General features: G+C 72.1%; 43 protein-coding genes, 1 rRNA gene and 1 other RNA gene (1 of these 45 running past the window's edge). 24 read left to right on the top strand and 21 right to left on the bottom strand.

The window, feature by feature from the left end; genetic code table 11:
- Positions 1 to 65: ribosomal RNA gene (gene rrf / locus IE242_RS39475) — 5S ribosomal RNA — on the top strand; the annotation flags it as partial.
- A 94-nt stretch (positions 66 to 159) separates the two neighbouring features.
- Here the strand turns inward: rrf and IE242_RS22955 are convergent.
- The 5 genes from IE242_RS22955 to IE242_RS22975 are packed head-to-tail and all read right to left on the bottom strand — an operon-like array spanning position 160 to position 5,764.
- The gene (locus IE242_RS22955) at positions 160 to 1,470 is read right to left on the bottom strand and encodes a DUF58 domain-containing protein (RefSeq protein WP_189862209.1); all 1,311 of its coding nucleotides are present in this window, start codon (positions 1,468 to 1,470) and stop codon (positions 160 to 162) included.
- Positions 1,470 to 2,459: an AAA family ATPase gene (locus IE242_RS22960; protein ID WP_189862641.1), complete on the bottom strand. Its 990-nt coding sequence runs from the start codon at positions 2,457 to 2,459 to the stop codon at positions 1,470 to 1,472. The genes IE242_RS22955 and IE242_RS22960 overlap by 1 nt, the downstream gene beginning before the upstream one ends.
- Positions 2,459 to 3,658 (bottom strand): DUF4350 domain-containing protein, encoded by a 1,200-nt coding sequence (locus IE242_RS22965; RefSeq protein ID WP_189862212.1) that lies wholly within the window; start codon positions 3,656 to 3,658, stop codon positions 2,459 to 2,461. The genes IE242_RS22960 and IE242_RS22965 overlap by 1 nt, the downstream gene beginning before the upstream one ends.
- Positions 3,655 to 4,395 carry a DUF4129 domain-containing protein gene (locus tag IE242_RS22970; protein ID WP_373299564.1) on the bottom strand — a complete coding sequence of 247 codons (741 nt, stop codon included), beginning with the start codon at positions 4,393 to 4,395 and terminating at the stop codon, positions 3,655 to 3,657. Before IE242_RS22970 ends, IE242_RS22965 begins: the two co-directional genes overlap by 4 nt.
- Before the next feature lie 37 nt (positions 4,396 to 4,432).
- Complete coding sequence (locus IE242_RS22975) at positions 4,433 to 5,764, bottom strand: DUF7847 domain-containing protein (protein WP_189862214.1); 1,332 nt, start codon at positions 5,762 to 5,764, stop codon at positions 4,433 to 4,435.
- 140 nt (positions 5,765 to 5,904) lie between these two features.
- On the opposite strand from IE242_RS22975, the gene mtnA reads away from it, so the two are divergent.
- From mtnA to IE242_RS23010, 7 genes are all read left to right on the top strand, one after another.
- Positions 5,905 to 7,050 (top strand): S-methyl-5-thioribose-1-phosphate isomerase, encoded by a 1,146-nt coding sequence (gene mtnA / locus IE242_RS22980; protein ID WP_189862216.1) that lies wholly within the window; start codon positions 5,905 to 5,907, stop codon positions 7,048 to 7,050.
- A gap of 8 nt (positions 7,051 to 7,058) precedes the next feature.
- A complete protein-coding gene (gene mtrA, locus IE242_RS22985; protein WP_189862223.1) occupies positions 7,059 to 7,748 on the top strand; it encodes a two-component system response regulator MtrA in 690 nt (229 codons plus the stop codon).
- A gap of 1 nt (position 7,749) precedes the next feature.
- Complete coding sequence (gene mtrB / locus IE242_RS22990; protein WP_189862225.1) at positions 7,750 to 9,939, top strand: MtrAB system histidine kinase MtrB; 2,190 nt, start codon at positions 7,750 to 7,752, stop codon at positions 9,937 to 9,939.
- Positions 9,929 to 11,758, top strand: coding sequence for an LpqB family beta-propeller domain-containing protein (locus tag IE242_RS22995; RefSeq protein WP_189862227.1), 1,830 nt, complete (start codon positions 9,929 to 9,931; stop codon positions 11,756 to 11,758). The genes mtrB and IE242_RS22995 overlap by 11 nt, the downstream gene beginning before the upstream one ends.
- Before the next feature lie 264 nt (positions 11,759 to 12,022).
- Positions 12,023 to 13,015, top strand: a complete 993-nt coding sequence (locus IE242_RS23000; RefSeq protein WP_189862229.1) for a ComF family protein — start codon at positions 12,023 to 12,025, stop codon at positions 13,013 to 13,015.
- Between the two features lie 291 nt (positions 13,016 to 13,306).
- Positions 13,307 to 13,999: a ribosome hibernation-promoting factor, HPF/YfiA family gene (gene hpf / locus IE242_RS23005; RefSeq protein ID WP_373299566.1), complete on the top strand. Its 693-nt coding sequence runs from the start codon at positions 13,307 to 13,309 to the stop codon at positions 13,997 to 13,999.
- Between the two features lie 209 nt (positions 14,000 to 14,208).
- Positions 14,209 to 14,955: a response regulator gene (locus IE242_RS23010; RefSeq protein ID WP_189862233.1), complete on the top strand. Its 747-nt coding sequence runs from the start codon at positions 14,209 to 14,211 to the stop codon at positions 14,953 to 14,955.
- Between the two features lie 108 nt (positions 14,956 to 15,063).
- Here IE242_RS23010 and IE242_RS23015 read toward each other — a convergent pair whose 3' ends face one another.
- A complete protein-coding gene (locus IE242_RS23015; protein WP_189862235.1) occupies positions 15,064 to 16,263 on the bottom strand; it encodes a winged helix-turn-helix domain-containing protein in 1,200 nt (399 codons plus the stop codon).
- Positions 16,264 to 16,384: 121 nt separating this feature from the next.
- Positions 16,385 to 16,957, bottom strand: coding sequence for a GNAT family N-acetyltransferase (locus IE242_RS23020; protein ID WP_189862237.1), 573 nt, complete (start codon positions 16,955 to 16,957; stop codon positions 16,385 to 16,387).
- A 361-nt stretch (positions 16,958 to 17,318) separates the two neighbouring features.
- On the opposite strand from IE242_RS23020, the gene secA reads away from it, so the two are divergent.
- Positions 17,319 to 20,138, top strand: coding sequence for a preprotein translocase subunit SecA (secA, locus tag IE242_RS23025; RefSeq protein ID WP_189862244.1), 2,820 nt, complete (start codon positions 17,319 to 17,321; stop codon positions 20,136 to 20,138).
- Between the two features lie 177 nt (positions 20,139 to 20,315).
- On the opposite strand, the gene IE242_RS39250 is transcribed toward secA, so the two are convergent.
- Positions 20,316 to 20,843, bottom strand: a complete 528-nt coding sequence (locus IE242_RS39250; RefSeq protein WP_189862246.1) for an Rv3235 family protein — start codon at positions 20,841 to 20,843, stop codon at positions 20,316 to 20,318.
- A 370-nt stretch (positions 20,844 to 21,213) separates the two neighbouring features.
- On the opposite strand from IE242_RS39250, the gene IE242_RS23035 reads away from it, so the two are divergent.
- Together IE242_RS23035 and IE242_RS23040 are read left to right on the top strand one after the other, a co-directional pair.
- A complete protein-coding gene (locus tag IE242_RS23035) occupies positions 21,214 to 21,729 on the top strand; it encodes a DUF6912 family protein (RefSeq protein WP_189862248.1) in 516 nt (171 codons plus the stop codon).
- Positions 21,730 to 21,837: 108 nt separating this feature from the next.
- Entirely contained in the window at positions 21,838 to 22,503 is a 666-nt protein-coding gene (locus IE242_RS23040) for an HAD family hydrolase (protein WP_189862250.1), read from the top strand.
- Positions 22,504 to 22,548: 45 nt separating this feature from the next.
- Here IE242_RS23040 and IE242_RS23045 read toward each other — a convergent pair whose 3' ends face one another.
- Positions 22,549 to 23,115, bottom strand: coding sequence for a DJ-1/PfpI family protein (locus IE242_RS23045; protein WP_189862252.1), 567 nt, complete (start codon positions 23,113 to 23,115; stop codon positions 22,549 to 22,551).
- A 598-nt stretch (positions 23,116 to 23,713) separates the two neighbouring features.
- Here IE242_RS23045 and IE242_RS23050 point away from each other — a divergent pair.
- Both IE242_RS23050 and IE242_RS23055 read left to right on the top strand, forming a co-directional pair.
- Entirely contained in the window at positions 23,714 to 28,654 is a 4,941-nt protein-coding gene (locus IE242_RS23050; protein ID WP_189862254.1) for an NAD-glutamate dehydrogenase, read from the top strand.
- A gap of 148 nt (positions 28,655 to 28,802) precedes the next feature.
- Positions 28,803 to 29,285: a GtrA family protein gene (locus tag IE242_RS23055; protein ID WP_229859328.1), complete on the top strand. Its 483-nt coding sequence runs from the start codon at positions 28,803 to 28,805 to the stop codon at positions 29,283 to 29,285.
- Here IE242_RS23055 and IE242_RS23060 read toward each other — a convergent pair.
- Both IE242_RS23060 and IE242_RS23065 read right to left on the bottom strand, forming a co-directional pair.
- Positions 29,266 to 30,102, bottom strand: coding sequence for an ABC transporter ATP-binding protein (locus IE242_RS23060; protein WP_373299567.1), 837 nt, complete (start codon positions 30,100 to 30,102; stop codon positions 29,266 to 29,268). The genes IE242_RS23055 and IE242_RS23060 overlap by 20 nt on opposite strands.
- Positions 30,095 to 31,021, bottom strand: coding sequence for an ABC transporter permease (locus IE242_RS23065; protein ID WP_189862257.1), 927 nt, complete (start codon positions 31,019 to 31,021; stop codon positions 30,095 to 30,097). The genes IE242_RS23060 and IE242_RS23065 overlap by 8 nt, the downstream gene beginning before the upstream one ends.
- Before the next feature lie 150 nt (positions 31,022 to 31,171).
- On the opposite strand from IE242_RS23065, the gene IE242_RS23070 reads away from it, so the two are divergent.
- Positions 31,172 to 31,819, top strand: a complete 648-nt coding sequence (locus IE242_RS23070; protein WP_373299568.1) for a TetR/AcrR family transcriptional regulator — start codon at positions 31,172 to 31,174, stop codon at positions 31,817 to 31,819.
- A 33-nt stretch (positions 31,820 to 31,852) separates the two neighbouring features.
- Here IE242_RS23070 and IE242_RS23075 read toward each other — a convergent pair whose 3' ends face one another.
- Positions 31,853 to 33,052, bottom strand: a complete 1,200-nt coding sequence (locus IE242_RS23075; protein WP_229859359.1) for a glycosyltransferase 87 family protein — start codon at positions 33,050 to 33,052, stop codon at positions 31,853 to 31,855.
- 255 nt (positions 33,053 to 33,307) lie between these two features.
- Positions 33,308 to 33,835 (bottom strand): MarR family winged helix-turn-helix transcriptional regulator, encoded by a 528-nt coding sequence (locus IE242_RS23080; protein ID WP_189862263.1) that lies wholly within the window; start codon positions 33,833 to 33,835, stop codon positions 33,308 to 33,310.
- Between the two features lie 120 nt (positions 33,836 to 33,955).
- On the opposite strand from IE242_RS23080, the gene IE242_RS23085 reads away from it, so the two are divergent.
- Positions 33,956 to 34,369, top strand: a complete 414-nt coding sequence (locus IE242_RS23085) for an organic hydroperoxide resistance protein (RefSeq protein ID WP_189862265.1) — start codon at positions 33,956 to 33,958, stop codon at positions 34,367 to 34,369.
- A gap of 189 nt (positions 34,370 to 34,558) precedes the next feature.
- On the opposite strand, the gene IE242_RS23090 is transcribed toward IE242_RS23085, so the two are convergent.
- The 5 genes from IE242_RS23090 to IE242_RS23110 all read right to left on the bottom strand — a co-directional run bounded on the left by IE242_RS23090 (position 34,559) and on the right by IE242_RS23110 (position 45,067).
- Complete coding sequence (locus IE242_RS23090; protein ID WP_189862267.1) at positions 34,559 to 36,973, bottom strand: bifunctional glycosyltransferase/CDP-glycerol:glycerophosphate glycerophosphotransferase; 2,415 nt, start codon at positions 36,971 to 36,973, stop codon at positions 34,559 to 34,561.
- Between the two features lie 168 nt (positions 36,974 to 37,141).
- Positions 37,142 to 38,071, bottom strand: a complete 930-nt coding sequence (locus tag IE242_RS23095; RefSeq protein WP_189862269.1) for a carbohydrate ABC transporter permease — start codon at positions 38,069 to 38,071, stop codon at positions 37,142 to 37,144.
- Positions 38,068 to 39,429, bottom strand: a complete 1,362-nt coding sequence (locus tag IE242_RS23100) for a carbohydrate ABC transporter permease (RefSeq protein ID WP_189862271.1) — start codon at positions 39,427 to 39,429, stop codon at positions 38,068 to 38,070. Before IE242_RS23100 ends, IE242_RS23095 begins: the two co-directional genes overlap by 4 nt.
- 10 nt (positions 39,430 to 39,439) lie before the next feature.
- Entirely contained in the window at positions 39,440 to 40,849 is a 1,410-nt protein-coding gene (locus tag IE242_RS23105) for an ABC transporter substrate-binding protein (protein WP_189862273.1), read from the bottom strand.
- 267 nt (positions 40,850 to 41,116) lie between these two features.
- Positions 41,117 to 45,067 (bottom strand): FHA domain-containing protein, encoded by a 3,951-nt coding sequence (locus tag IE242_RS23110; RefSeq protein WP_189862647.1) that lies wholly within the window; start codon positions 45,065 to 45,067, stop codon positions 41,117 to 41,119.
- A gap of 592 nt (positions 45,068 to 45,659) precedes the next feature.
- Here IE242_RS23110 and IE242_RS23115 point away from each other — a divergent pair.
- The 4 genes from IE242_RS23115 (at position 45,660) to IE242_RS23130 (ending at position 51,063) form a co-directional block, all read left to right on the top strand.
- Positions 45,660 to 47,441, top strand: coding sequence for a serine/threonine-protein kinase (locus IE242_RS23115; protein WP_189862275.1), 1,782 nt, complete (start codon positions 45,660 to 45,662; stop codon positions 47,439 to 47,441).
- A 154-nt stretch (positions 47,442 to 47,595) separates the two neighbouring features.
- Entirely contained in the window at positions 47,596 to 48,831 is a 1,236-nt protein-coding gene (locus tag IE242_RS23120; RefSeq protein WP_189862278.1) for a serine/threonine-protein kinase, read from the top strand.
- A 194-nt stretch (positions 48,832 to 49,025) separates the two neighbouring features.
- Positions 49,026 to 50,132, top strand: a complete 1,107-nt coding sequence (prfB, locus tag IE242_RS23125) for a peptide chain release factor 2 (RefSeq protein WP_189862280.1) — start codon at positions 49,026 to 49,028, stop codon at positions 50,130 to 50,132.
- A 304-nt stretch (positions 50,133 to 50,436) separates the two neighbouring features.
- Positions 50,437 to 51,063, top strand: a complete 627-nt coding sequence (locus tag IE242_RS23130; RefSeq protein WP_189862282.1) for an LPXTG cell wall anchor domain-containing protein — start codon at positions 50,437 to 50,439, stop codon at positions 51,061 to 51,063.
- Between the two features lie 147 nt (positions 51,064 to 51,210).
- On the opposite strand, the gene IE242_RS23135 is transcribed toward IE242_RS23130, so the two are convergent.
- Positions 51,211 to 51,405, bottom strand: a complete 195-nt coding sequence (locus IE242_RS23135) for a hypothetical protein (RefSeq protein WP_189862283.1) — start codon at positions 51,403 to 51,405, stop codon at positions 51,211 to 51,213.
- Positions 51,406 to 51,734: 329 nt separating this feature from the next.
- On the opposite strand from IE242_RS23135, the gene ftsE reads away from it, so the two are divergent.
- The 5 genes from ftsE to ssrA all read left to right on the top strand — a co-directional run bounded on the left by ftsE (position 51,735) and on the right by ssrA (position 55,734).
- Positions 51,735 to 52,424 carry a cell division ATP-binding protein FtsE gene (ftsE, locus tag IE242_RS23140; protein WP_189862285.1) on the top strand — a complete coding sequence of 230 codons (690 nt, stop codon included), beginning with the start codon at positions 51,735 to 51,737 and terminating at the stop codon, positions 52,422 to 52,424.
- A gap of 33 nt (positions 52,425 to 52,457) precedes the next feature.
- Positions 52,458 to 53,375, top strand: coding sequence for a permease-like cell division protein FtsX (gene ftsX, locus IE242_RS23145; RefSeq protein WP_189862287.1), 918 nt, complete (start codon positions 52,458 to 52,460; stop codon positions 53,373 to 53,375).
- Between the two features lie 68 nt (positions 53,376 to 53,443).
- Entirely contained in the window at positions 53,444 to 54,625 is a 1,182-nt protein-coding gene (locus IE242_RS23150; RefSeq protein WP_189862289.1) for a S41 family peptidase, read from the top strand.
- Positions 54,626 to 54,737: 112 nt separating this feature from the next.
- Positions 54,738 to 55,217, top strand: coding sequence for an SsrA-binding protein SmpB (gene smpB, locus IE242_RS23155; RefSeq protein ID WP_189862297.1), 480 nt, complete (start codon positions 54,738 to 54,740; stop codon positions 55,215 to 55,217).
- Positions 55,218 to 55,332: 115 nt separating this feature from the next.
- Positions 55,333 to 55,734: a transfer-messenger RNA gene (gene ssrA / locus IE242_RS23160) on the top strand.
- Positions 55,735 to 56,041: 307 nt separating this feature from the next.
- Here ssrA and IE242_RS23165 read toward each other — a convergent pair.
- Positions 56,042 to 57,055: a LacI family DNA-binding transcriptional regulator gene (locus IE242_RS23165; RefSeq protein WP_189862649.1), complete on the bottom strand. Its 1,014-nt coding sequence runs from the start codon at positions 57,053 to 57,055 to the stop codon at positions 56,042 to 56,044.
- 172 nt (positions 57,056 to 57,227) lie between these two features.
- Positions 57,228 to 57,671: the 3' end of an MFS transporter gene (locus IE242_RS23170; RefSeq protein WP_189862299.1), read on the bottom strand. Its footprint extends 939 nt past the window's final position; the window shows 444 of its 1,383 coding nt (coding positions 940-1,383); the start codon falls outside the window, past its right edge — the gene reads right to left on this strand; it ends in the stop codon at positions 57,228 to 57,230.

Consider the following 57,671-nt stretch of genomic DNA (forward strand, 5'->3'; position numbering starts at 1 on the left):
CTAAGCCTTACAGCGCCGATGGTACTGCAGGGGGGACCCTGTGGGAGAGTAGGACGCCGCCGAACAATTTTTGAGAAAGGCCCCGAACCTTATGGTTCGGGGCCTTTCTGCGTTCCCGGACCCTCCTTCAGTCCTTGGCGGGCCTCGGGGGCAGGTTATTCAGAGGCGACCCGCTGCCTTGAGGGCCAGATAGGCGTCCGCCAGTTCTGGTGCGAGGTTTTCCGGGATGGAGTCGACGACCGTGACGCCGTGACGGCGGAGTTGTTCGGCTGTCCGATGGCGTTCCGCCTGGGCCTGGGCCGCGGAGGCGGCCTCGTACACAGCCTCCGTGTTTCCGCGGGCCTTCGCCATGCGTGCGATGTGCGGATCCGCCACCGATGCCACCAGGACCGTGTGGCGTTGGGTGAGCTGAGGAAGCACGGGAAGCAGGCCCTCTTCGACAGGGGCCGCATCGAGACTCGTCAGCAGGACGATCAGGGAGCGGCGGGGAGCCGTGCGGAGTGCGGTCGCCGTGAGGGTGCGGGCATCCGTTTCGATGAGCTCCGGCTCCAGTGTGGCCATCGCGTTGACCAAGGAGGGTAGGACGTCACCTGCGGCGCGGCCCTGGACGAGGGCGCGTACGCGGCGGTCGTAGGCCAGGAGATCCACGCGGTCGCCGGCGCGGGATGCGAGGGCTGCGAGGAGCAGTGCCGCATCCATGGAGGCGTCCAGGCGGGGCGCATCGCCCACCCGGCCTGCCGAAGTGCGTCCGGTGTCGAGGACCAGGAGGATGTGCCGGTCGCGCTCGGGACGCCAGGTGCGTACGGCGACCGCCGACTGGCGGGCGGTGGCGCGCCAGTCGATCGAGCGGGTGTCGTCTCCGGGGACGTACTCACGGAGGCTGTCGAACTCCGTTCCCTCGCCTCTGGTCAGCACGCTGGTGCGGCCGTCCAGTTCCCGCAGGCGGGCCAGTTTGGAGGGCAGGTGCTTGCGGCTGGTGAACGGGGGCAGGACGCGTACCGTCCAGGGGATCCGGTGGCTTCCCTGCCGGGTGAACAGGCCGAGAGGGCCGTACGAGCGGATGGTGACGCGGTCCGCCTGGCGGTCGCCGCGACGTGTGGGGCGCAGACGGGTCGTGACGCGCCGGCGTTCGCCCGGGGGGACCGTGAGACGGTGTCGGGAGGCCGTGACCTCGGTGCCGGGCTGCCAGCTGCTCGGAGGCCAGGCGTCGCGGAGGCGGGCGCGCAGGGGGCGGTTGGACGGGTTGGTGACCGTGAGGGTGACGTCCGCCGTTTGGCCGAGGCGTGCCGAGGTGTCGCCGGAGCGGGTGAGGCCGAGGCGGCGTACGGGCGCTGCCAGGGCGAAGTCGCAGGCGCAGGCCAGCGCCAGCGGGGCGTTCACGGCGAGGACGCCCGTCCAACTGGGTTCCCAGATGCCGACGGGGAGAGAGCCGAGGGCCGCCAGGAGGGCGGCTCGTCCGGTGGGTGCCATCAGCGGGGTACGGGGACGTGGGTGAGGATCGCGTGGATGACCGAGTCGGCCGTCACACCTTCCATCTCGGCCTCCGGGCGGAGCTGCACACGGTGGCGGAGCGTGGGAAGGGCGAGCGCCTTCACGTCGTCGGGGATGACGTAGTCGCGGCCGGTGAGCCAGGCCCAGGCGCGGGAGGTCGCGAGGAGGGCCGTGGCGCCGCGCGGAGAGACGCCGAGGGTCAGGGACGGGGACTCGCGGGTGGCGCGGCAGATGTCGACCACGTAGGCGGTGATCTCGGGGGAGACCGTCGTCTTCGCGACGGCCGCGCGGGCGGCTTCCAGGTCTGCGGCGGTCGCTACGGGGCGTACGCCGGCGGCGCGCAGGTCGCGAGGGTTGAAGCCTTCGGCATGGCGGGTCAGGACGTCGATCTCGTCCTGGCGGGAGGGCAGGGGGATGGTGAGTTTGAGGAGGAAGCGGTCCAGCTGGGCTTCGGGGAGGGGGTACGTGCCCTCGTACTCGACCGGGTTCTGGGTCGCGGCGACCAGGAAGGGGTCGGGGAGGGGGCGCGGCGTGCCGTCGACGGTGACCTGGCGTTCCTCCATGGCTTCCAGGAGGGACGACTGGGTCTTGGGCGGGGTGCGGTTGATCTCGTCCGCGAGGAGGAGGTTGGTGAAGACCGGGCCGGGCTGGAACGAGAACTCGGCGGTGCGGGTGTCGTAGACGAGTGAGCCGGTGACGTCGCTCGGCATCAGGTCGGGGGTGAACTGGACGCGCTTGGTGTCGAGTTCGAGTGCGGCCGCGAGGGCGCGTACGAGGAGTGTCTTGGCGACGCCGGGGACTCCCTCCAGCAGGACGTGACCGCGGCAGAGCAGGGCGACGACGAGGCCGGTCACTGCGGGGTCCTGGCCGACCACGGCTTTGGCGATCTCGGCGCGCAGGGCTTCCAGGGAGGCCCGGGCGGTGCCCGGATCCCCGGTGTGCCCGGCGTTGTCAGTGGTCGGGTCCATCATGGACGGCGTACCTCACTTTCGAGGGCGTCGAGTTGGTCGGCGAGGGCGATCAGGGCTGCGTCGTCGCCGGGTGGCGGGCCGAAGAGGAGGGTGTGCAGGACCTGCCCGTCCCCGTGCCGGCGCAGATGGGCGGAGAGGGCGGGGAGCAGTGCCTCGGGCGTGTGTGCCTGGGCGAGGGGGACGCCTACGAGGGGGGCGAGGCGAGTGAGGGTGGTGGAGCGCAGGGCGGCGGCCGCACGGTCGCGGGCGCCGGCCTTGCGGTAGAGGCGGGCGCGGCCTTCGACGGTTTCGGAGGCGCGGATCGCGACGGGGAGCCGTTCGGGCACGAGGGGGCCGAGCCGGCGGGCCCGCCAGAGGGCGGCGAGGGCCGCGGCCACGAAGAGCTGCAGGGTGCCCCAGAGCCAGCCCGAGGGGAGCAGGTCGAGGAAGCTGCGTTCGCCGGTGTCGGTGAGCGCTTCGTCGGACAGCGAGGGGAGGTACCAGACCAGGTGGGGGCGCGAACCGAGCAGTTGGAGGGCGAGCGAGGCGTTGCCGTGCTCGTCGAGGCGGTCGTTGAACAGGATGTCGGCGGCGCCGAGCACGATCGTGTCGCCGCCCCCGGAGGCCGGGAGGCGTACCAGGCTGGGGAGTCCGTCGCTGAGGTAGCAGGCGTCGGCGTCCGGGGCGGTCGCGTGGTAGCGGACGCCTCCGGTCTCGGCGGTGCCCGCTCGTCGGGCGGTCGGCAGATCGCAGCCGGGGGAGAGCGTCGAGTCGAAGCTGGGCGCGGGGTCCGCGCGGACGCCGGGGGCGAGGGTGCCGACGGACGGGGTGTCGGGTGCGAGCAGGACCGTACGGCCGCCGGAGGTCTCGGTCGTCGCGCGCAGCCGCTTCTGCTGCCCGTCCGTCAGGAGGTCGGGAACGGCGACCAGCAGGGTGGTGTCGGGTCCGGCTGCGGCACGTGCTTCGTCGAGGGTGGTGACCACGCGCGTGGAGACCCCCCGGTCGGCGAGGAGCTCGGCGACGGCACGGCTGCCGTACGGGTCCGCCGAGCGCGGGTCGAGCATGCCGTGCTGGGAGGTGGACCGGACCGAGGCGATCGCGACGGCGGCCGCCAGCAGGAGCACCAGCGCGAGCACGACACCGCGCGCGCGGGTCCACAGCTGGCGGGCGGTGGGCGAGGCCGAGGTGGACGGGGGGAGCGTGGCCTCGGTGGTCATTCGGCGGCCCCCTGGCGGGTGCTGTGGGCCGTGCTGTGGGCGCTGCTCGCCAGTACGGGTCTGGTGCGCCCCAGGTCGTCGTCGAGGGCGGCAAGGCGGCGGTACGTCGCTTCGTCCGACGACCTGCCGCCGTACGTGACGTCGTCGAAGTCGCGGGCGGCCGCGCGCAGCCGGTCGACGTGGGCGGGAAGCGCGCGGCCCGCGTCGGAGGCCGCCTCGTCGGCGGTGCGGCCGGGGCGTACGTCGAGCAGCGCGCGTTCCTCCAGGGAGCGGACGACGGCGCGCATGCGTTCCTGGACGGCCTGGTTCCAGTGGCCCTGGGCCGCGTGCGCCTCGGCCGCCGCCCGGTGCTCGGCGGCGGTGCGGGGGCGGTCGTCGAAGAGCGCGGCGGACGAGGTGGGGAGGCGGCGCGGGGTGCCGAGACGCCACCACAGGGCGCCCAGGAGTGCGAGTGCCGTCAGGACGATGACGACGAGGCCGAGTGCTCCGCCCGGGGTGGCGGAGGCGGCGGCGCTGAACAGCTTGTCGACCCAGTCCCAGAAGGCGTTCAGGGCGCGCTGTAACCAGCTGGGGTCGTTCTCGTGGTACATGCGCTTGGACAGCTCCCGCCGTGCCGCCTCGCGGGCGGGGTCGCGCGGGACGGTGAGTGGCGGTTCCTCGTCGGACGCCGGCAGCGCGGACAGGCTGCCGCCGAGGCCCAGCAGAGGCCGTACGGCCGGCGGGCCCGTGTGTGTCAACGCCAGGACCGTCGTGAGAACTCCCCCCGGCACGACGTCAGCCTCCCGGAGTGGCGCCGGGCGTGTGGGTGCCGTAGCCCTGGAGGCCGGCGGCGCGGCCGAGCTCGAGGTCGAGGGCCTCGCGGCGGATGCGCTGGTCGACGTAGAGCAGCACGGTGACGCCCGCGGTGATGGGGAACGTGAGCATGGACCCGATCACCGAGCCGATGCCGCTGACGACGAGGAACGTCCAGCCGTAGTCGCCGGTGGTGTTGTTGAGGAAGCCGGAGATGCCGTCTCCGCTGAGCGCGGCGGCGATGAAGGTGAACGGGATGACGATGATCGACGCCACGATGTTGGCGATGATCGCGGCGAGCAGCTGGATGCCGAGGACTCGCCACCAGGAGCCGCGCACCAGCTTGACGGAGCGGCTCATCGCCTTCAGGACGCCCTGCTTCTCCAGCATCAGGGCCGGCGAGGCGAGCGAGAAGCGGATCATCAGCCAGATGGCCACGATGAACGCCGCGAGTCCGCCGAGCACGGCGAGTCCGGCCCCTGCTTCCGCCTCACCGATGAGGGCGACGATCAGGCCGGGCAGAACGCCCACGAAGACGATCGCGCCGGCGATGAGCGGCAGCAGGAGGGTCAGGCCGAGCAGCTTCAGCAGCCGGGGCCGCGCCTCGCGCCAGGCTTCCGCCGTCGTCACGGGCTTGCCGAGCACCGCCCGGCTGGTCACGGAGGTGAGCAGGGCCGTCGCGACGATGGTGCCCAGCAGGCTGATGAGAAGGACGACGGCCGAGCCGAGCATCGCGGTGCCCATGGCCTGGGTCAGTTCGTCGAGCGTGGCGTTCGGGTCGTTGAGGGCTTCGGTGTCGGCGGTGCCGTCGAGGACGAAACCCTGGAGCAGGATGACCGCGATCTCCGTGACGACCGCGACGGTCAGCGAGATGCCGAGGACCGTGCGCCAGTAGGTGCGCATGGTGGAGACCGCACCGTCGAGGATCTCCCCGACGCCGAGCGGGCGCAGCGGGATCACGCCGGGCTTGGCCGCGGGAGGCGGACCGCCCCACGGTGTGCCCCAGCCGCCGGGTGCGCCCCAGCCTCCGTGGCCTCCGCCCTGGCCGCCGTGGCCTCCCGGGCCGCCGGGGTGGTGGCCGCCCCAGCCCGGTCCGGGCGGTGGGGGTGGCGGTGTCTGGCCGGGGCCGTGTGGGGCCGGAGCGGACCACTGGCCGGGCGGGGGCTGCTCCTTGGACCACTTCGACGGCGGCTCCGGCTGCTGCGCGCCCCCCTGGTGCGGCTGCTCCGGAGACCGCGCGCCACCGGAGTCGGCCGGCTCCCGGCCGTCCGACGGGGTGGATCCGGGCGAGGCCCAGCCCGGAGTGTCGTTCATCGTCGCTCCTTCACGGTGCCCGACCGCGGTCGCGGCGGCGGGTTGGCGCCCATCGTGCCATGGCGTACCCGGGAAGGGACGGGGGGCGGTATGGGCTGTGCACCTTCAATTGTCAGCGGGGTACGGGGCAGACTGGGCGGATGGCTGATCAGTACGCGCGATACGGCGACGGCAACCGGCCGACGGAGATCCCCGCGATCCGCTGGGAGGAACCACCGGAGGGCCCCGTCCTGGTCCTCCTCGACCAGACCAGGCTGCCGGCCGAAGAGGTCGAGCTGGTGTGCACGGACGCGCCCGCGCTGGTGGACGCGATCCGCAACCTGGCCGTGCGCGGGGCGCCGTTGCTCGGCATCGCCGGGGCGTACGGTGTCGCGCTCGCCGCCGCACGCGGCTTCGACGTGGAAGAGGCCGCCGCCGGGCTGGAGGGGGCACGGCCGACCGCCGTGAACCTCGCCGTGGGCGTGCGCCGGGCCCGGGCGGCGTACCGGGCCGCGCTGGCCGCGGGCGAGGGCGAGAAGCAGGCCGCCGAGGCGGCGCTCGCCGCGGCAGGGGAGCTGCACCGGGAGGACGCCGAGGCGAGCGCGCGGATGGCGGAGCACGGGCTGGCGCTGCTCGACGAGCTGTTGCCGGGCGGCGGGCACCGGGTGCTGACGCACTGCAACACGGGGTCGCTGGTGTCCGGCGGGGAGGGCACGGCCTTCGCGGTGGCGCTGGCGGCGCACCGCACGGGACGGCTGCGCAGGCTCTGGGTCGACGAGACGCGTCCGCTGCTGCAGGGTGCCCGGCTGACGGCGTACGAGGCGGCGCGCAACGGGATGGCGTACACCCTGCTCACGGACAACGCGGCGGGCTCGCTGTTCGCGGCGGGGGAGGTGGACGCGGTGCTGGTGGGGGCCGACCGGATCGCGGCCGACGGCTCGGTGGCGAACAAGGTGGGGACGTACCCCCTCGCCGTGCTGGCCCGGTACCACCATGTGCCGTTCATCGTGGTGGCGCCGGTGACGACCGTGGACCCGGACACCCCGGACGGCGCGTCCATCGAGGTGGAGCAGCGGGCCGGGCACGAGGTGACGGAGATCGCGGCGCCTCAGGTGCCGGGGGCCGGGGTGGAAGCGGGGGGCGGGGTTCCGGTGGCCCCTCTGGGGACCCAGGCGTACAACCCGGCCTTCGACGTGACACCACCGGAACTGGTGACGGCCATCGTCACCGAGGAGGGCGTCGTGTCGCCTGTGACGGCGGAGGCACTCGCTGCTCTGTGTGACAGGTCACGCCAGGTAACGATTTAGCTAATGGGATGATGTCATTCATGAAGGGACGAGTCCTTGTCGTCGACGACGACACCGCACTGGCCGAGATGCTCGGCATTGTGCTGCGTGGTGAAGGTTTCGAGCCGTCTTTCGTGGCCGACGGCGACAAGGCGCTCGCCGTGTTCCGGGAGACCAAGCCCGATCTGGTGCTGCTCGACCTGATGCTGCCCGGTCGGGACGGCATCGAGGTGTGCCGCCTGATCAGGGCGGAGTCCGGGGTGCCGATCGTGATGCTCACGGCCAAGAGCGACACCGTCGACGTGGTGGTCGGCCTGGAGTCCGGAGCGGATGACTACATCGTCAAGCCGTTCAAGCCGAAGGAGCTCGTCGCGCGGATCCGGGCGAGGCTGCGGAGGTCGGAGGAGCCGGCTCCCGAGCAGCTCACCATCGGTGACCTCGTCATCGACGTGGCCGGTCACTCGGTGAAGCGGGAGGGGCAGTCGATCGCGCTGACGCCGCTGGAGTTCGATCTGCTGGTGGCGCTGGCCCGCAAGCCGTGGCAGGTGTTCACGCGCGAGGTGCTGCTGGAGCAGGTCTGGGGCTACCGTCACGCGGCGGACACCCGCCTGGTCAATGTTCATGTGCAGCGGCTGCGTTCGAAGGTCGAGAAGGACCCGGAGCGGCCGGAGATCGTGGTGACCGTCCGCGGTGTCGGTTACAAGGCCGGGCCGAGCTGACATGTCCGGGGACAGTGCCGCTTCGGCCCCCGGCAGGCCCGGGGACGGCTCGGGGCGGCCTGTCGGCCGGAAGACCGCGGGGTCCCGGGGATCCCGCTGGACGCGTCTGCTGGAGAGCGGGCTGCTGGAGGGCGGGGTCCAGGGCAGTCCGGTCCTCCGGCTGTTCCTGCGCTGGGTGCGCCGTCCGCTGCTGCCCACGATGCGGCTGTGGCGGCGCAACATTCAGCTCAGAGTCGTCGTCACGACCCTGCTGATGTCGCTCGGCGTGGTCCTGCTGCTGGGCTTCGTCGTCATCGGGCAGGTGCGCAACGGGCTGCTCGACGCCAAGGTGAAGGCGTCGCAGAGCCAGGCCACGGGCGGGTTCACGGCCGCCGGCCAGGAAGCCGACAACGCCGCGAACGCGGCCGGGAGCGACTCCGGCGACCCCGACGGCGACTCGGTCACGAACGTCGGCGAGTGGATGAGCAACCTCGTCACGTCCCTCTCCAGCGGCGGACAGGGCGCGTACGACGTCGTGATGCTCAGCCCCGCCGCCGCGGGCAGCGGCAGCGGCGGGTTCGGCCCGCGTGCCTCGGGCGGCGTCGAGTGGGACCGCAGTGTGCCGATGGATCTGCGGGAGCGCGTCGACGACGGCACAGGCGCGGTGCAGAGCTACACGCGCCTCTCGTACACCAACGGCCGGGACTCCCAGCCCGCGCTGATCATCGGCAAGCAGGTCAACGATCCCAACGGCGACCCGTACCAGCTCTACTACCTCTTCCCGCTCACCCAGGAGGAGAAGTCGCTGAGCCTGGTCAAGGGGACGCTGGCCACGGCGGGGCTGTTCGTCGTGGTGCTCCTCGGGGCCATCGCCTGGCTGGTGGTGCGCCAGGTCGTCACGCCCGTGCGGATGGCGGCGGGCATCGCTGAGCGGCTGTCCGCGGGGCGGCTGCAGGAGCGGATGAAGGTCACGGGTGAGGACGACATCGCCCGGCTCGGCGAGGCCTTCAACAAGATGGCGCAGAATCTGCAGCTGAAGATCCAGCAGCTGGAGGACCTGTCGCGGATGCAGCGGCGGTTCGTGTCCGATGTGTCGCACGAGCTGCGGACGCCGCTGACGACGGTCCGGATGGCGGCCGATGTCATCCACGAGGCGCGCGTCGACTTCGATCCGGTGACCGCGCGCTCGGCGGAACTGCTCGCCGACCAGCTGGACCGGTTCGAGTCGCTGCTCGCGGACCTGCTGGAGATCAGCCGGTTCGACGCGGGCGCGGCGGCCCTGGAGGCGGAGCCGATCGACCTCAGGGAGGTCGTGCGGCGGGTCGTCAGCGGGGCCGAACCGCTCGCCGAGCGCAAGGGAACGCGGATACGGGTCGTCGGCGACCAGCAGCCCGTCGTGGCCGAGGCCGATGCCCGGCGGGTGGAGCGGGTGCTGCGCAACCTCGTCGTCAACGCCGTGGAGCACGGTGAGGGCAAGGACATCGTGGTGAAGCTGGCGGCGGCGGGCGGCGCGGTCGCGGTGGCGGTGCGCGACTACGGCGTGGGCCTCAAGCCGGGCGAGGCGACCCGGGTGTTCAGCCGTTTCTGGCGGGCGGACCCGGCACGCGCGCGTACCACCGGCGGTACGGGCCTGGGGCTGTCGATCGCCCTGGAGGACGCGCGGCTGCACGGCGGCTGGCTGCAGGCGTGGGGTGAGCCGGGCGGCGGGTCGCAGTTCCGGCTGACGCTGCCGCGGACCGCCGACGAGCCGTTGCGCGGGTCCCCGATCCCCCTGGAGCCGAAGGACTCGCGGAGCAACCGCGGACACGGCGACGCCGGCCTGCCCCCCGGGGCCGGTGGCAAACTCGCCACCGTCCCGGTGCAGCCCTCGGGGGAGAACGCTGTCAGGAGGGCCCCCATAGGCACGCGATCGGCAGGAGCGATACCCACCGCCGATCCGACGGCGCTGCCCGGCAGCGGGGCGCGCGTGGTGCCCCGGCCCACCGGAAGCGCGAACGCCCCGACGGACGGCGCGGCGGGCGGCGGGCGGCGGGGGCAGGAGCCGGCCGCCACGGAGAAGCCGTCCCGGGACGACTCGCAGCGGTACGAGCGGGACGACTCGCAGCGGTACGAGCGGGACGGCTCGGAACGGTACGGGCAGAGTGGCCCGGAGCCGTACGGACAAGGCGGCTCGGAGCCGTACGAGCAGGGGGAGGCTTTCCGTGGGCGCTGACCGCGAGGGGCGCGGCCGCAGGCGCCGGGTGCGCGTGGCGGCGTGCGCCGGCGGTGCCGCCGTACTGCTGGCCGGGTGTGCCTCGATGCCGGACAGCGGGGATCTGCGGGGCGTCGAGTCCACGCCGCGCCAGGACACACAGGTCCGGGTCTTCGCACTGCCGCCGCGCGACGACGCCCGGCCCGCCGAGATAGTGCAGGGCTTCCTTGAGGCTCTCACCAGCGACGACACCGATTACGAGACGGCACGCAAGTACCTGGCCGGGCAGGCGCTCGAGGACTGGCGGCCGAGCACGTCGACGACGATCCTCGCCGAGGGACCGAACGCCACCCCCGAGTCCTCGGGAACCCGGGAGGACGACGGCGATCTCGTGTACCGTCTGACCGGACGCAGGGTCGCCCGGGTGGACGCGCAGAACGCCTACGCACCCGCCGACGGGTCCTACAGCGAGACGGTGCACCTCACGCGGCTCGAGGACAGCAAGCAGTGGCGCATCGACCGGCTGCCGCAGGGAGTGGTGCTGGGCAAGTCGGACTTCCGGCGTACCTACGTGTCGGTCAACAAGTACTACTTCACGTCCTCCACGCAGCCGGGGCAGATGGGGACCGTCGCCGACCCGGTCTACGTCCGCCGGCAGGTGGACCCGGTGACGCAGATGGTCCGTTCGCTGCTGAAGGGCCCGACCCGCTGGCTGGAGCCGGTGGCCCGGACCAGCTTCCCGCCGGGGACGGCGCTCAAGAAGGGCGTCGAGTCGCTGACGCCCGACGACCAGAACAAGCTGACCGTCCCGCTGAACGGCAGGGCCGATCGGGCCGAGCTGGGCAAGTGCCGTGAGATGGCGGCGCAGCTGCTCTTCACCCTCCAGGACCTGACGCCCACCGGGGTGGACGAGGTGGAGCTGCAGCGGTCGGACGGCACGCAGCTGTGTGAGCTCGACGAGGACCGCGCCGGCATCGTCGCCGCGCACGGAGCGGGGCAGGGCGCCGACTTCGAGTACTTCATCGACGGCGACGACCGGCTGGTCCGTATGTCCAGCAGAGGCGGCGTCGAGTCCCCCGAGCCGGTGCCCGGTGTGCTGGGTGCCGGGGACAAGAGTCTCCGCTCGGCCGCCGTCGCGCGGGACGAGGACCGGGCGGCAGGGGTGTTGCTGGACGGAAGCGCGCTGTACGTCGGGTCGCTGGCCTCGGGAGGTTCGCTCGGCGACCCGGTCGTGCTCAGCGAGGGCAGCACCGAGGGCGACCGGCTGACGACACCGAGCTGGGACGGGAGGAACGACCTGTGGGTCGCCGACCGTGACCCGCAGAACCCCCGGCTGCTGATGCTGCAGGACGGCGCCGGTGAGCCGGTCGAGGTCGCGACGCCGCAGCTCGACGGCCGGATCGAGGCGGTCCGGGTGGCCGCGGACGGGGTGCGGATCGCGCTGATCGTGGAGAAGGACGACAAGCGGTCGCTGCTCATCGGCCGGATCGAGCGGGGCGACGACCGGAGCGGCCGGACCACCGTGTCGATCGTCGGACTGCGCTCGGTGACGCCTCAGCTGGAGGAGGTCAGGGCCATGTCGTGGGCCGGTGACAGCCGGCTCGTGGTGGTCGGGCGCGAGTCCGGGGGTGTGCAGCTGATGCGGTACGTCCAGGTCGACGGCTCCACACTGGACGGCCCGGAACTGGCGGCGCTCACGGGAGTGCAGGAGATCGCCGCATCCGAGGACGAGAGTCTGCCGCTGGTGGCGCATTCGGAGGACGGGATCGTACGGCTGTCCTCGGGCTCGCAGTGGCAGCAGGTGGTCGAGAAGGGGTCTGCGCCCGTCTATCCGGGGTAGCGCGGGGCTGTCCGGGATAGCGCGGGGCTGTCCGGGATAGCCGGGGGTTGTCCGTGGCGGTGCGGTCGCGTCGGCCGGCGGCTTCCGCATGGCCGGCCAGGTCTCAGCGGTTGCTCCAGCGGTCGCTCGCCTGGCGCCGTGCGGGCTCCGTCGGCCCGGTGTTCGCCTGTGTGGGGGACGGGCGGTCGTGGCCGTGGGGAGTTGTCCACAGGCGGTTGTCCACAGGGGTGGCCGGGCGGCGCGGGCATTGGCACAGTGGTGGGCATGCGGGGGTGGTGGCAGGACCTCACTGACCTGGTGCTGCCGGCCGAGTGCGGAGGCTGCGGGAGGCCTCGCACGGTGCTCTGCCCGGAGTGCCGTGCCGCTGCGACCGGCGCCGAACCGCGACGGGTACGGCCGGTCCCGGAGCCGCCCGGGCTGCCCGTGGTGTACGCGGCGGCTCCGTACGGTGACGCGGTGCGGGCCCTGCTCCTCGCCCACAAGGAACGCGGTGCGCTGGCCCTGGCCGCACCGCTCGGCACGGCCTTGGCCGGGGCCGTACGGGCAGTTCTGCGCGAGAGCAGGCGTGTGACGGAGGAAGTACGTGGCGACGGGGGCACGCCGGTGGGGATGCGTGCGGCGACATCTGTTTCGTCCGGGATGCGTGAGGAACCGGCCGTACGGGAACCCGTACTCCTCGTTCCCGTGCCGTCGGCGCGCAAGGCGGTACGGGCGCGAGGGCACGACCCGGCACGGCGGATCGCCTTGGCTGCCGCGGGAGAGCTGAGGCGTACGGGGACGCCGGCCCGGGTGCTCGGTGTGCTGCGGCAGCGCCGGGCGGTGGCCGACCAGTCGGGCCTCGACTCCCGGCAGCGGCTGGACAACCTCACCGGCGCCCTGACCGTCGCCGCCGGAGGAGGGCGGCTGCTGGCCGGTGGGCGGATCGTGCTCGTCGACGACCTGATGACGACCGGGGCGTCGCTGGCGGAGGCGGCCCGTGCCGTGCAGGCGGCGCGGCGGGAAACAGCCGTGTACGGCGGCATGGCCTGGGAAGGAACAGCGCAACGGATCGTGGGGGTGGCAGCAGTGACGAGAGAGGAGCCGGAGCACCCGACAGGGGCGGAGGCGGACCCGGCGGAAAGGGCACTGGGAATGGCGGGTACGAGCGGCGCCGGGGACGTTCTGCGCGATGTGCCGCGCGCCGCTGTGGTCGCTGCTTCGCCGGAAAGCTTTCGCTCTGAACCGGAACTGACCGAGGACTTACAGCGTTGCAGGTAATAAGAGGGGTAAGGCACCTGAACGGAGGTACGTCGGAGTAAAGGGTGACGCCGTCCGGCCGGGCGGGATATGTTCGGTTGTGAGGGAAGGCACGAGCTGTTCCTCGTATATCCGAAGGCCGCGCCGCGGGTTTGCGGGACTTACACGAAAACCCGTGTCGACAGGTGGAAGTCCCGCCGACGGTGAGGAGGTGGATGTCACCGAGTCCGGGGTTCCGGGATTCTCCGGAGCCTGGTGCACAAGGGAGACGCTCCGCCGGTGGAGCGGAGCGATCCGGGAACGGAGTTCTGCGTGGACATCGTCGTCAAGGGCCGCAAGACCGAGGTGCCTGAGCGGTTCCGGAAGCACGTGGCCGAGAAGCTGAAGCTGGACAAGATCCAGAAGCTCGACGGCAAGGTGATCAGCCTGGACGTCGAGGTGTCCAAGGAGCCCAACCCCCGACAGGCCGACCGCTCCGACCGAGTGGAGATCACACTCCGCTCCCGCGGCCCGGTGATCCGGGCGGAGGCAGCGGCCAGCGATCCGTACGCGGCGCTCGACCTGGCGGCGGACAAGCTCGAGGCCCGGCTGCGCAAGCAGCACGACAAGCGCCACACCCGTCGCGGTTCCCGACGCCTCACGGCGGCCGAGGTGCCCGACCACGTCCCCGGCGCGGCGACGCTGAACGGGAACGGCGGAGCCGTCCGTGAGGAAGCGCCGGACGATGTGCCCACCAAGAAGATGGGCTCGCTGGAAGTGCGGGGTGAAGGGCCTCTCGTCGTACGCGAGAAGACCCACGTCGCGTCCCCCATGACGCTCGACCAGGCGCTGTACGAAATGGAGCTCGTCGGGCACGACTTCTATCTGTTCGTCGACTCCGAGACGAAGGAACCGAGTGTCGTCTACCGGCGGCACGCCTACGACTACGGCGTCATCCACCTCAGCACGGATCCCATGGTGACCCAGGGGCAGCCGGTCACCGCGGGTGGTGCGCTCGGCGGCTGACCCGCCTGCCGGATGACGGGCCATCCGGTGCCCCTGGACGGTGCGTGCGCCCCCAGGGGCACCCCTGTGCGACCGTCCGGCTGCCCGCTCCGTCACCGCCCGGCCGTCCGGACGTGAAATTATGGCCGGACCGGCCCAACCGGTGGGCCGTTGCCTTGGGTTGGCGATGGCACAGGAACGCAGGCCACGGCCTTCTAGGGGGAGGAACGATGGCGGACAGCTTCGGACCGATGCGTGCCGAGGATGCCGGCGGCGGCGTCGTCGGCATGGGCCCGGAGGCGGGCTCCCCACGCAAGGAGCCCATCCGGGTCCTCGTCGTGGACGACCACGCGCTCTTCCGCCGCGGTCTGGAGATCGTGCTCGCGGCCGAGGAGGACATCCAGGTCGTCGGCGAGGCCGGTGACGGGGCGGAGGCGGTCGACAAGGCGGCCGACCTGCTGCCCGACATCGTCCTGATGGACGTGCGCATGCCCAAGCGCGGTGGCATCGAGGCGTGCACCTCCATCAAGGAGGTGGCCCCCAGCGCAAAAATCATCATGCTGACGATCAGCGACGAGGAGGCCGATCTCTACGACGCGATCAAGGCGGGCGCGACCGGATATCTTCTCAAGGAGATCTCCACGGACGAGGTGGCCACGGCCATTCGCGCGGTCGCCGACGGGCAGTCGCAGATCAGCCCCTCGATGGCGTCGAAGCTGCTCACGGAATTCAAGTCGATGATCCAGCGCACGGACGAACGGCGTCTTGTGCCGGCGCCGCGTCTGACCGACCGTGAGCTGGAGGTCCTCAAGCTCGTGGCCACGGGAATGAACAACCGCGACATCGCCAAGGAGTTGTTCATCTCCGAGAACACGGTGAAGAACCACGTACGGAACATCCTGGAGAAACTCCAGCTGCACTCCCGGATGGAAGCCGTGGTCTACGCGATGAGGGAAAAGATCCTGGAAATCCGCTGAGCTCTTCGCCGGACGCTCGGCCGGGCACTCTGCCAGGCGCTGAGCCGGTCACTCCGCCGCGCATCCGCCGAGCGCCCGGCGAATGGCGAAGGCGCGGGCCGGTTGTCATCACGCCAGTGCGCGGGCCAGTTCCCTGGCCAGCGGCTCGCCGAGCTCCGGGGCGTCCACGCGCTCCACACGTATGTCCGCGCAGTCCACCCAGGTCGCGGCCTCCAGCAGGGCCTGGGCCACGGCGGGAACCGCCTTGCGGTCCTGGAGGGTCACCTGCTTCGCCACCAGGGTGCGGCCGTCGCGGGCGGGGTCCACGCGGCCGACGATCCGGCCCCCCGCGAGGACGGGCATCGCGAAGTAGCCGTACACGCGCTTGCGCTTGGGGACATACGCCTCCAGGCGGTGTGTGAAGCCGAAGATGCGTTCTGTGCGGGCCCGCTCCCAGATCAGGGAGTCGAAGGGGGACAGGAGCGTCGTACGGTGGCGGCCGCGCGGCGGTGTCGCGAGGGCCGCCGGATCGGCCCAGGCGGGCCTGCCCCAGCCCTCGACCGTCACCGGGACCAGACCCGAGTCCGCGATCACCGCGTCGACCTGCTCCCCCTTGAGGCGGTGGTAGTCCGCGATGTCCGCGCGCGTGCCGACGCCGAGGGCCTCGCCGGCGAGGCGCACGAGACGGCGCAGGCACTCGGCGTCGTCCAGCTCGGTGTGCAGCAGGTCGTCCGGGATCGCCCGCTCGGCGAGGTCGTACACCCGCTTCCAGCCGCGGCGCTCCACACAGACCACCTCGCCGTACATCAGGGCACGCTCCACGGCGACCTTCTCACCGGACCAGTCCCACCACTCGCTGGTCCGCTTCGCGCCGCCCAGCTCCGTCGCCGTGAGCGGGCCCTCGGCGCGCAGCTGCTTGATCACTCGGTCGTACGCACCGTCCGGAAGAGCGTGGTTCCAGTGTGGACGGGCGCGGTAGGCGCGGCGGCGGAAGGCGAAGTGGGGCCACTCCTCGACGGGGAGGATGCAGGCCGCGTGCGACCAGTACTCGAAGGCGTGGGGCCGCGCCGGGGCCGTGCCCGGGGCGGTGCCCCAGTAGGCGCTCTCGACGGTCCTGCGGCCCACGGCGCCGAGGCGGGCGTACGACACGAGCTCATGCGAACGGGCCAGGACCGAGATGGTGTCCAGCTGGACCGCCCCCAGATGGCGCAGCACCCCCCGGACGCCCGCCCGGCGGTCGGGGGCGCCCAGGAAGCCCTGTGCGCGCAGGGCGATACGGCGGGCCTCGTCGGCGGAGAGTTCGGCGGTGGGACGCGGCAGGCTCGTCATGCCCCGCACGATAGGCGGTGCCACTGACAGCGGGGGCTGAGCTGCGAGGTCACGGTCCGGCCGACGGTGGGGCGCCCCTCCGTGACGGCCGGTCCGATGAGCGGGCGGTCGCCCGCGGCCGTCACGAGGGCGCCGGCAGGTACGCAGCCGTCGACGGGAGCCCCAGGTCCGACGGCAGCAGCGAGCCCACCCAGCAGTCCCGGCGCACGCCCTTGTTGTCGATGGCCGACCGGAGGACGCCCTCCACGGTGAAGCCCGCCTTCACAGCGACCGCGCGCGAGGCGTGGTTGCCCACCTCCGCGCGCCACTCCACGCGGTCCAGCCCGACCGAGGTGAACACCCAGCGGCAGACGGCGAGGACGGCCTCGGTGACGTAACCGTTGCCGCGGTGCTCCTTCGTCGCCCAGAAGCCGATCTCACCCGTGCCGAGGGGACGCACCAGGGTGAGCCCGAGCATGGCCGCCAGCTGCCCGGAGGGCAGGAAGGCGCCGAACGTGAACATCGAGTCGTTCGCCCAGCCACCGGGCGTCAGCTGCCCGACGAACCCTTCCGCGTGCTCCCGGAGATACGGCGACGGGACGGTGGTCCAGCGCTGGATGTCCGGGTCCTGGCAGGCCGCGTACACCGCGTCGGTGTCCTGCGGGCCCACCGTGCGCAGGAGCAGTCGGCCGGTGGTGAGAGTGACGGGGTCCATCGGGCGATTCTGCGCGGTGCGCGAAAAGGCCGCCAATCTTTTCAGGCGAATCCGGCGTGGATCGGGTACGGGAAGGGCCGTGTTCGGCCGGTTCCGGCACAGGACGGCACGGGGACGGGACGGTCGCGCGGGGGTGCGGGCGCGGATCGGCACCGTGTGAGCGCCCGACTACGATTCACGCATTTCGTGGACCCGACGCGGCACCATCCGCCACGCCCGTCCGTTGTCCTGGTTGGTTGTCACGGCCAGACCTCCCGGCGCGGCGGGGTCCTCGCTTACGATGGCCGTTGCTCAAAGCTGCTATCGACCCTGTCAGTACAACCGACCGTCCCAGGCCCGACCGGCAAGGAGACAAACCCCCGTGTCCGTCCTCTCGAAGATCATGCGTGCAGGCGAAGGCAAGATCCTGCGCAAGCTGCACCGCATCGCGGACCAGGTCAACTCCATCGAAGAGGACTTCACCGACCTCTCCGACGCCGAGCTGCGGGCCCTCACCGATGAGTACAAGCAGCGGTACCAGGACGGTGAGAGCCTGGACGATCTGCTGCCCGAGGCGTTCGCCACCGTCCGCGAGGCAGCCAAGCGCGTCCTCGGCCAGCGCCACTACGACGTGCAGCTGATGGGCGGCGCCGCCCTGCACCTGGGCTACGTGGCCGAGATGAAGACCGGTGAGGGCAAGACGCTGGTGGGCACCCTGCCCGCGTACCTGAACGCCCTGTCCGGCGAGGGCGTCCACCTCATCACGGTCAACGACTACCTGGCCGAGCGCGACTCCGAGATGATGGGCCGCGTCCACAAGTTCCTCGGTCTGAGCGTCGGCTGCATCCTCGCGAACATGACGCCGGCCCAGCGCCGCGAGCAGTACAGCTGCGACATCACGTACGGCACGAACAACGAGTTCGGCTTCGACTACCTCCGCGACAACATGGCGTGGTCCAAGGACGAGCTCGTCCAGCGCGGCCACAACTTCGCCATCGTCGACGAGGTCGACTCCATCCTCGTCGACGAGGCGCGTACGCCGCTGATCATCTCCGGCCCGGCGGACCAGGCCACCAAGTGGTACGGCGACTTCGCCAAGCTGGTCAAGCGCCTCAAGCGCGGTGAGGCCGGCAACCCCCTCAAGGGCATCGAGGAGACCGGCGACTACGAGGTCGACGAGAAGAAGCGCACGGTCGCCATCCACGAGTCCGGCGTCAGCAAGGTCGAGGACTGGCTGGGCATCGACAACCTCTACGAGTCGGTGAACACCCCGCTGGTGGGCTACCTGAACAACGCCATCAAGGCCAAGGAGCTCTTCAAGAAGGACAAGGACTACGTCGTCATCGACGACGAGGTCATGATCGTCGACGAGCACACCGGCCGTATCCTCGCCGGCCGCCGCTACAACGAGGGCATGCACCAGGCGATCGAGGCCAAGGAAGCGGTGCCGATCAAGGACGAGAACCAGACGCTCGCCACGATCACCCTGCAGAACTTCTTCCGCCTCTACAACAAGCTCTCCGGCATGACCGGTACGGCGATGACCGAGGCCGCCGAGTTCCACCAGATCTACAAGCTCGGCGTCGTCCCGATCCCGACCAACAAGCCGATGGTCCGCAAGGACCAGTCGGACCTGATCTACCGCACCGAGGTCGCGAAGTTCGACGCGGTCGTCGACGACATCGCCGAGAAGCACGAGAAGGGCCAGCCGATCCTCGTCGGCACCACCTCGGTCGAGAAGTCCGAGTACCTGTCGCAGCAGCTCGCCAAGCGGGGCATCCAGCACGAGGTGCTGAACGCCAAGCAGCACGACAGAGAGGCGACGATCGTCGCCCAGGCCGGCCGCAAGGGCGCCGTCACCGTGGCCACCAACATGGCGGGCCGCGGTACCGACATCAAGCTCGGCGGCAACCCCGAGGACCTCGCCGAGGCGGAGCTGCGCCAGCGCGGCCTCGACCCCGAGGAGCACATCGAGGAGTGGGCCGCGGCCCTGCCCGCCGCCCTGGAGAAGGCCGAGCAGGCCGTCAAGGAGGAGAAGGAAGAGGTCGAGGAGCTCGGCGGGCTCTACGTGCTCGGTACCGAGCGGCACGAATCCCGCCGGATCGACAACCAGCTGCGCGGCCGCTCCGGCCGTCAGGGCGACCCGGGCGAGTCCCGCTTCTACCTGTCCCTCGGCGACGACCTGATGCGCCTGTTCAAGGCCCAGATGGTCGAGCGCGTGATGTCCATGGCGAACGTGCCGGACGACGTGCCGATCGAGAACAAGATGGTCACGCGCGCGATCGCGTCCGCCCAGTCGCAGGTCGAGCAGCAGAACTTCGAGACCCGCAAGAACGTCCTCAAGTACGACGAGGTCCTCAACCGTCAGCGCGAGGTCATCTACGGCGAGCGGCGCCGCGTTCTGGAGGGCGAGGACCTGCGCGAGCAGATCCTGCACTTCATGGACGACACGATCGACGCGTACATCGCCGCCGAGACCGCCGAGGGCTTCGCCGAGGAGTGGGACCTCGACCGGCTGTGGGGCGCGTTCAAGCAGCTCTACCCGGTGAAGGTCACCGTCGAGGAGCTGGAGGAGGCGGCCGGCGACCGGGCCGGGCTGACCGCGGAGTTCATCGCCGAGTCCGTCAAGGACGACATCCACGCGCAGTACGAGTCGCGGGAGGAGCAGCTCGGCTCCGACATCATGCGTGAGCTGGAGCGCCGCGTCGTCCTGTCGGTCCTCGACCGCAAGTGGCGCGAGCACCTCTACGAGATGGACTACCTCCAGGAGGGCATCGGCCTGCGCGCGATGGCGCAGAAGGACCCGCTGGTCGAGTACCAGCGCGAGGGCTTCGACATGTTCACCGCCATGATGGACGGCATCAAGGAGGAGTCCGTCGGCTATCTGTTCAACCTGGAGGTCCAGGTCGAGCAGCAGGTCGAGGAGGTCCCCGTCGAGGACGCCGGGCCGGCTCCGTCGCTGGAGAAGCAGGACGCGGTGCCGGCCCAGGCGGGCGCCCGCCCGGAGATCCGCGCCAAGGGCCTGGAGGCCCCGCAGCGCCGGGAGCGGCTGCACTTCTCCGCGCCGACCGTGGACGGCGAGGGCGGCGTGGTCGAGGGCGACCTGGCCACCGACGACGAGCCCGTCCGCTCCGAGGCCGACGGCCTCACGCGCGCGGAGCGCCGCAAGCAGGCGAAGGGTGGCCGGCGCCGCAAGAAGTGACGGTCGCTCCGCGGAACGGTCCGTGGACCGCTCCGCGAAGAACAGCTGGAGCGACAGCTGGAGCGACAGCCGGAACAGCCGAGTGAGGGCCGGGCACCCCCAGGGGTGCCCGGCCCTCGGCGTCCCCGAGTGCTCCTCGGCCCTTCGCATCCCAGGTCCCGGCTCTCCCCGGGATCCTCAGTCGTCCTTCGAGTGCGGCATTCTCGGGCCGCCCAGCTCCACGGCCGCGCAGCGCCAGCGGTTGCCGGGGCCGTGCTCCAGCCGGAAGGCCATGGCGCGGAGCCGGTCGCCGGCGCCGATGCGGGCGAAGGCCTCGATGGCCCCGGGCCGGGGTACCTCATAGCCGATGTCGCGCACGACGGGGCGTGTGCCGCGCAGGGTGCGCAGCGGGCTGCGCTCGGCGAGCCAGGCCAGTTCGTCATAGGCGCGGCCCACGGTGTGCCGCAGCATGCTGTGTACCGGGCGCTGCCCGCTCAGTACCGCGAGCAGCAGCTCGGCGAAGTGATCGGTGGGGCGGGGCTGCGGAACGGAGGGCCGGAGAGGGACGGATCCCGAAGCTGCCGATGCTGGTGTCGAGCGGCCGTCGCCCCGGCGCGTGCGGGCCGGTGGGCCGCCGGGGCGACGGGTCTCGTGGCGGTTGGGCGGGCGAGTGGGCGGGCGGGTGCCAGGGGTGCTGCACCTGGTCCTGGTCATGACCTTGTTCATGGGGTCCCCGTTGTGTGAGGTGGTGACCAGTGCCGACGGTTGATACTGGTCGGTAACTCTTTGTGGGAGACCTTGTACGGGGCCCCGCGCGGCAGCCGCAAGGGAACCCGGAGGTGCCACGGGGCGGCCGGAACGTTCACCTATCAGGGTGATGCGGCGGAGTGGAGCACGTGGGGTTCCCGGGGCGTGCCGGGTGAACCGCGAGGTGACGGGTGGACGCCGCCGAGGGCGCGGGCGGGGGCCCGATGGGGGACCCCACACGTATCCTGGTGACTCTCCGGAGGCGCGGGGCCGCCGGACGGGTTCCACAGGACCCGGACGTCCTCCGTGTACCGCCGGTGGCCCGTCCCGACTACGAAAGCGGCTCGCCATGCGCGTCTACGTCCCTCTGACCCTCCCCGGTCTCGCCGAGGCGTACAAGACCGGCGAGCTGGGAGACGGACCGTTCGTCGCGTACGCCGTGACGCCGGCACTGCGCGAGTGGTACCTCTCCGACGACATCGAGGAGCTGGAGTACGCCGCGCTCAACCGCGCCGCCCTCGCCTCCCTCCGGCTCCTCGCGGTGGACCCCGGGTCCGCCCGGCGGCGGGTCGTCGTCGCCGCGGACGTACCCGACGGGGCGGCCGTGGCCGACCCGGACCGAGGGCTCGACCCCGCGGCGCTCGGCGAGGTACGGGTGTCCGGCCCCGTGCCGCTGGCCAAGGCCGCCGCCGTACATGTCGACGCGGACGACGCCGAGGCCGACGTCTCGGCGGCCGCGGCCGCTCTGGGCGCGGCGGACCAGGGCGACGACGACGCCCAGTTCACCGTGGACGGGGCCGGGGACCACGAGCTGCTGTGGTACGCGACGCAGGAGATCCCCAACCTGGTGGGCCTGGCGGACTGACCGGCTGCTGCCCGTCCGCCGTCCGGCCGCTGCCCGTCCACCGTCCGGCCGCCGACCGTGCGTAGCCGGTCACGGTCCGTTGTCAGTGGCTGCGGGTACTTTCTTCGTATGGGGAAGCACGGAGCAGCGCACATCGTCTGGGACTGGAACGGCACCCTGTTCCACGACAACGACGCGATCATCGGAGCGACGAACGCCGCCTTCGCGGAGCTCGGCCTGGAGCAGATCACGCTGGAGCGGTACCGGGCGCTGTACTGCGTGCCGGTGCCGAAGTTCTACGAGCGGCTGATCGGCCGGCTGCCGACGGACGACGAGTGGGAGGTCATGGACGCGATCTTCCACCGGCACTACGCGGAGCACCGCACGGCCTGCGGGCTCACCGAGGGCGTGCCGGCGCTGCTCGCCGACTGGGCGTCGGCCGGGCGCAGCCAGTCCATCCTGAGCATGTACGGGCACGAGGAACTGGTCCCGCTGGTCCGGGGCTTCGGGATCGAGCCGCACTTCATACGCGTCGACGGGCGGACCGGACCGTCCGGCGGCAGCAAGGCCGAGCACATGGTGCGGCACCTGTCCGCGCTGGCCGGTCCGGACCCCTCGAGCGTGGTCGTGATCGGGGACGCGGCCGATGACGCCATATCGGCGCGGCACGTCGGCGCCCAGGCCGTGCTCTACACCGGGGGGTCCCACAGCCGCGCCAGCCTCGAGGCCGTGGGCGTGCCCGTGGTCGACACCCTGGAGGAGGCGGTGACGGAGGCGGAGCGGCTGGTGGCGTGAGGCGTTTTCCGCGGCTCCGCGGCCGCGGTGGAGGAGCCCGCGGCGTCAGGTCACCGGCGCCTTCGCCCGCAGCACCGTGAGGAACTCCCGCATCCAGCGGGAGTGGTCCGGCCAGGCGCGGGACGAGACGAGCGTGCCGTCGACGACCGCCTCGGCGTCCTGGAAAGTGGCGCCGGCGGCCTGCATGTCCAGCTCCAGCGCCGGGTACGCCGTGACGCGGCGGCCGCGGAGGGCGCCGACGGCGGCGGTCAGCAGCGGGCCGTGGCAGATCTGGGCCACCGGCTTGTCCGTGTCGAAGAAGGACTTCAGGATCTTGCGGAGCTCGGGGTCGTTGCGGAGGTACTCCGGAGCCCGGCCGCCGGGGACGACCAGGGCGGCGTACTGGCCGGGGTCGACCTCCGAGAAGGCGAGGTCGGCGGGCCAGGTGTAGCCGGGCTTCTCGGTGTACGTGTCGAAGCCGGGTTCGAAGTCGTGGACGACGAACCGGAGTTTCTTGCGGGCGGGGGCCGCGATGTGGACCTCGTAACCCTCCTCCCGCAGGCGCTGGTAGGGGTACAGGACCTCCAGTGACTCCGCGGCGTCGCCGGTGACGATCAGGACCTTGGCTGACATGTCGCTGTGCTCCTCTCGATGTGGTGGACGCGCCACGGCTGGGCGTCATGGGCAACGTGCCTCGCGGCGAAGGGCTTGCCAAGGGGGCGTGCGTCTTGCGCCATGCGACCCCGAATACGTCATCACCTCACCTTCCGCCTCTTGTCCCTGTGCGGAACGTCAAACTTCGACCCCCGGTTTTGTACACATACGGCTCATGACGGGGCACCCGTCCGGAGCGATAGCCTTGTGAGGTGATCAGCGCGATAGTTCGCGGGGGCCTCGTCGTCCCTGCCCTGCGCCCGGTGAGCACGGCCGACAGCCGTGGCCGGGCGGCGGTCGCCGATCCGTCCGGGCGGGAGGGAGCCGGAAGCGCTCCCACGACGCCGGAGACTCCCCGAGGCGGCTCGTCGAGAGCAGCATCACACCTTTCGGGGATGCCGAAATTGGCCGATAACCCCTCGCCCCTCTCACCCTGCGGCATAGCGTCGGAACAGACCGGACACCCCGTGTCTCGGCGTCGCGTCGAAGGGCAGTACACCCTGTTTACCCGTTTCACCCAGTTTTCCCGTACCACCTTCAACGTCACGCAACGGCGCGCGACAGGAGCCAGAGGACAATGCAGACCAAGCTGGACGAAGCCAAGGCCGAGCTGCTCGATCGGGCCGCTCGGGTAGCTGAGAACAGTCCGGTCGGGGGGCACCTACCGACCGGGACGACAGGCGAGGGCGCCCCGGACCGGGACACCGTGCTCGCCTACCTCCAGCGCTACTACCTGCACACCGCCCCGGAGGACCTCACCGACCGCGACCCGGTCGACGTCCTCGGAGCCGCTTTCTCGCACTACCGGCTGGCCGAGAACCGCCCGCAGGGCACCGCCAGCGTGCGGGTGCACACCCCGACCGTCGAGGAGAACGGCTGGACGTGCAGCCACTCCGTCGTCGAGGTCGTCACGGACGACATGCCCTTCCTCGTCGACTCCGTCACCAACGAGCTGTCCCGTCAGGGACGCGGCATCCACGTCGTCATCCACCCGCAGATCGTCGTCCGGCGCGATGTCACCGGACGGCTGATCGAGCTCCGCACCGACAGCCCGGCCGCCGGCGAGCTGCCGCACGACGCCCACGTCGAGTCCTGGATCCACGTCGAGATCGACCGTGAGACCGACCGCGCCGACCTGAAGCAGATCACCGCCGATCTGCTGCGGGTGCTGTCCGACGTGCGCGAGGCCGTCGAGGACTGGGAGAAGATGCGCGACGCGGCGGTCCGTATCGCCGACGAGCTGCCCGCCGAACCCGTCGCGGACGACCTGCGCCGCGAGGAGATCGAGGAGGCCCGCGAGCTGCTGCGCTGGCTGGCGGACGACCACTTCACCTTCCTCGGGTACCGGGAGTACCGCCTGCGGGACGACGACTCGCTCGCCGCCGTCGCCGGCACCGGGCTCGGCATCCTGCGCGCCGACCCCAAGCACCACGGCGAGGACGACCACCCCGTCAGCCCGTCCTTCGAGCGCCTTCCGGCCGACGCCCGCGCCAAGGCCCGCGAGCACCGGCTGCTCGTCCTCACCAAGGCCAACAGCCGCGCCACCGTGCACCGGCCGAGCTACCTCGACTACGTGGGCGTGAAGAAGTTCGACGCCGAGGGGAACGTGATCGGGGAGCGGCGGTTCCTCGGGCTGTTCTCGTCCGCCGCGTACACCGAGTCCGTGCGCCGGGTGCCCGTCGTCCGCCGCAAGGTGGAGGAGGTGCTCCGGCGCGCCGGGTTCTCGCCCAACAGCCACGACGGACGCGACCTGCTGCAGATCCTGGAGACGTACCCGCGCGACGAGCTCTTCCAGACGCCCGCCGGAGAACTGCTCTCCATCGTCACCTCCGTGCTCTACCTCCAGGAGCGGCGCCGGCTCCGGCTCTACCTGCGCCAGGACGAGTACGGGCGCTACTACTCCGCCCTCGTCTACCTGCCGCGCGACCGGTACACCACGGCGGTGCGGCTGCGCATCATCGAGATCCTCAAGGAGGAACTCGGCGGCATCAGCGTCGACTTCACGGCCTGGAACACCGAGTCGGTGCTCTCCCGGCTGCACTTCGTGGTCCGTGTCCCGCAGGGCACCGAGCTGCCCCACCTCAGCGACGCCGACAAGGAGCGCATCGAGACGCGGCTGGTGGAGGCCACCCGCTCCTGGGCCGACGGCTTCGGCGAGGCGCTGAACGCCGAGTTCGGCGAGGAGCGCGCGGCCGAGCTGCTGCGCCGGTACGGAGGCGCCTTCACCGAGGGCTACAAGGCCGACCACTCCCCGCGCTCCGCCGTCGCGGACCTCGTCCGCCTCGAGGAGCTCGGCACGGCGGAGGACGGCGAGGACTTCGCGCTCAGCCTGTACGAGCCCGTGGGGGCGGGCCCCGGCGAGCGCCGCTTCAAGATCTACCGCAAGGGCGGGTCGGTCTCCCTGTCCGCGGTCCTGCCCGTGCTCAGCCGGCTCGGTGTCGAGGTCGTCGACGAGCGGCCGTACGAGCTGCGCTGCGCGGACCGTACGACCGCCTGGATCTACGACTTCGGGCTGCGGATGCCCAAGTCGGAGAACGGCAACGGGGACTCCCTGGGCGACGGCGGACGCGAGCGGTTCCAGGAGGCCTTCGCGGCGACCTGGACCGGGCGCGCCGAGAACGACGGGTTCAACGCGCTGGTGCTCAGCGCCGGGCTGACCTGGCGGCAGGCCATGGTGCTGCGGGCGTACGCGAAGTACCTGCGGCAGGCGGGCTCCACGTTCAGCCAGGACTACATGGAGGACACCCTCCGGCACAACGTCCACACCACCCGCCTGCTCGTGTCGCTGTTCGAGGCGCGGATGTCGCCGGACCGGCAGAAGGCCGGCCACGAGCTCGTCGACGCGCTGCTGGAGGAACTCGACAGCGCCCTCGACCAGGTGGCGAGCCTCGACGAGGACCGGATCCTGCGGTCCTTCCTGACCGTCATCAAGGCCACCCTGCGGACCAACTTCTTCCAGGAGGCGCGGGGCGGCAGGTCGCACGAGTACGTCTCCATGAAGTTCGACCCGCAGGCCATCCCGGACCTCCCGGCGCCGCGCCCGGCGTACGAGATCTGGGTGTACTCGCCGCGCGTGGAGGGCGTGCACCTGAGGTTCGGCAAGGTCGCGCGCGGTGGTCTGCGCTGGTCGGACCGGCGCGAGGACTTCCGTACCGAGATCCTCGGCCTGGTCAAGGCGCAGATGGTGAAGAACACCGTCATCGTGCCGGTGGGCGCCAAGGGCGGCTTCGTCGCCAAGCAGCTGCCGGACCCGGGCGTGGACCGTGACGCCTGGCTGGCCGAGGGCGTCGCCAGCTACAGGACGTTCATCTCCGCCCTGCTCGACATCACCGACAACATGGTGGCCGGCGAGGTCGTGCCGCCCGCCGACGTCGTCCGGCACGACGAGGACGACACGTACCTCGTCGTCGCGGCCGACAAGGGCACGGCGACCTTCTCCGACATCGCCAACGAGGTCGCGCAGAGCTACAACTTCTGGCTCGGCGACGCCTTTGCCTCCGGTGGCTCGGCGGGCTACGACCACAAGAAGATGGGCATCACCGCGCGCGGTGCCTGGGAGTCCGTCAAGCGGCACTTCCGCGAGCTGGGCGTGGACACCCAGGCCGAGGACTTCACGGTGGTCGGCATCGGCGACATGTCCGGTGACGTGTTCGGCAACGGCATGCTGCTGAGCGAGCACATCCGCCTGGTCGCCGCCTTCGACCACCGGCACATCTTCATCGACCCGACCCCGGACGCGGCCACCTCGTACGCCGAGCGCCGCCGGCTGTTCGAGCTGCCGCGCTCCTCGTGGGCCGACTACGACACCGCGCTGCTGTCGGCGGGCGGCGGCGTGTTCGAGCGGACCGCCAAGGCGATCCCGCTCAACAAGCACATCCGGGACGCCCTCGGCATCGAGGCGGGCGTCGGCAAGATGACCCCCGCCGACCTGATGAAGGCGATCCTGCAGGCGCCGGTCGACCTGCTGTGGAACGGCGGCATCGGTACGTACGTCAAGGCGTCCGCCGAGTCGCACGCGGACGTCGGCGACAAGGGCAACGACGCCATCCGCGTCGACGGCAAGGACCTCCGGGCCAAGGTCGTCGGCGAGGGCGGCAACCTGGGCCTGACCCAGCTGGGCCGGATCGAGTTCGCGCGGCAGGGCGGCCGGATCAACACCGACGCCATCGACAACAGCGCGGGCGTGGACACCTCCGACCACGAGGTGAACATCAAGATCCTGCTCAACGGCCTGGTCACCGACGGCGACATGACCGTCAAGCAGCGCAACAAGCTGCTCGCCGAGATGACCGACGAGGTCGGCGCGCTGGTGCTGCGCAACAACTACGCGCAGAACACGGCGCTCGCCAACGCCCTCGCCCAGTCCAAGGACATGCTCCACGCCCAGCAGCGGTTCATCCGTCATCTGGTGCGCGCGGGCCGGCTCGACCGGGCGCTGGAGTTCCTCCCCACCGACCGCCAGATCCGCGAGCGCCTCGCCGGCGGGCACGGCCTGACCGGCCCGGAGACGGCCGTGCTGCTGGCCTACACGAAGATCACGGTCGCCGAGGAGCTGCTGCACACCTCGCTGCCCGACGACCCGTATCTGCGCGGCCTGCTGCACGCGTACTTCCCGACGGCGCTGCGCGAGCAGTTCGCCGAGCACATCGACAGCCACCCGCTGCGCCGTGAGATCACCACGACCGTGCTGGTCAACGACACGGTCAACACGGGCGGTACGACCTATCTGCACCGGCTGCGGGAGGAGACCGGAGCCTCGCTGGAGGAGATCGTCCGGGCGCAGACCGCGGCCCGCGCGATCTTCCGCTCGGGGCCGGTGTGGGACGCGGTGGAGGCCCTGGACAACAAGGTCGAGGCCGAGGTGCAGACCCGGATCCGGCTGCACTCGCGCCGGCTGGTCGAGCGCGGTACGCGCTGGCTGCTCAACAACCGGCCGCAGCCGCTGGAGCTCACCGAGACCATCGCGTTCTTCGAGGAGGGCGTGGGCCGGGTCTGGGCCGAGCTGCCCAAGCTGCTGCGCGGCGCGGACCTGGAGTGGTACCAGAAGATCCACGACGAGCTGGCGGACGCGGGCGTCCCGGAGGAACTCGCCACACGGGTGGCCGGGTTCTCCTCCGCCTTCCCGGCGCTCGACATCGTCACGGTGGCCCACCGGGTGGACCGGGACCCGCTGGAGGTCGCCGAGGTCTACTACGACCTCGCGGACCGGCTGCGGATCACCCAGCTCATGGACCGCATCATCGAGCTGCCCCGCGCCGACCGCTGGCAGTCCATGGCCCGCGCGGCGATCCGCGAGGACCTGTACGCGGCCCACGCGGCGCTCACGTCCGACGTCCTGTCGGCGGGCAACGGCACGTCGACGCCCGAGCAGCGCTTCAAGGTGTGGGAGCAGAAGAACGCGCCGATCCTGAGCCGGGCGCGCACGACGCTGGAGGAGATCCACGGGTCGGACTCCTTCGACCTGGCGAACCTGTCGGTGGCGATGCGGACGATGCGGACGCTGCTGCGCAGCCAGTAGGGCGAACGAAGGCGGGGGCGCCCCCGGGCCCTGGTGGGTCCGGGGGCGCCCCCGTTCGGCGCGCGGGGAGTGCCTTTCCGGGGCAAACAGGATGTTCGGGTTATCGTTGCCCCGATTGTCCGACAGGCGACAGGGAGGACCCGGGCCCGTGACAGTGAACCTCGCCGGAGTGCGCGGGCCCGCCCGGGGCACCGGTGCCTTTCCGGCGCGTGTACGGACCCGTCGTCTCGCCGTCGAGGTCGTGAAGTTCGGGATCGTCGGCGGCAGCGGAGTCGGCGTCAACCTCCTGGTCTTCAACGCCCTGCTGCACGGCTGGGCCGTGCCGCCCATGGTGGCCACGGTGATCGCCAGCTGCCTCGCCATGGCCACCAACTACCTGGGCTTCCGCTTCTTCGCCTACCGCGACCGGGCGGCGCGCGCCCGGCGTCAGATCGCCCTGTTCCTCGTCTTCAGCTGCCTCGGCATCCTCATGGAGAGCGGGCTGTTCTACGTCGCCCATGACGGCCTGGGCCTGAGCGGACCGGTCGGTTCCAATGTGGCGAAGGCCCTGTCGATCGGGCTCGCCTCGGCGTTCCGCTTCCTCGTCTACCGGACGTGGGTGTTCGCCCGGGCTACTTCTTCCCGCCCGTGAACTTCTCGTACTCCTTCAGCACGTCCGCCGTCGGCCCGTCCATGCGCAGTTCGCCGCGCTCCAGCCACAGCACCCGGTCGCAGGTGTCCCGGATCGACTTGTTGTTGTGGCTGACCAGGAAGACGGTGCCCGCGTGCTTGCGCAGTTCGCGGATACGGGCCTCGGAGCGCTTCTGGAAGGAGCGGTCGCCGGTGGCGAGGGCCTCGTCGACGAGGAGGACGTCGTGGTCCTTGGCGGCGGCGATGGAGAACCGCAGCCGCGCGGCCATGCCGGAGGAGTACGTGCGCATCGGCAGCGTGATGAAGTCGCCCTTCTCGTTGATCCCGGAGAAGTCGACGATTTCCTGGTAGCGCTCCCTGACCTGGTCGCGGGACATGCCCATGGCGAGGCCGCCGAGGAAGACGTTGCGCTCGCCGGTGAGGTCACTCATCAGGGCCGCGTTGACGCCGAGGAGGGAGGGCTGGCCGTCGGTGTAGATGCGGCCGTTCTCCACGGGCAGCAGGCCGGCGACGGCCTTGAGGAGGGTGGACTTGCCGGAGCCGTTCGTCCCGATCAGTCCGATGGCCTCCCCGCGGTACGCGGTGAAGGACACGTTCCGCACCGCGTGCACCCTGCGGACGCCCGCCGCCTTCTCGGTCTTCTTCCGGCGCAGGATGCGGTTGAGCGCGGCGGTGGCGGTGCCACGGCCGGCGCCGGTGCCGTTGACGCGGTAGACGATGTCGACGCGGTCGGCGATGACGGTGGGGACGCGCTCGGCGGTGTCGGTGCCGTGCGTGCTCCGCGGGCCCTCGGCGGGGCGGGTGATGGTGTCAGCCACGGCCGTACGTCTCCTCAGCCTTCCAGAAGTAGATGAAGCCGCCGATGCCGGCGAGCAGGGCCCAGCCCAGGGCGACGGCCCAGACGTGGTCGGGGAGCTGGCTCCCCTGGAAGCTGTCGATCAGCGCGAACCGCATGAGGTCGATGTAGACGGCGGCCGGGTTGTACTCCAGCACGGTGTGCACCCAGGACGGGAGGTCGCGGTCGGCGAGGACCACGTCGAGGCTCCACATCACGCCCGACGCGTACATCCAGGTGCGCAGCACGAACGGCATCAGCTGGGAGACGTCGGGCGTCTTCGCCCCGAAGCGGGCCATGGCCATCGCCACGCCCGCGTTGAACGTGAACTGCAGTACGAGCGCGGGCACGATCAGCAGCCAGGACGCGGTGACGGGGACGCCGCAGGCGAGCAGGATGACGACCAGCACGATCATCGAGAACAGCAGCTGCTGGAGCTGTTGCAGACAGTACGACAGGGGCAGCGAGGCCCGTGGGAAGTGCAGGGCGCGGACGAGACCGAGGCTGCCGGAGACGGCCTTCGTGCCCGCCATGATCGAGCTCTGCGTGAACGTCCACACGAAGACGCCGGTCACCAGGAACGGCACGTAGTCGGGCACGCCCCGCTTGGTGCCCATCAGGACGCCGAAGATCAGGTAGTAGACCGCGGCGTTCAACAGCGGGTTCACGACCTGCCAGAGCTGGCCGAGCTTGGCTTGGCTGTACTGCGCGGTGAGCTTGGCGGTGGCGAAGGCGGTGATGAAGTGCCGGCGCGCCCACAGCTGCCGTACGTACTGCGGCAGCGAGGGCCGGGCGCCGCTGACGCTGAGGCCGTGGCGCGCGGCGAGCTGCGCGGGGGACTCGGCGGCGGCCGGTGCGGAGCCGGCCGTCGTCGGGGGCGGTGTGTGGAGGACCTGGCTCACATCCGCTGCTTTCGCTCGGGGGGTGGCGTCCCGCGCTCCGCTCTCGTGCGGGGTTACGTCGGGACGGGACCGTATCGTCGCAACGTGAGAGTAGGGGTGATCGACGTCGGAACGCAACCGTTTCGTCGTAACGCCCCTATGCTGGTCGGCATGACTGCGAACGCCGACGCCGCCGACGCCTCCGGGGCGCCGCCGCGCAGGCCGCGCCGACGGGCTCCCGCCGGGGCTGCCGTGCTGCGCGAGGACGTGACGGAGGCCATCCGCGCCGCGGTCTTCGAGGAACTCGCGGCCGTCGGCTACGCCCGGATGTCCATCGAGGGCATCGCGCGCCGCGCGGGCGTGGGCAAGACGGCGGTCTACCGCCGCTGGCGCTCGAAGCTCCACCTGGTCCTGGATCTGGTCTCGGCCGTGGCGGTGCAGGGCCTGCCGGTGCCGGACACAGGAGCGCTCGAGACGGATCTGTGGCTGCTGTACGAGGTGACCTCCCGGGCCCTGCGCCACCCGGTGGCCGGCCAGGTCATCCCCGATCTCCAGGCGGAGGCGGCCCGCAACCCGGAGATCGCCGAGGCCCTGCAGAAGGCCCTGCGCGAGGGGCAGCAGGGCGTCGCGAGCGGCATCGTCCGGGCGGCGGCCGGGCGCGGCGAGATCCGTGCGGACGTCGACGAGGACCTGGCCCTGGACCTGATCTCCGGCCCGCTCTACTGGCGTGCGGTGGTGGTCCGTACGCCGAAGAAGCTGCCGAAGGACTATCTGCGGGGCCTGGCCAGGGCGACGACGGCGGCGCTCAAGGCGCTGTAGGGGGCGCGCTCTTCGCTGTAGGGGGCCGTTGCGTCAGAACGACACAGGCGTCCGTGCGGGATGCCGGAGTGCTCGGCGTCCCGCACGGAAGACCGGCGGCGGAGGGCCGTGGCGCCCGGCCGTGCCGCGCCACAGCCGGGCGAAGGAGAGCGCCGCCGCGGCCGTCAGCAGGCCGTTGCGCAGGAGCAGCAGCGCACAGCCCGTCCAGGTGCCGTGAATGACCTCCTTGTAGAGCGGGGGGTACATCACCGCGGTGACCGCCGTGGCCGCGACGAGCAGCGCGGCGACCGGGCGCTGAGCGGTGTGCCGCGAGGTCAGGCACACGGCGGCGAGCCCCAGCAGCCACACCATGTACTGCGGGCTGATCACCCTGCTGGTGACGGTGAGGAGCAGGACGGCGCACAGCGCGGCGTCGTACGGAGTGGCCGGTGACCAGCGGCGGGCCCGCAGCCGCCACAGCAGCAGGGCGCCGAGGGCGGCGGCGGTCAGGGCGAGCGAGGCCGCGGCCGCCTGCGGCACGTACGGGCCCACGTACTCCAGCGCGCCGTACCGGTAGCGCACGGTCCCCTCCCAGCCGGCCCGGCGGGCCAGTGCCAGGGCCGTGCCGCCCAGCGACTCGATCTGCACGCCCCGCCCGCCCTGCTGGCGCAGGAAGCCGAACGGATGCGGGAAGAGGACGGCGAGCGCGGCCAGCAGTACGCCCGTGGTGACCACGGCCGCCGTCCAGGTCTCCTTCGTCGTCCGGCCCCGGGGCGTGCCGATCACCGCCAGCGCGGGCCAGATCTTCACCAGGGCGCCCAGGGCGGCCAGCGCACCGCACGCGCGCGGGGACCCCGTCATCGCCAGCAGGGCGACGACGGCGAAGGCGGTGACCTGCACGTCGTAGCGCGCCAGCGGCAGGTGCAGCAGCAGCGGCAGGGCCGCGGTCCACAGGGCGGCGCCGCGCAGGCTGTGCCCGGAACGTGTCCCCGCGCGCGTGAGGGCGATCGCGATGACGGCGTCCGCGGCGAGGGTCAGCGTCACGAAGGCCTGGAAGTACGTCAGGCCGGGCAGCGCCCCGGGCGCCAGCAGCACGGGCCCGGCGCCCGGCGGGTACTGCCACAGCGGGTCGCCCGCCGGATAGGCGCCCTGCGACAGGACGCCGTACCACCGGGCGTACAGGTGATGGACCTCGCGGGCGACGCCACCGCCACCCAGAAGGCGCGCATGGTCATGGGTGAGCACCCACAGCATCAGGGCGCGCGTGGCCAGCCAGACGGCGGCGAGGGGCAGCGGGCGGGAACGGACGAGGGAGAACAGACGGGCGCGGAGGTGGGGGAGCAGGGGGGACGGGAGGAGGGGAGGGAGGGGGAGAAGGGCGAGAAGGCGGGATCGGCGTCTCATCAGCCGGGATCGTAGGCGGCATGTACGCCGTAACCGCGGTGATACGCCGTCGAAGCAGGAAAAGGTGACTATAGGTGACCAGTCGGAACGAACCGCCCGCGCGGGCTACAGGCAGTCCGGTGTCTGCTCCAGTGCCGCCGCGTCCAGGGTGGTCGTCAGGCGGTCGAGCCGGGTGCGCAGGTCGAGCAGTTCGTCGAGGTCGAAGCCGGTCGCGGCCACGATGTGGCGCGGTACCTGGAGCGCTCTCTCCCGCAGGGCCACACCCTCCTCGGTCGGCCGCACGTTCACCGACCGCTCGTCGCGCGCACTGCGTTCGCGCCGCACCAGTCCCGCCGCCTCCAGTCGCTTCAACAGCGGCGACAGGGTGCCGGAGTCGAGGCGCAGACGCTCGCCGACCTTCTTCACGGGCAGCTCGCCGTGCTCCCACAGCACCAGCATCACCAGGTACTGCGGGTAGGTGAGGCCGAGATCCTTCAGGAGCACCCGGTAGACGCCGTTGAAGGCGCGCGAGGCAGCGCTCAGCGAGAAGCAGATCTGCTTCTCGAGGCGGAGCAGGTCGCCTTCTTCGGGAGCCCCGGGAGCCCCGGGAGCCCCGGGGGCCCGGGATGCGGCGGTGGCGCGGCTCGTGGTCATGACACAAGGGTACGTCGGAACGGCATTTAGTTGTGCACAATTGAATTGTGTGCTCTACTCGTCCCGTGAGGCGGCCGCACGCGCCGCCGCAACGACTGACTCCGAGAGGGATGGTCATCCATGGACGCGATCTACACCGCTGTCGCCACCGCCACCCACGGCCGCGCGGGACGCGCCGTCTCCTCCGACGGCAAGCTCGACCTCCAGCTGGCTCCCCCGGTGGAGATGGGCGGCAACGGCGAGGGCACCAACCCCGAGCAGCTCTTCGCCGCCGGGTACGCCGCCTGCTTCGCCAGCGCCCTCGGCGTCGTCGGCCGCCAGGCGAAGGTCGACGTCAGCGACGCCGCCGTGACCGGCGAGGTCGGCATCGGCAAGCAGGGCGAGGGCTTCGCGCTGAAGGTGACGCTGCGCGTGGAGCTGCCGGACACCGTGGACGAGGAGACCGGCCGCAAGCTGGTCGAGCAGGCCCACCAGGTCTGCCCCTACTCCAACGCCACCCGCGGCAACATCCCGGTCGACCTCGTCATCGAGTAGGGCACACGCCCCCGCGTCCGGCCCGGCGTCCGTCAGCGTCCCGGCCGCCCCGTGGGACGCCAGGGGGCCGGGGGCCGGGTGGGCGTGGGGTGCGACGTCGCTGTCATGCGGCTGCTTTCGGCTAGGGGCTGCGGTTCCAGGGCTTCGGTTCCGGGACTCCGGCCCGCGGGCCGGAGGACGCTGCAGCGGTCAGAGGGCGTCGTGCACGGCGACCCGGCCGCCGGGCACCGTCACGGTCTCCGGCGACGACGGGAACGCCGGCGGGAACGCCGACGGGAACGCAGGCGGGAACGACCCCGCGGGTCCGGGCACGGACGCCGTCGGCCGCTCCGCCGGCGAGGGCACCGGACGCCGCTCGGCGAGCGGCACCACCGGCGGCAGCCCCGCAGCTCCGGCTCCGGTCCTGGTCCCGGTCCGGATCTCGGTCTCGCCCAGCACCACCCGGCGCACCACCCGCTCGGCGGCGTGCCCGTCGTCGTACGGGCAGAAGCGCGCCCGGAAGGCCGCCCTCAGCTGGGTCGAGCGCGAGCCGCGCCAGTGGCCGGTGGCGAAGATATCGATCAGCTCGTCCTCACCGCGCGCCACCGCGCCCGGCGGGAACGACGACGCGCCGGACGAGGTGGAGGAGTCGCGGTAGGTACCGCGGGCCGCCTCGTACGCCTCCCGGTCGTCGTCCAGGAGCACGATCGGGCGGTCGAGGTTCGCGTAGTCGAACATCAGGGACGAGTAGTCGGTGATCAGCGCGTCCGACGCCAGGCACAGGTGCTCGACGCTCGGGTGGCCGGTCACGTCGAGGAGCCGTCCGCCGGCGGCGCGGACCGCCGGGGCGTCGTACGCCCGGGCGTCGGGCGGGGCGCCGTCGGCGTGGTGGGCCCGTGCCAGCAGCACGAAGCGCGGGCCGAGCCGGCGCAGCACGCGCTCCAGGTCCAGGGCCGTGCGTGGGCCGCTGCGGTGGTCGCGGTACGTCGGCGCGTACAGGACGGCGATCGCGCCCTCGGGGACGCCGAGCGAGGCGCGCAGCCGGTCCACGTCCATCGAGGTCGCTCGCTGGAACACGTCGTTGCGCGGCAGGCCGTACTCCAGCGTCTCGTACCCGGCGGGGAAGACCCGCTCCCACACCAGCGTGGAGTGCCGGTTGCCGGACAGGACGAAGTCCCACTGGTCGGCGCCGCACAGCAGTCCCGCGGTGTCCGTGCCGCGGGCGGCGGCCGGGCGGCCCCGGAGATCGAGGCCCATGCGCTTGACCGGGGTGCCGGCCTGCGTCTGCACCATGACCTGCCCGGCACGCTTGACCAGCCGGGTGTCGAACTCGGCGTTGGTGACGAGGTACTTGGCACGCGCCAGCGCCGTCCAGTACCCGACCGAGCCGGGCACCACCCGGCGGGTCGCCGTCGGAAGCGTGTGGTGGTGCTCGGGGCGGGCGGCCCACGCGGTCCGGACGTGTGGGGCGTACGTGCGGAACGCCTCCTCCAGCGCGCCCGGGTTGCAGCAGTAACCGCGGCCGTCGTACGCGGAGAACAGGGCGCGGTCCGCGCGCAGCGGCAGCAGCCGCTGGACGCGGTAGTGCAGCCGGAGCGCGCCCCGCCCGGCAGCGCGCAGCGCCGCCGTGAGCACACCCAGGCCGTGTCTGCCCGCGCGTGCCGCGAGCGACAGCGCCCGGTACGTGCGGTGGGCGCCCAGCCGGACGAGCAGATGCCGCAGCCGCCGGTGACCCCGGACGGGGACGCCGGGCACCCGGTAACGGGCGTAGTGGACGCGCGCCCGGCGCAGGAACTCGGCGCGGGTGCCGCGCGGCAGCCGTACGCGCCGGGAGAACACCGTCACCAAGTGGTCGACCATGCGGCGGAACAGCGCCGGGCGCCAGTGGGCGAGCCACGGCCGGGCGTCGACGTAGGCGAAGAGCCGGTCGTACTGCTCGAAGACGTCGAAGTGGCGGCGGCTGGTCGTGCCGAGGATGCCGCCCCGGCGCAGCTGCCGGTAGTGCACGCAGGAGCGGTCCAGGGTGGCGATCGAACCGGCCGCCATCAGCACCGGATACGTCCACGGCACGTTCTCGTAGTAGCCGGGCGGGAACGTGAAGCCCTCCCGGTCGAGGAACTCCCGGCGGCACGCCTTGTTCCACACCGCCATCGGGGCCGACAGCAGCGAGGGGCGGTCGTCGAGGCGGAAGGGCGCCGGGCCCTCCTCCGTGAGCCGCGTGGCCCGCTGGGGGCGCACCGTCTCGCCGGACCACAGGACGCGCGTGTAGTCGTAGACCAGGACGTCGGGGTCGCCGGTCTCCTTGACGCGGTCGGCGATCGCCCGCAGCGCGTCCGGGGTGAGGGTGTCGTCACCGTCCAGGAAGAGCACGTAGTCGCCGACGGCGAGGTCCAGTCCCGTGTTGCGGGCCGGCCCGAGCCCCTCGTTCGCGGGCAGGTGCACGGGCCGTACGCGCGGATCGCGGGCCGCGTACTCGTCGGCGATCGCGCCGCAGGCGTCCGGCGAGCAGTCGTCCACGACGATCAGTTCGAGATCGGAGAAGGACTGGGTCAGCACGGAATCCAGGCACTCGTGCAGATAGGCCTGCACCCCGTGGGCGGGGACGATGACACTGAACCTGGGCAAGAGGGCATCCATGGGTCGGCGCGGCGGTCGTGCCCGGCAACGACCCGTCGCGCGATCGGGTTACGCCCGGTGTGGCATACGGGGGACGGGGGAGCGCGGGGCGGACGGGAGCGGACGGACCAGGGGGCGGACCCGGTTCCGGGCCCGCCCCCTGACCGTCGACCGGCCCTACTTCACCGCGCCCGCCATCACACCGGACACGAACTGCCGCTGGAACGCGAAGAACACGACCAGCGGGATCACCATGGAGATGAAGGCGCCGGGCGCCAGCACGTCGATGTTGGCGCCGAACTGGCGGACCTGCTGCTGGAGCGCGACCGTCAGCGGCTGGGAGCCGGAGTCCGAGAACACCAGGGCGACCAGCATGTCGTTCCACACCCACAGGAACTGGAAGATCCCCAGGGACGCGAGCGCCGGAGCCGCGAGCGGCATGACGACGGTCAGGAACAGCCGTGCCTCACCGGCCCCGTCCAGCCGCGCCGCCTCCAGCAGCTCCCGCGGGATCTCCGCGAAGAAGTTGCGCAACAGGAAGATCGCGAACGGCAGTCCGAACCCGACGTGGAAGAGGACGACACCGATGATGTCGCCGAAGATCCCGAGGGTGCCGAAAAGGCTGGACAGCGGGATCAGCGCCACCTGCACCGGCACCACCAGCAGCGCCACCACGGCCATGAACCACCAGTCGCGGCCCTTGAAGTCCATCCACGCGAAGGCGTACCCCGCCATCGCGCCGATGAGGATGACCAGCAGTGTCGCCGGGACCGTGATCCAGACGGTGTTGAACAGGGAACTGGTGACGGCGTCGTTCTTCAGCAGCGACTCGTAGCTGGCGGCGGTCAGTTCGGCGGGCGCGCTGAACACCGTCCACCAGCCCGACTCGGCGATGTCCTTCGGGTCGCGGAACGACGAGACCAGCAGCCCGAAAGTGGGCACCAGCCAGAACACGGCCACCAGGACCAGGAAGACGCGCAGCACCCCGCCCGCCGCCCCGCTCGCCACCCGCGAGGCGAGGGAGCGCCGGGGACGTACGGAGGTGTCCTGAACGGAGGAACCGGCGGGCCGCGAAGGCCCGCGCGCGGGAGTGTCGAGAGCGGTCACCGCTGGCGCTCCTTCCGCAGCCGCCGGATGTTGATCCACATCACCGGCAGGACGAGCAGCAGCAGGATCACACCGATCGCGCTGCCGAGACCGTAGTTGCCCCCGCCGCCGAACGACGACAGGAACAGCTGGAGGGCGAGCACGTTCGCCTCGTCCTGACTGGGCTGCGGCGCGATGATGTAGACGAGGTCGAAGACCTTCATCACGTTGATCATCAGCGTGACCAGCACGACCGACAGGACCGGTGCCAGCAGCGGCACCGTGACTCTCCGGAACACCTGCCACTCGTTGGCGCCGTCCACGCGGGCCGCCTCCAGCAGGTTGCGGTCGACGCCCGCGAGCCCCGCCGCGATCAGCACCATCGCGAAGCCCGCCCACATCCACACGTAACTGCCGATGATGGCCGGGGTGACGAGGGCCGGGCCCAGCCAGTCGATGCCGTTGTACGGGGCCGAGAAGTTCGACCCCGGCAGTCGCAGCTGTGCGCCGTCGGCCTCGGCGGGGAGGCTGAAGGTGCCGTCGGCGGAGCTGGTCGTGGAGGCGACGACCTTCCCGTCCTTGACCGCCTCCACCTCGACGCCCTTCAGCGCCTTCTCGCGCGCGTCGATCACGCCCTTCTCACCGCCGCCGCCCAGCCGGAAGTCCAGCCAGACGGTGCCGGTGACCCGGTCGCCTCCGGTGGGGGTGGCCTTCGCGTCCTGGGGGTCGCCGGGGAGCTTGTTCGGGGCGATGCCGACCAGCGGCAGCAGCACCGGTGTGCCCGCCCGCACGGTGCCGCTCGTCGTGAACGAACCGCCGCCGGACGCCTTGAGATCGCTGACCTGGGCGTTCGGCCGGGCCTTGGGATAGACCGCGGCGTCGGAGAACGTGTCGTGCACGGAGGTGACGACGGCGTTCGCGACGCCCCGGTCGGGGTCCGCCTCGTACACCAGCCGGAAGATGATGCCCGCGGCGAGCATCGAGATCGCCATCGGCATGAAGACGATCAGCTTGAACGCCGTGCCCCAGCGCACCCGTTCGGTGAGCACGGCGAAGATCAGGCCCAGCGCGGTGACGAGCGCGGGCGCGACGGCGACCCAGACCGCCGTGTTGCGCACGGCGGTGAGCGTGGCGTCGTCGGTGAAGATGTCGACGTAGTTGCCGAGCCCGACGAAACCGGAACCGTCCGCGTCGTACAGGCTGCGCCAGACCGAGTACCCGATCGGGTAGACCACGAGCGAGCCGAGCAGCACCAGCGCGGGCAGCAGGAACAGCACCGCCACCCACAGCCGGGTGCCCGTCACGCTCTTGCGCGGGGGGACGGAGGGCGTGGGCAGTGCGCCCGCACCCTCCGTCGACTTCGCTACGGCACCTGCCATCTCGGGACCGTCAGCCGTTCTTGTAGGCCTTCGCGGCGTCGGCCTCCAGCTGCTGCTGGGCGCCCGCCACGTCCTGGGGGTCACGCAGGAAGTCCTGCAGGTCCTTCCACATGCCGACCCCCTGCGTGCCGCCGAAGGCCGCCGGGGCCTGGTCGGACAGGTCGAAGCGGAAGTCGTCGCCCGCCGCGAGCAGCGCCTCGGCGATGTCCCGGGTGACGTCGTCCTTGTACGCGCCCATGTCCATCTCCTTGTTGGGGGAGATGAAGCCGCCCTGTGCCGCCCAGAGCTCGGCCCCGTCGGTGGAGGCGAGGAACGTCAGCAGCGCCTTGGCGCCCTCGCTGTCCTTCAGCGCCACCGCCGCGTCGCCGGCGCTGACCACCGGGGAGTCGGCGCCGACGGCCGGGAACGGGAAGACCTTGGCGTCCGTGCCGACCTTCGCGTCCGTGTCGGCGTTGATGTTCGCGGTCACGAAGTCGCCCTCGAAGACCATGCCCGCCGGGGTGTCACCGTTGAACGTCTGGGTGACCGACTTCGGGAACTCCGTCCCCAGCGCGCCCTTGCGGCCACCCGCGAGGAGCTCGTCCTTGCCCCACAGCTCGCCCAGCGTGGTCAGGGCGTCCTTCACGGACGGGTCCGTCCACTTGATCTCGTGCTTGGCGAGCTGGTCGTACTTCTCCGGGCCCGCCTGCGAGAGGTAGACGTTCTCGAACCAGTCGGTGAGCGTCCAGCCGTCCGCGCCGCCGACCGAGACGGCGGGGGACCCCGCGTCGGACAGTGTCTGCGCGGTCTGCACGAACTCGTCCCAGCTCTTGGGCTCTTCGGTGATGCCGGCGGCCTCGAACGCCGCGGTGTTGTACCAGACCAGCGACTTGTTCGCGGCCTTCACATACGCGCCGACCTGCTTGCCGTCGACCGCCCCGAGGTCCTGCCAGCCCTGGGAGAAGTTCTTCTTCAGCTGCTCCTCGGTCTCCGCGCCGATCGGCTTCAGCCAGCCCTTCTCGGCGAACTGGTGCACCACGCCGACCTGGGGCAGGAACGCCACGTCCGGCGGCTGACCGCCCTGGATCTTGGTACCGAGGAAGGTGGAGGTGTTGTTGCCCGTCGGCACGAAGCTGACCGTGGCGCCGGTGCGCTTCTCGAACTCGTCCAGGACCTTGGTGAAGTTCTCCTGCTCCGCGCCCGTCCAGACGGCCGCGACCTCGAGCTTCTGCCCGTCCAGCTTGGGCAGTTGCACGGTGGGGGCCTTGGTGCCTCTGTTGTCGCTCGCCTGGCCCCCGTCGTCTCCGTCGTCCCCGCCGCAGGCGGTGAGGGAGAGGGTGAGCACTCCGGCGGCGAGCACCGCCACGGCCTTCGCGGCTCTGGCTCCGGTGGTGCGGGGGGTGGTTCTGGGTGACTTGCGTGTACGAAGAGTGCTGCGCATCACTGCCCCGTTCTGCGTTCCGCGTCGAGCGTACGAGCGCTGTCCCGTCGCTCTGGTCTACGCCGCGTCACCGGCAGCGGCAAGGGCGCCTGCGGTGTCGGGGCGGTGATCGTAATCGCCTCGTGACGTGGAGTGTGACGCGGAGTCAGGTGGGGCGGGCGGGGCGGGCGGGGCGCGGAACGGCGGTGGGGGCGACCGTCGGTGAGTGCTCACCGACGGTCGCTCACCGAAGGTCCGCTTCGCATCAGGTCGCTCATGGCGGGGCGCTCACAGAAGGGAGGGCACCTCCTTGGCCGAGACGGAACGGGCCGCGCGGTCCAGCGCGCTGGCGAGCAGGGCCAGGTCCGTCGGGCCGTTGCCCAGTTCGCGCACCGGGCGGCGGGCCGGCGGGTCGCCCATGCGGGCCCACTCCAGGGGTACGACCGTGGGCCGGAGCGTGGCCGTGCGCGGGATACGGCCGGTGACGCGGCCCGCCTGGAAGGGGGTGGTGCGGGCGGGGGCGGCTGCGGAACCGGTGGCGGAGCCGTCCGGGTGGCCGGTGGGGGGCGCGGTTGTGGGGGGCGCGGTCGTGGGGGCTGTACCGAGGGGCACCGAGGCCGTGCGGGACGTGTCCGTGATCGTCAACTGCCCGCGGCCCGCGACCGGTTCGTCCGGTCCGGTCGCCGGGGTCTCCAGGACGACACGGAGGGTGGCGGCGCGCGCGAGGTCCGTCCCCGCCGTACGGGTGCCCCCGGAAGTGGAGGCGACGAGGTGCACGCCGAGCTGGGCGCCCTCCCGGGCCGCGGCCTCCAGGGCGCGTACGACGGAGCCGGCCGCCGGACGGCCCGGGGAACCCAGCGGAGGGGAGAGCAGCGCGTCCAGGTCGTCGACGATCACGACGAGGCGGGCCAGCGGCGGGCCGGGCTCCGGGCGCTCGCGCCCCGCGGCCGGGCGCAGGCGGACCGTGGTGGTGGTCGGCGGCGTGTCGAGGTCGTCGGCGCCGGACGCCGCGGCCGGGGCGCCGGACGGCGTGCCACGGGAGACGCCCGCCGTGCGCTGGGCGACGAGCCGACCGGTGACCGCGCGGCTGGTGTGCCACTCGGTGAAGCCGAGGCGGCCGAGCAGCTCCGCGCGGCGTTTGAGCTCGGCGCTCAGCGACTGGGCGAACTCCCGCATGCGTACGGGGTCGTTGGCGGTGAGGTGAGTGGCCACATGGGGGAGATCGGTGCAGGCACCCAGCCCGTCGCCGGGATGCCGGCCGTGGCCGCCGCCGTCCTCGCCGTCCACCAGGACGATGCCGAGCCGGTCGGGGCGCTCGGCGGCGGCCAGCGACGCGGCGACGGAGCGCAGCAGTTCCGTACGGCCGCTGCCGGGCGGGCCCTCGATCAGCAGATGCGGCCCGTCGGCGCCGAGGTCCGCGCACACGGGTCCGCGCGGACCGGCACCGAGCACGGCCCAGGCCCGCCCTCCGACGGCCGAGGTGTCGTCGGCCGCGTCAGCCCACCGCGCCAGCAGGGACGCCGGGGTGGCCCGCGCCAGCCCCAGCTCGTCCAGCAGACGCGCGGACTGGGGCAGGGGCGCCGACACGCGCGGGTGCTGCCCGCCGGAGGCGCCGTCCGGGCGCAGCGGCGCGAGCGCTCGCGCGAACCGTTCAGCCCACTCCGCGGACACCGCGTCGACGGCGGCGACGGTTCCGGAGGTGACCGGCGTCCCCGGGTGGGCGTCGTCGTCGGGCGGCCCGGCGGGTGCACCGGCGGCCGCGCCGGCGGGCGGATGGGCCGCCAGGCCGACGTGAGTACGGCTCGTGCGGCCTGCGCCCGTGTGCGTGTGCGTCTGCTTGGTGCCGCTGCCGGAACCGGCCCGGTCCTCGCGGTGCTCGTGGGAGCCGCCGGTTCCGCGGGAGTCGCTGACCGGGCGGGGGCCGCTGTCCGGGCGGGAGTCGCTGTCCGCGCGCGTGTGGCCGGTGGACGTCGCCTGCCGGGACGGAGCCATGCCGCCCGTGTGCCGCGTCGTGGGCCGGGCGGGCGCGGCCCGCATCAGCCGCAGTGCCGTGGCGACGTCACCGCTGAGCAGAGCCACGGCCCCGCAGGCGCGGAACACGGGCGACACCGCGCACGCGGCCTCGTACGTCTCCGTCACCGGTGACGCGGGCGACGCGGCGTCCGTCTCGGCGAGACAGATCACGTGGATGCCCGCCGAGGGCCCCTCCAGCGCCAGCCGTGTCACGGACTCCCGCACATCGGCGCCCCCGGGATCCCCGTCCACCAGCACGACGGTGTACGCCTCGGGGGAGCCGTGGCCCGCCGGGCCGCCGTCCCGGCGCCAGGAGGGCCGACGGCTTGCGGGTCCGCCGGGAGCGTCTCCGGCGGAACCGTTCCCGGCCGAGCCGTACGAGCCGGTCGTGCCCTCACCGGGCGCCGTCGAGGCGGGAACGACAGGCATCCCCCGCACACCCGCCGTCTCCGGGAGCGTGCCGTCGGCGGCTGCCGTGTCGGTGGCGTGGTCCTCCAGGCGCCGCAGCAGCTCGTCCATGCGGGCCGCGGCCTGGTCGCGGTCGTACGCCAGCAGCAGGCGGCAGTCCTGGCCGTGGCCGGGGCGGACGTGGGGGAGCCAGCCGAGCCAGGCCCACTCGGCCGTGCGCTCCGCCACGGGACGCGCACGGTCCGCGCTGATCAGCACCAGTTCCAGGAGGTCGGGGGAGTGCAGCGCGGCCAGCTGTGCGACGACCGCGCGGGCCAGCCCCGCCAGCCGCGGCCGCGGCCCGGCGAGCCCCAGGGCGCCGACCTCGCGCAGCCCGGTGGTCACCGGCACCGCGGGCAGCAGCCCCGAGCCGTCGGGGGCCGTGCGGTCGGCCGTGCCGAGCCGTACCGTCAGCAGCTCCGGATGTCCGGGCGTCCGCTCCCACAGGCGCTGTCCCGGGCCGAGCGCCGTGAGCAGCAGGGCCGCCGGGTCCGGCCATCTCTCGGGGCTCTGCGCCGGTGCGACCGAGGGCCGCGGTGAGAGGTTCTCGTCGACGTCGTACGGGTCGTGGCCGCCGGCCGTCCGGTCGGCGCGCCCGCCGGTCAGCCGCCGTGCCCAGGCCGAGAGCCCTCCGCGTTTGCGGGACACACGGGGTACGTCCGTGCCGCGGACAGGCGTCCCTTTCCGGGTGCCGCCCGGACCGGGTACGCCGTCGTCGGCCGCGTGCTCGCCGCCGCCGGCGGCCGTCACGTCCGCGCCGTGGTCCGGCCCGAAGGTCGCGCTCCCGGACGCGTGCCCGCACGCCTCGGCGGGCGCGGACGCCCGGCTGCCGTAGGCCTCGTCGCCGTCCCCGACGCGCGCGTGGGGCACCGCACCCGGATGCGTGCCCGCACCGGCCCCGGCCGCGGAGCCACCGGGACCGGCCGCCCCGGCCCGCGCCCCGGTCCGCGGCGTCGTCCGTGACGGGCTTCCCGACGAGCTCTCCACGGAGTTCTCGGACGACTGCCCGGACGACTGCCCGGACAAGTTCCCGGACAACAAGATCTCCGCCGAGCCCTGCGACGCCGACGCCCCCGGCGACCTGCCCGGGGCCACCACCCGTACCTGCCCTTCCCCGTCGGGTGTCGTCTCCAGCGCCCGCGCCGCTCCGGGCGGAGCCAGCCGGAGCGCCGACTCACCGATCCGCAGCAGCGACCCCGGAGGGAAGCGCACCGGCCGGTCGCCCACGCGCGTGCCGTCCAGCGCCGTGCCGTTCGTGGAGCCGAGGTCGGCGACCCAGACGCGGCCGTCGTCGACGACGGTCACCGTGCAGTGGAGGCGGGAGACGTCCGGGTCGTCGAGGGGCACGTCCGCGTCGTCGGAGCGGCCGACGCGGATCCTGCCGCCGTGCAGGAAGTGCACGCCGCCCGCGTCGGGACCGGCCACCACGTGCAGCCGGGGCGCGGACTCGTCCACCTCCGAGGCGGGCTCCGCGGGGGCGCCCAGGGACAGCACGGCACCGTCGATCAGCGGGGGCTCACCCAGGGTGCAGCGCTGCGCGTCCAGCCGCTCAGCGCCCGCGTACAGCACGACCGGCCCTCCCGCGGACTCCCGGCCCCGCTCGGACGGGGAGGCGCCGTGGCCGCCCCCGCTTCCGCCGACCGCCGACGCGAGGCCCGGCGCCACCGCGGCCAGTGCCGTCCCCGACGGTGCCGTCACCAGCACATCGCAGGCCGTGGCATGTCCCCGTGGCTCCGAGGGCGGCCCCAGCGGGTCTACGACGGTCAGCCGGATCTGCATCGCCGTCAGCGGTCCCTTCCGCGCGGGCGCCCGGGACGGGGACGAGGACGGGCCCGCGCGGTCCCCCACCGCACGCAGACCTTCCCCCCACCGCACACACGGGCACGTCGGCCAGTATCAGGAGGCATCCTCGCACCTGCCGCTGACAACACGCCCGCCTCCCGGTGACAAGTGATCTTGATTGGTCGGCTCTGCCCGTAAAAGTGCCTGACCAGTGCGCGACAGACGTCCGCTTGAGATCGGTCACGTCCGTAAGTGGCAACCAACCGTCCGAGTCCGGCGTCTTTCCCCGAACAAACAGGGGTCTTTCCCCCGAGGCGACGCACGTCGAGGTGTGCAGGGCGCCGAGCATGTAAAGGATGGCGAACGCGCGGGGGAAGGCGTACGTAATGGCAGGCATCCGACGGATGGCGTCCCGCGCGCGTGCGGCCGTCCCGGCGGGTGCGCGCGCGGGCACCGGAACGCAGGACCCTCCGTTCCCACAGAGGGCGGCACTACAGTGGTTCGGAACATGAGTCGGAGAACCTGAGGCACCGGCGCGGACCACGGCCGGTGGACGGACCAGGCAAGCAAGCAACAGGGAGCGCATGACGTGCGGCCGGTAGGGAGCAAGTACCTCCTGGAGGAGCCGCTGGGACGCGGCGCCACGGGCACGGTCTGGCGCGCCCGCCAGAGGGAGACCGCGGGGGCCGAGGCGGCGGTGCCCGGCCAGCCCGGCGAGACCGTCGCCATCAAGGTCCTCAAGGAGGAGCTGGCGAGCGACCCGGACATCGTGATGCGGTTCCTGCGGGAGCGGTCCGTGCTGCTCCGGCTCACCCATCCGAACATCGTGCGGGTGCGGGACCTGGTGGTCGAGGGAGAGCTGCTGGCCCTGGTCATGGACCTGGTCGACGGCCCCGACCTGCACCGCTACCTGCGCGAGAACGGCCCCTTCACGCCCGTCGCCGCGGCCCTGCTCACCGCCCAGATCGCCGACGCCCTCGCCGCCAGCCACGCCGACGGCGTGGTCCACCGCGACCTGAAGCCCGCGAACGTCCTGCTGAAGCAGGACGGCGGCGAGATGCACCCGCTGCTGACCGACTTCGGCATCGCCCGCCTCGCCGACTCGCCCGGCCTCACCCGCACCAGCGAGTTCGTCGGGACGCCCGCGTACGTCGCCCCCGAGTCCGCCGAGGGCCGCCCGCAGACCTCCGCCGTCGACATCTACGGCGCCGGCATCCTGCTGTACGAGCTGGTCACCGGGCGTCCGCCGTTCGCCGGCCAGTCCGCCCTCGAGGTGCTGCACCAGCACCTGAGCGCCGAGCCGCGCCGCCCGTCCACCGTCCCCGACCCGCTGTGGACGGTCATCGAGCGCTGCCTGCGCAAGAACCCCGACGAGAGGCCCAGCGCCGAGAACCTCGCGCGCGCGTTGCGTGTCGTCGCCGAGGGCGTGGGCGTGCATGCGAACGGCGCGCAGATCGCCGCCGCCGAGGGCGTGGGCGCCCTGCTCGCGCCCGACCCGGCGCCCGCGCCGGTGCCCGGCACGACCGGACCGGCCGGCGCCGCCGACCCGACGCAGGTGCTGCCGCACGGCGCGGGAACGGGCGCGGGTGCGGGAACGGGCGCCGGGGCGTACGACCCGAACGCCGCGACCAGCGTGCTCCCGCACACCTCCGGCCCGGCGGGCGCGGCCGACCCCACCGCCGTACTGCCGAACCGCGGGGCCGCCGATCCGACCGCCGTCATGCCGCCGGTGCCGCAGCACCAGCCCGGCGGACCCGGTGGCCCGAACGGCCCGGGCGGTCCGGGGCAGGGCGACGACCCGCACCCCTGGCAGAACCAGCTGCGCGCGGCCCGCGACCGCAACGAGCAGACGCAGATCCAGTACCTCGACCCCAGCGAGGATCCGCTGCGCCGCCGTCCCCAGCGGCAGGTCGCCCGGCCCCAGCAGCCGCAGCCGCAGCAGCCGCCACAGGGCCGGCGCCCGCAGCAGCGGCAGCCGCAGCCGGGCCCGGGGTACGGCTATCCGCAACAGCAGCAGCACCAGCCTCAGCAGTACGCCCCGCCGCCCCAGCCTCGGCCCCAGCCCCCGCGGTACGTGACGCCCGCCCCGCAGCAGCCCCAGGCGCCCGCGCCGCGCCCGCAGCGCGAGCCCCGTCCGCCGCGGCAGCGCAGCGCCAACCCGATGCGGATCCCCGGGCTCGGCTGCCTGAAGGGATGCCTGTTCACCGTCGTCATCCTGTTCGTGGCCGGATGGCTGGTCTGGGAGCTGAGCCCGCTCCAGGAGTGGATCGGAACCGGCAAGGGCTACTGGGACCAGCTGACGACCTGGGTCGGCGACATCAGCGACTGGATCGGCGACCTGGGCGGCGGCTCCTCCGGCTCGGGCCAGTAGGCAGAGCACGGTGTGCGCCCGTGCGCCCGTACCCCACATCCGTAGCCAGGGCTGGGGATTTGTCGACATCCGATGGGTGATTTCCGCCTCGGCGGTGAAGGTTGGCGTCGCGGCCGCGTAGTTTTGGCGACAACACGCGGCCGTAGGAGCAGTTTTGGCACGGAAGATCGGGAGCCGGTACACCGCGAACCAGATTCTGGGGCGGGGCAGCGCCGGCACGGTGTGGCTGGGCGAGGGACCGGAAGGCCCCGTCGCGATCAAGCTGCTGCGCGAGGACCTCGCGTCCGACGAGGAGCTCGTGGGGCGCTTCGTCCAGGAGCGGGCGGCGCTGCTGAAGCTGGACCATCCGAACGTGGTGTCCGTGCGGGACCTCGTGGTGGACGGCAACGACCTGGCGCTGGTCATGGACCTGGTGAGGGGCACCGACCTGCGCACCCGGCTGGACCGGGAGCGGCGGTTGGCGCCCGAGGCGGCGGTGGCGATCGCGGCGGACATCGCCGACGGGCTGGCCGCCGCGCACGCGTCCGGGGTGGTGCACCGGGACGTCAAGCCGGAGAACGTCCTGCTGGACATGCAGGGACCCCTCGGCCCGGGCGGCGCGCACCCGGCGCTGCTGACGGACTTCGGCGTCGCGAAACTGATCGACACCCCGCGCCGCACCCGCGCGACGAAGATCATCGGTACGCCGGACTACCTGGCCCCGGAGATCGTGGAGGGCCTGCCGCCCACGGCCGCGGTGGACATCTACGCGCTGGCCACGGTGCTGTACGAGCTGCTCGCGGGGTTCACGCCCTTCGGCGGCGGACATCCGGGCGCGGTCCTGCGCCGGCATGTGACCGAGACGGTGGTCCCGCTGCCCGGCATCCCGGAGGAGCTGTGGCAGCTGCTCGTGCAGTGCCTGGCCAAGGCCCCCGCGTCCCGGCTGCGGGCGTCGGAGCTGGCGTCCCGGCTGCGGGAGCAGCTGCCCTCCTTGGCGGGCCTCCCGCCGCTGGACGTCGACGAGCCGGACACGGAGCCGGCCGAGCCGCACGAGGAGCCCACGGCGGAGCCGGCGCCCCGCGAGCGCGTACGGCGCGGCGCGGTGCCCCTGGTCCGCGGGGCCAAGCCCGACTCCAACCGGGACACGCACACCTCGATGCGGGTGCCCGCGCCCGACGAGCTGGCCGGCGGCGCCCGCGGCACGGCCCGCGCGCCCCGCGCCGCGGGGACCCCGCGCCCGGGCTCGGCCCGCAACCGCGCCTCGGCCCGCCGCCGCCGGATCACCCTGGGCGCGGCGGCCGTCGTCCTCGTCGCCGCGGCGGGTGTCGGCACCTGGATGGCGGGTGCGGGCGACGACCCGGCCGGCTCCCCGAAGAACGACACGGAGAACTCCGCCCCGGAAGCACCCTGACCTTCCTGCCGCTGCCCGTCCGCCGGAAGGGCCGTGTTCTCCCCGCCGCCCGCCGCCCGCCGGACGGGCCGGCGTTCCCGTCCGCGCCGCGGACCGCAGCGTTGGGCGTCCCCTCCGTACGCTCCCGTGCCCGGCCCGTCGGTGTCCGAGAAGGCCGCGCCCGGGTCGGTTGCCACAGCCGTTAGGCTGGAGGCGTGGCAGTCGTCGATGTTTCCGAAGAGCTGAAGTCCCTCTCCTCGACCATGGAGTCGATCGAGGCCGTCCTGGACCTCGAGAAGATGAGGGCAGACATCGCCGTGCTCGAGGAGCAGGCGGCCGCGCCGTCCCTGTGGGACAACCCCGACGAGGCGCAGAAGATCACCAGCAAGCTGAGCCATCTCCAGGCCGAGGTCCGCAAGGCCGAGGCGCTGCGGGGTCGTATCGACGACCTCGGCGTGCTCTTCGAGATGGCCGAGGAGGAGAACGACCCGGACACCCGGGCGGAAGCGGAGACCGAGCTCGTCGCCGTCAAGAAGGCGCTGGACGAGATGGAGGTCCGCACCCTCCTCAGCGGCGAGTACGACGCCCGCGAGGCCCTCGTCAACATCCGCGCCGAGGCCGGTGGTGTGGACGCCGCCGACTTCGCCGAGAAGCTCCAGCGCATGTACCTGCGCTGGGCCGAGCAGCACGGCTACAAGACCGAGGTCTACGAGACGTCGTACGCGGAGGAGGCGGGCATCAAGTCCACCACCTTCGCCGTCCAGTCCCCGTACGCCTACGGCACCCTCTCCGTCGAGCAGGGCACCCACCGCCTCGTGCGCATCTCCCCGTTCGACAACCAGGGGCGGCGCCAGACCTCCTTCGCCGGTGTCGAGATCCTCCCCGTCGTCGAGCAGTCCGACCACGTCGAGATCGACGAGAGCGAGCTGCGCATCGACGTCTACCGGTCCTCCGGGCCCGGCGGCCAGGGCGTGAACACGACCGACTCGGCCGTGCGCATCACCCACCTCCCCACCGGCATCGTCGTCTCCTGCCAGAACGAGCGCTCGCAGATCCAGAACAAGGCGACCGCGATGAACGTCCTCCAGGCCAAGCTCCTGGAGCGGCGCCGCCAGGAGGAGCGGGCCAAGATGGACGCCCTCAAGGGCGACGGCGGCAACTCCTGGGGCAACCAGATGCGTTCGTACGTGCTGCACCCCTACCAGATGGTCAAGGACCTGCGCACCGAGCACGAGGTCGGCAACCCCGAGGCCGTGTTCAACGGTGAGATCGACGGGTTCCTGGAGGCCGGCATCCGCTGGCGCAAGCAGCAGGAGAAGTAGCCAGTTCACGGCTCTTTGTCGACATAACAACTGCCGTCCACCGGGCGGCAGTTGTCTTTTGTGCCCGGCATGCCCAGGTTTTACGTCACGCTCACATCTCCTTTCCTGTCGTAAAGCTGGTGAAGCGGACAATGCAGTACGCAAGGCGCTTGACGCTGGTGTGAAAAGTGGGGAGGGTGAACCGTGGCATGCGCTGTCTGTGGGACGCATGTGACGCGGGGGGCTTGACCATATTGAGCTATCTCTGACGCCGTCTGTCCCGGGCGCTGCTCCACTGACGATGAGCTACTGGGGGTAGCAACATATGACGAAGAAGACGCGGATCCGCGTTGCGCGGGTGGCCGCCGGCGCGGTGATCGCCGCGGGTGCCTCGCTGATGGTGGCGGGTGTGGCTTCGGCTGACCCTAGCGACAATCCCATCTGCGAGATCTCCCCCGACGACCCGGCGTGTGACGACAACGGCGGCGGTGACAACGGCGGCGGCGACAACGGCGGCGGTGACGACAACGGCGGCGGTGACAACGGCGGCGGTGACGACAACGGCGGCGGTGACAACGGCGGCGGTGACGACAACGGCGGCGGTGACAACGGCGGCGGTGACGACAACGGCGGCGGTGACAACGGCGGCGGCGACAACGGCGGCGACGACAACGGCGGCGACGACAACGGCGGCGTGGTCGACCCGGGCGCGGACGACAACACCGACGTCAACGGCGGCGGCAACGACCCCGTGGCCCAGGAGAAGGGCTCCTCGGCCCTCACCGACACCGGCGACGACGCCACCTCGGCCCAGGGCGACGGCAAGGAGCTCGCGGAGACCGGTGCCGCCGAGACCACGTTCCTGCTGATCGGTGCCGCCACGATGATCGCCGGCGGTATCGGCTTCCGCTTCCTGCCCCGCATGGTGGCCGGCCGCGGCGCCGCTGCCTGAGGCGGAACGTACGACGTCCCGCCGCGCTGACCCAGGGTAACCACGGGAGTGCGGTAGGACGGTGACACGGGAAGGGCCCGGAGCGAGCGCTCGCTCCGGGCCCTTTCGTCTGTCCGCCGCCGTCCTCGCAGGTCGGCCCCCGTGCTGTTACGCGGTCTGGTGGGCCGCCACCAGCGCCACCGCCGCGATCAGCACGGCGAGCAGCGCGATCAGTGCCGTCGGGTTCAGGCCCGCGAAGGGGCTCTCCTGCTGCAGCCGCTCACGGCTCGCCCGGCAGACCGGGCACCGGCCCTCGTTCACGGGCGCCGCGCAGTTCGCGCACACCAACCGGTCGTACGTCATGCGCCTCGCCCTCCTCGCAATGGCCTCACGCCCATGAACAACGCATCGGGGAACGTCACCGTTCCCCTCTCCACTGTGCCAGGTTCCGCGGAATTCGGCGCGGCCCGGGGTGACGGCCGGAATCGCTTCCGAGGGGCGGTGCGGGGCCGTCCCCGGCACCGCGCGCGGGCCGCCGCCGCTCATGTCGTTCCCCGCGTACCCGCCGGAGGGCATCCTTCCAGCCAGCACAAAAGGCACAACCCTCGCGCAACAGCCACCGTCGCCTGCGCCCACACACCCGGTTCGCGTATGGTCACGCTCATCTACCCCCGGCGACCCGTGGTGCATCCGTGATCCGATTCGACAACGTGTCCAAGGTCTACCCCAAGCAGACCCGCCCCGCCCTCAGGGATGTCTCCCTGGAGGTCGAGAAGGGCGAGTTCGTGTTCCTCGTGGGGTCCTCTGGCTCCGGAAAGTCCACCTTCCTGCGGCTGATCCTCCGCGAGGAGCGGTGCAGCCAGGGCCAGGTGCACGTCCTGGGCAAGGACCTCGCGCGCATCTCCAACTGGAAGGTGCCGCAGATGCGCCGCCAGCTGGGGACGGTCTTCCAGGACTTCCGTCTACTGCCGAACAAGACGGTCGGCGAGAACGTCGCCTTCGCGCAGGAGGTGATCGGCAAGTCGCGCGGCGAGATCCGCAAGTCCGTGCCCCAGGTGCTCGACCTGGTCGGGCTGGGCGGCAAGGAGGACCGCATGCCCGGCGAGCTGTCCGGCGGTGAGCAGCAGCGCGTGGCCATCGCGCGGGCCTTCGTCAACCGGCCCAAGCTGCTGATCGCCGACGAGCCGACCGGCAACCTCGACCCGCAGACCTCCGTCGGCATCATGAAGCTGCTCGACCGGATCAACCGGACCGGTACGACCGTGGTGATGGCGACCCACGACCAGAACATCGTGGACCAGATGCGCAAGCGCGTCATCGAGCTGGAGAAGGGCCGCCTCGTCCGCGACCAGGCGCGCGGCGTCTACGGCTACCAGCACTGATCCACCGTCCACGAAAGGCCCGAAGAAGACGCCATGCGCGCGCAGTTCGTTCTCTCGGAGATTGGTGTCGGTCTCCGCCGCAACCTGACGATGACCTTCGCGGTGATCGTCTCCGTCGGCCTGTCCCTGGCCCTGTTCGGCGGCTCGCTCCTGATGAGTGACCAGGTCAGCCAGATGAAGGGCTACTGGTACGACAAGGTCAACGTCTCGATCTACCTCTGCAACAAGAGCGACGCCAAGTCCGACCCCGCCTGCGCCCAGGGTGCTGTCACCACGCAGCAGAAGGAGCAGATCAAGGCCGACCTGGAGAAGATGTCGGTCGTGGACGAGGTGCTGTACGAGTCGCAGGACGAGGCGTACAAGCACTACAAGGAGCAGTTCGGCGACTCGCCGCTGGCCGCGTCCATCACCCCGGACCAGATGCCGGAGTCGTACCGCATCAAGCTCAAGGACCCGGAGAAGTACCAGGTCATCGCGAGCGCCTTCAACGGCCGGGCGGGCGTGCAGTCGGTGCAGGACCAGAAGGAGATCCTGGACAACCTTTTCCGGCTGCTCGGCTATCTGAACTGGGCGGCGCGCGGCGTGATGCTGGTGATGCTGTTCGTGGCGTTGCTGCTGATCGTCAACACGGTGCGGGTCTCCGCGTTCAGCCGCCGCCGCGAGACCGGGATCATGAGGCTGGTGGGCGCCTCCGGGTTCTACATCCAGGCACCGTTCATCATGGAGGCGGCGGTCGCCGGTGTGATCGGCGGCACCATCGCCTGCGCCTCCCTGGTCCTGGGCCAGCAGTTCGTGATCGAGGGCGGCGTGTCCTTGGCACAGGAGCTGCCGCTCATCGCCTTCGTCGGCTGGGACGCCGTGTTCACCAAGCTGCCGCTCATCCTCGCGGCGAGCTTCCTGATGCCCGCGCTGGCCGCTTTCTTCGCCTTGCGCAAGTATCTGAAGGTGTGACGCACACCAAGAAGGGGCGTACGGCCAACCGGCCGTGCGCCCCTTCGCCTTGTCCTAGACTCACCGGCATGCCGGGCCGAGATATGTTCTGTCCGCCCCGCCGCGTCCGCCGCGGAGCGGCCCTGACGATCGTCTTCGCGGGCGTCCTCGCCGCGGGTGCCGCCACCGGTTCGTTCGGGGCGCCGGCGGTCCCGGACGGCGCCGCGGGCGGGTCCGCCTCCGTCGGCCGCTCCGCCCCCACGGGCCACCACGAGGACATCGCGCGGGCCGCCGCCGAGGCCATGGCGGAGGGCAAGTCCGCCACGGAGGCCGCCGAGCGCGCCGTCAGCCGCAGCGGGGACCGCTGGGGCGCGGTGTACTCCCAGGGCGAGTACGAGGAGTTCGAGGAGGCCCTGGACGGCGCGTACACCGGTGTGGGCCTGTGGGCCCGGCGTGAGCGCGACGGCCGGATCGAGGTCACCCGGGTACGGCCGGGCTCGCCCGCCGACCGGGCCGGCATCCGCAAGGGCGACCGGCTGCGCAGCGTGGACGGCGGCAGCGTCGACGGCCGGCCCGTCACCGAGGTCGTCTCCTTACTGCGCGGCGACGCCGAGGACGCGGACGCCGGTACGACCGTCTCGCTCGGCCTGGAACGGGGCACGCGCGCGTGGCGCGAGACACTGCGCCGGGCCCGGCTGTCCACGGACTCCGTGACCGTGCGCGAGCTCGCCGACGGGGTCACCGTCATCGAGGTCTCCGCCTTCACCAAGGGTTCCGGCGATCTCGTACGGGAGGCCGTGGACCAGGCGTCCCAGGACGCCGGAATCGTGCTCGACCTGCGCGGCAACTCCGGCGGGCTGGTCGCGGAGGCCCGGGCCGCCGCCTCCGCCTTCCTCGACGGCGGCCTCGTCGCCACGTACGACGTCGACGGCGACCAGCGCGCCCTGCACGCCGATCCCGGCGGGGACACCACCAGACCCCTGGTCGCGCTCGTCGACGGCGGCACGATGAGCGCGGCCGAACTCCTCACCGGCGCCCTGCAGGACCGTGGCCGCGCGGTCGTGGTGGGCTCCCGCACCTTCGGCAAGGGCTCGGTGCAGATGCCGGCCCCGCTCCCCGACGGCTCCGTCGCCGAGCTGACCGTCGGGCACTACCGCACCCCGTCGGGGCGAGGGGTCGACGGCCGCGGCATCACCCCCGACCTGGAGGTCGGCGAGGACGCCCTGCGGCGCGCACGGACGGTCCTCAGCGGGCTGGGCGCTCCTTCGTAGTCCGTGGCCGCGCTGCCTGGCGGTACGTCGTCGCAGCGGGCTCACGCCGCCCGGCGGCCCGCGTAATCGACTTCCCCCGCGGGGCCCCCGTAGTGCCAAAATGGCCAGCACTATGGCTAAGGAAAAAGGGCGCAAGCTGATCGCGCAGAACAAGAAGGCGCGGCACGACTACCACATCCTCGACACCTACGAGGCCGGCCTGGTCCTCACCGGCACCGAGGTGAAGTCACTGCGCCAGGGGCGGGCCTCGCTGGCCGACGGCTTCGTACAGCTCGACGGGCACGAGGCGTGGCTGCACAACGTGCACGTGCCGGAGTACAGCCAGGGCACCTGGACCAACCACAGCGCCCGCCGCAAGCGGAAGCTGCTGCTGCACCGCATGGAGATCGACAAGCTGGAGGCGAAGTCGCAGGAGACGGGCCACACGATCGTGCCCCTCGCGCTGTACTTCAAGGACGGCCGGGCCAAGATCGAGATCGCGTTGGCCAAGGGCAAGAAGGAGTACGACAAGCGGCAGACGCTCCGGGAGAAGCAGGACCGGCGCGAGACCGAGCGTGCGATCTCGGCGGTGCGGCGGCAGCAGCGGGCGTAGCGGCTCCGCCGGGCCCGCCTGGAATACAGTGGCACCGGCGTGCGTTGGTCACGTACGATGGCACGAGCACCGTTCGCCGGTGTGGGCATGAAAGTGCGCATTGAAAAATCAACATGGGGATGATCGGTTTCGACAGCGGCTGTCGAAGCAGGGGAAGCGTGTCGAGGAAGCGGCCATGATCTCGTAAACCACAGGCCGAAAAAAATAATCGCCAACACCAAGCGCGATTCCTCCCAGCAGGCCTTCGCCCTCGCTGCCTGATCTCAGGTAGCGATCGCGAGCCTCCTACTAAAGGGAGTGTCAGCCCGGGGATGTTCCCGACCCGGATCCTGGCATCGACTAGGGGACTAAACCTTGATCCCGGTCACGGGGTGAAGAGGGAAACCAAACAGTGACTGAGCCCGTCGGAGACTTGTCCGCGTGATCTCCGGGGCCGAGAAAATCGCAGCGGACTGCACACGGAGAAGCCCTGATTCCGCACCGTTGGACGCGGGTTCGATTCCCGCCATCTCCACGAAGACGACAGGCGACGTGTGCCCGCGGAATGCGCGGGCCGCGTCGCCTTCGTCGTTTCTGCGCGGCTTCGCCGCGCGGTGCGGGGGCTTCGCCACCCGCGGCGTCCCTTTGTTCGTGGTGGGCCGGAGGGGGCGAGGTGCCCGGGGGTTCGCCGGGAAGGTGAGGGGCGGTGTGTGTTCGCGGATTGCGCGGGCCGCGTCGCCTTCGTCGTCTCTGCGCGGCTTCGCCGCGCGGTGCGGGGGCTTCGCCACCCGCGGCCCCCTTTGTTCGTGGTGGGCCGGAGGGGGCGAGGTGCCCGGGGGCTTGCCTCAGGAGCGTGGGCGGTCGGATGTGCTCGCGCGGTGGGTCAGCCGGGGCGGTAGCAGGGCCGTCTCCGGTACGTGGGTGCCGTTCAGCTTCCGTATCAGCAGGTCCACGGCCGCGGCGCCCAGCTGCGCGGCCGGGACCTCCGCGGAGGTGACCGACAGGGGGAGCCGGGCGTCCGTCAGGAGCCCGGCGGGGCGGACGGCCGCCACCGAGAGATCGTCCGGTATCCGTTGCCCGAGCGTCTCGAACGCGTCGATCAGCAACCTCACGACGCCCTCGTCGTGCACCACCACCCCGGTCGGAGCGGGCCGCTCCCGCAGCAGCCCCTCGGCCACCGCGCGGGCCGCGGCGGGCGACGCGGGGCAGGGGTGCACCGAGGACGACAGCCCGAGCCGGCCGGCCGCCGCGGCGAAGCCCCGGAGCACCCGCTGCGCGTGCACCGTCCCGCCCAGGGAGACCGGCGGCGCCCCCACGAGCGCGACCGTGCGGTGCCCGAGCTCCGCCAGATGCTCCACGCACAGTTCACCCGCCGCGCCGGAGTCGAGATCGACGCAGGTCAGCCCGGTGGGGTCGGCCGGGGACCCGATCAGCACCGACGGTCTGCCGAGGCTCCGCAGCAAGGGGGGCCGGGCGTTCCGCGGCGCGCCCAGCACGATCAGCGCGTCCGCGGGCGCGCCGTCCGCCACCCGTCGCAGCCCGTCCTCGCTCTCCTCCCGCATGATCAGCAGTACGTCGTGGTCGTGCCCGCGGGCGGCGGCCACCACCGACAACGCGTAGGCCATCACCGTCTGCGCCCGGGCGTCGCCGGCCCGCAGCGGTGCCACCAGCGCGAGCACCTTCGCCCCGCGGCCGGTCCATGCCCCCGCGCCCGTGTGCGGACGGTAGCCGAGCTCGCGGACGGCCGCCCGCACGCGCCGCCGGGTCTCCTCGGAGATGGGGCGCTTGCCGCTCAGGGCGTACGAGACGGTGCTCGGGGCGACTCCGGCGTGCCGCGCCACATCGGTGATGCTCACCATGGGATGGGGGCGCCGGGAGCCGCCGGGGCGACCGTCGTCCGTCTGTGTGCCGTCGGCATTCCGTCCCTCCACCGTCCATCGATCCATTGATCCATCGATCCGATCGACTCAAGACCGCGTCGAAGCGCTTCGACTCCGCGACGAAGGAACGTAAGGGCGGGGCGTGGGCACGTCAATGGGGTGCGCGGGAATCGGTGCGCGTCGCGCAGGCGAGGAGCAGGGCGACGGCCGCCGCCGTCGCCGGGGCCGCGTACCCGGCCGTCGCCGAGGCGTGCTCGGCCAGCCAGCCGCCGGCCGCCGAACCGCACGCGATGCCGCCCAGCAGGCCGGTCACCGCGAGGGTCATGCCCTCGTTCAGCCGGCCTTCCGGGGTGCGCTGCTGGACCAGGGCCATGGTCGTGATCATCGTGGGCGCGGTGGCCATGCCGGCGACGAGGAGCGCGCCCGCGAGGACGACGAGCGAACCGGTCAGCGCGGCCGCGAGCAGGGGCAGGGTCATGAGCACCGTCATCGCGGCGACGCACCACGGCAGCCGCCGCGCGGCCGGGCCCGGCGGCCTCAGCGCGCCGAACAGCAGTCCCGCCGCGCACGAACCGGCGGCCTGCAGTGCGAGGAC

Origin of the sequence: Streptomyces poonensis (assembly GCF_014650915.1) — a bacterium.
Lineage (GTDB): Bacteria > Actinomycetota > Actinomycetes > Streptomycetales > Streptomycetaceae > Streptomyces > Streptomyces poonensis.

Bases quoted from the DNA above. Each gene is read 5' to 3' on its own strand.
- IE242_RS23050 (WP_189862254.1), top strand. From the start codon at position 23,714: ATGCAGACCAAGCTGGACGAAGCCAAGGCCGAGCTGCTCGATCGGGCC.
- IE242_RS23010 (WP_189862233.1), top strand. From the start codon at position 14,209: ATGGCGGACAGCTTCGGACCGATGCGTGCCGAGGATGCCGGCGGCGGC.
- IE242_RS23150 (WP_189862289.1), top strand. From the start codon at position 53,444: ATGCCGGGCCGAGATATGTTCTGTCCGCCCCGCCGCGTCCGCCGCGGA.
- mtrA (WP_189862223.1), top strand. From the start codon at position 7,059: ATGATGTCATTCATGAAGGGACGAGTCCTTGTCGTCGACGACGACACC.
- IE242_RS23105 (WP_189862273.1), bottom strand. From the start codon at position 40,849: ATGCGCAGCACTCTTCGTACACGCAAGTCACCCAGAACCACCCCCCGC.
- IE242_RS22960 (WP_189862641.1), bottom strand. From the start codon at position 2,459: ATGGACCCGACCACTGACAACGCCGGGCACACCGGGGATCCGGGCACC.
- IE242_RS23040 (WP_189862250.1), top strand. From the start codon at position 21,838: ATGGGGAAGCACGGAGCAGCGCACATCGTCTGGGACTGGAACGGCACC.
- IE242_RS23020 (WP_189862237.1), bottom strand. From the start codon at position 16,957: ATGGACCCCGTCACTCTCACCACCGGCCGACTGCTCCTGCGCACGGTG.
- IE242_RS23045 (WP_189862252.1), bottom strand. From the start codon at position 23,115: ATGTCAGCCAAGGTCCTGATCGTCACCGGCGACGCCGCGGAGTCACTG.
- ftsX (WP_189862287.1), top strand. From the start codon at position 52,458: ATGCGCGCGCAGTTCGTTCTCTCGGAGATTGGTGTCGGTCTCCGCCGC.
- IE242_RS23035 (WP_189862248.1), top strand. From the start codon at position 21,214: ATGCGCGTCTACGTCCCTCTGACCCTCCCCGGTCTCGCCGAGGCGTAC.
- IE242_RS22955 (WP_189862209.1), bottom strand. From the start codon at position 1,470: ATGGCACCCACCGGACGAGCCGCCCTCCTGGCGGCCCTCGGCTCTCTC.
- smpB (WP_189862297.1), top strand. From the start codon at position 54,738: ATGGCTAAGGAAAAAGGGCGCAAGCTGATCGCGCAGAACAAGAAGGCG.
- mtnA (WP_189862216.1), top strand. From the start codon at position 5,905: ATGGCTGATCAGTACGCGCGATACGGCGACGGCAACCGGCCGACGGAG.
- IE242_RS23075 (WP_229859359.1), bottom strand. From the start codon at position 33,052: ATGCTGTGGGTGCTCACCCATGACCATGCGCGCCTTCTGGGTGGCGGT.
- mtrB (WP_189862225.1), top strand. From the start codon at position 7,750: ATGTCCGGGGACAGTGCCGCTTCGGCCCCCGGCAGGCCCGGGGACGGC.
- IE242_RS23015 (WP_189862235.1), bottom strand. From the start codon at position 16,263: ATGACGAGCCTGCCGCGTCCCACCGCCGAACTCTCCGCCGACGAGGCC.
- IE242_RS23070 (WP_373299568.1), top strand. From the start codon at position 31,172: ATGACTGCGAACGCCGACGCCGCCGACGCCTCCGGGGCGCCGCCGCGC.
- IE242_RS23135 (WP_189862283.1), bottom strand. From the start codon at position 51,405: ATGACGTACGACCGGTTGGTGTGCGCGAACTGCGCGGCGCCCGTGAAC.
- IE242_RS22975 (WP_189862214.1), bottom strand. From the start codon at position 5,764: ATGAACGACACTCCGGGCTGGGCCTCGCCCGGATCCACCCCGTCGGAC.
- IE242_RS39250 (WP_189862246.1), bottom strand. From the start codon at position 20,843: ATGAACAAGGTCATGACCAGGACCAGGTGCAGCACCCCTGGCACCCGC.
- IE242_RS23000 (WP_189862229.1), top strand. From the start codon at position 12,023: ATGCGGGGGTGGTGGCAGGACCTCACTGACCTGGTGCTGCCGGCCGAG.
- IE242_RS23100 (WP_189862271.1), bottom strand. From the start codon at position 39,429: ATGGCAGGTGCCGTAGCGAAGTCGACGGAGGGTGCGGGCGCACTGCCC.
- IE242_RS23165 (WP_189862649.1), bottom strand. From the start codon at position 57,055: ATGGTGAGCATCACCGATGTGGCGCGGCACGCCGGAGTCGCCCCGAGC.
- IE242_RS23085 (WP_189862265.1), top strand. From the start codon at position 33,956: ATGGACGCGATCTACACCGCTGTCGCCACCGCCACCCACGGCCGCGCG.
- IE242_RS23130 (WP_189862282.1), top strand. From the start codon at position 50,437: ATGACGAAGAAGACGCGGATCCGCGTTGCGCGGGTGGCCGCCGGCGCG.
- IE242_RS23110 (WP_189862647.1), bottom strand. From the start codon at position 45,067: ATGCAGATCCGGCTGACCGTCGTAGACCCGCTGGGGCCGCCCTCGGAG.
- IE242_RS23080 (WP_189862263.1), bottom strand. From the start codon at position 33,835: ATGACCACGAGCCGCGCCACCGCCGCATCCCGGGCCCCCGGGGCTCCC.
- IE242_RS22965 (WP_189862212.1), bottom strand. From the start codon at position 3,658: ATGACCACCGAGGCCACGCTCCCCCCGTCCACCTCGGCCTCGCCCACC.